Source organism: Pseudomonas sp. NFIX28 (assembly GCF_900107395.1).
In the GTDB taxonomy this organism is placed as follows: Bacteria; Pseudomonadota; Gammaproteobacteria; order Pseudomonadales; family Pseudomonadaceae; genus Aquipseudomonas.
The window spans coordinates 221599-275166 of sequence record NZ_FNPW01000001.1; the positions used below are offsets into that span (position 1 = coordinate 221599).

At 60.5% G+C, this 53568-nt stretch carries 59 protein-coding genes (2 of these 59 cut by a window edge); 27 read left to right on the forward strand and 32 right to left on the reverse strand.

Features of this window, described 5'->3' with window-relative positions; all coding sequences use genetic code 11:
• Positions 1–538, reverse strand: the 5' end (the start) of a protein-coding gene (locus tag BLV20_RS01065) for an efflux transporter outer membrane subunit (protein ID WP_092295728.1). It extends 923 nt beyond the left edge of the window; the window shows 538 of its 1461 coding nt (coding positions 1–538); its start codon is at positions 536–538; its stop codon lies beyond the left edge, outside the window.
• Between the two features lie 220 nt (positions 539–758).
• On the opposite strand from BLV20_RS01065, the gene BLV20_RS01070 reads away from it, so the two are divergent.
• From BLV20_RS01070 to BLV20_RS01080, 3 genes are all read left to right on the forward strand, one after another.
• Positions 759–1877, forward strand: coding sequence for an efflux RND transporter periplasmic adaptor subunit (locus BLV20_RS01070; RefSeq protein ID WP_092295731.1), 1119 nt, complete (start codon positions 759–761; stop codon positions 1875–1877).
• Positions 1874–4963 (forward strand): efflux RND transporter permease subunit, encoded by a 3090-nt coding sequence (locus tag BLV20_RS01075; protein WP_092295735.1) that lies wholly within the window; start codon positions 1874–1876, stop codon positions 4961–4963. The genes BLV20_RS01070 and BLV20_RS01075 overlap by 4 nt, the downstream gene beginning before the upstream one ends.
• 209 nt (positions 4964–5172) lie before the next feature.
• Positions 5173–5385: a hypothetical protein gene (locus tag BLV20_RS01080; RefSeq protein ID WP_092295738.1), complete on the forward strand. Its 213-nt coding sequence runs from the start codon at positions 5173–5175 to the stop codon at positions 5383–5385.
• A 225-nt stretch (positions 5386–5610) separates the two neighbouring features.
• Here the strand turns inward: BLV20_RS01080 and BLV20_RS31645 are convergent, their stop codons facing one another.
• The 4 genes from BLV20_RS31645 to BLV20_RS30785 form a co-directional block, all read right to left on the reverse strand.
• Positions 5611–6450: a fimbrial protein gene (locus tag BLV20_RS31645; RefSeq protein ID WP_092295741.1), complete on the reverse strand. Its 840-nt coding sequence runs from the start codon at positions 6448–6450 to the stop codon at positions 5611–5613.
• 389 nt (positions 6451–6839) lie between these two features.
• Positions 6840–7793 carry a fimbrial protein gene (locus BLV20_RS30775; RefSeq protein ID WP_139192655.1) on the reverse strand — a complete coding sequence of 318 codons (954 nt, stop codon included), beginning with the start codon at positions 7791–7793 and terminating at the stop codon, positions 6840–6842.
• A gap of 392 nt (positions 7794–8185) precedes the next feature.
• Positions 8186–9145 (reverse strand): fimbrial protein, encoded by a 960-nt coding sequence (locus BLV20_RS30780; protein WP_139192656.1) that lies wholly within the window; start codon positions 9143–9145, stop codon positions 8186–8188.
• A gap of 394 nt (positions 9146–9539) precedes the next feature.
• Complete coding sequence (locus tag BLV20_RS30785; RefSeq protein WP_139192657.1) at positions 9540–10499, reverse strand: fimbrial protein; 960 nt, start codon at positions 10497–10499, stop codon at positions 9540–9542.
• A gap of 373 nt (positions 10500–10872) precedes the next feature.
• Here BLV20_RS30785 and BLV20_RS31305 point away from each other — a divergent pair, with 373 nt between their 5' ends.
• On the forward strand, positions 10873–11022 hold the full coding sequence (locus BLV20_RS31305) for a hypothetical protein (protein WP_175540116.1): 150 nt from the start codon (positions 10873–10875) through the stop codon (positions 11020–11022).
• Between the two features lie 163 nt (positions 11023–11185).
• On the forward strand, positions 11186–11575 hold the full coding sequence (locus BLV20_RS01110; protein ID WP_371914283.1) for a DUF1993 family protein: 390 nt from the start codon (positions 11186–11188) through the stop codon (positions 11573–11575).
• Positions 11576–11644: 69 nt separating this feature from the next.
• Here BLV20_RS01110 and BLV20_RS01115 read toward each other — a convergent pair whose 3' ends face one another.
• Positions 11645–12037, reverse strand: coding sequence for a hypothetical protein (locus BLV20_RS01115; protein WP_175540117.1), 393 nt, complete (start codon positions 12035–12037; stop codon positions 11645–11647).
• A gap of 209 nt (positions 12038–12246) precedes the next feature.
• Here BLV20_RS01115 and BLV20_RS01120 point away from each other — a divergent pair, with 209 nt between their 5' ends.
• Together BLV20_RS01120 and BLV20_RS01125 are read left to right on the forward strand one after the other, a co-directional pair.
• A complete protein-coding gene (locus BLV20_RS01120; RefSeq protein ID WP_256577632.1) occupies positions 12247–12444 on the forward strand; it encodes a hypothetical protein in 198 nt (65 codons plus the stop codon).
• A gap of 51 nt (positions 12445–12495) precedes the next feature.
• Complete coding sequence (locus BLV20_RS01125; protein ID WP_092295759.1) at positions 12496–12882, forward strand: YfeK family protein; 387 nt, start codon at positions 12496–12498, stop codon at positions 12880–12882.
• Between the two features lie 162 nt (positions 12883–13044).
• Here the strand turns inward: BLV20_RS01125 and BLV20_RS01130 are convergent, their stop codons facing one another.
• The 3 genes from BLV20_RS01130 to BLV20_RS01135 form a co-directional block, all read right to left on the reverse strand.
• Positions 13045–13374 (reverse strand): hypothetical protein, encoded by a 330-nt coding sequence (locus BLV20_RS01130; RefSeq protein WP_092295762.1) that lies wholly within the window; start codon positions 13372–13374, stop codon positions 13045–13047.
• Between the two features lie 211 nt (positions 13375–13585).
• Positions 13586–13756 (reverse strand): hypothetical protein, encoded by a 171-nt coding sequence (locus BLV20_RS31310; protein ID WP_175540118.1) that lies wholly within the window; start codon positions 13754–13756, stop codon positions 13586–13588.
• A 227-nt stretch (positions 13757–13983) separates the two neighbouring features.
• A complete protein-coding gene (locus BLV20_RS01135) occupies positions 13984–14439 on the reverse strand; it encodes a hypothetical protein (protein ID WP_092295765.1) in 456 nt (151 codons plus the stop codon).
• A gap of 115 nt (positions 14440–14554) precedes the next feature.
• Here BLV20_RS01135 and BLV20_RS01140 point away from each other — a divergent pair, with 115 nt between their 5' ends.
• Complete coding sequence (locus tag BLV20_RS01140; RefSeq protein WP_092296969.1) at positions 14555–15106, forward strand: anti-virulence regulator CigR family protein; 552 nt, start codon at positions 14555–14557, stop codon at positions 15104–15106.
• Between the two features lie 598 nt (positions 15107–15704).
• Here the strand turns inward: BLV20_RS01140 and osmE are convergent.
• On the reverse strand, positions 15705–16061 hold the full coding sequence (osmE, locus tag BLV20_RS01145) for an osmotically-inducible lipoprotein OsmE (RefSeq protein WP_092295768.1): 357 nt from the start codon (positions 16059–16061) through the stop codon (positions 15705–15707).
• A gap of 402 nt (positions 16062–16463) precedes the next feature.
• Here osmE and BLV20_RS01150 point away from each other — a divergent pair, with 402 nt between their 5' ends.
• From BLV20_RS01150 to BLV20_RS01160, 3 genes are all read left to right on the forward strand, one after another.
• The gene (locus BLV20_RS01150; protein WP_092295771.1) at positions 16464–16667 is read left to right on the forward strand and encodes a DUF6021 family protein; all 204 of its coding nucleotides are present in this window, start codon (positions 16464–16466) and stop codon (positions 16665–16667) included.
• A 112-nt stretch (positions 16668–16779) separates the two neighbouring features.
• Positions 16780–16977, forward strand: coding sequence for a DUF2188 domain-containing protein (locus tag BLV20_RS01155; RefSeq protein ID WP_092295774.1), 198 nt, complete (start codon positions 16780–16782; stop codon positions 16975–16977).
• Positions 16978–18032: 1055 nt separating this feature from the next.
• Complete coding sequence (locus BLV20_RS01160) at positions 18033–18353, forward strand: YbjQ family protein (protein ID WP_092295777.1); 321 nt, start codon at positions 18033–18035, stop codon at positions 18351–18353.
• Between the two features lie 245 nt (positions 18354–18598).
• On the opposite strand, the gene BLV20_RS01165 is transcribed toward BLV20_RS01160, so the two are convergent.
• The 6 genes from BLV20_RS01165 to BLV20_RS01190 all read right to left on the reverse strand — a co-directional run bounded on the left by BLV20_RS01165 (position 18599) and on the right by BLV20_RS01190 (position 23868).
• Positions 18599–18808, reverse strand: a complete 210-nt coding sequence (locus tag BLV20_RS01165) for a hypothetical protein (protein WP_023965801.1) — start codon at positions 18806–18808, stop codon at positions 18599–18601.
• 145 nt (positions 18809–18953) lie between these two features.
• Positions 18954–19994 carry a DNA topoisomerase IB gene (locus tag BLV20_RS01170; protein ID WP_092295780.1) on the reverse strand — a complete coding sequence of 347 codons (1041 nt, stop codon included), beginning with the start codon at positions 19992–19994 and terminating at the stop codon, positions 18954–18956.
• Between the two features lie 83 nt (positions 19995–20077).
• Positions 20078–21166, reverse strand: a complete 1089-nt coding sequence (gene modC / locus BLV20_RS01175) for a molybdenum ABC transporter ATP-binding protein (protein WP_092295783.1) — start codon at positions 21164–21166, stop codon at positions 20078–20080.
• A 3-nt stretch (positions 21167–21169) separates the two neighbouring features.
• Positions 21170–21850 (reverse strand): molybdate ABC transporter permease subunit, encoded by a 681-nt coding sequence (gene modB, locus BLV20_RS01180; protein ID WP_092295786.1) that lies wholly within the window; start codon positions 21848–21850, stop codon positions 21170–21172.
• Positions 21851–22618, reverse strand: a complete 768-nt coding sequence (gene modA / locus BLV20_RS01185; RefSeq protein WP_092295789.1) for a molybdate ABC transporter substrate-binding protein — start codon at positions 22616–22618, stop codon at positions 21851–21853.
• Positions 22619–22803: 185 nt separating this feature from the next.
• Positions 22804–23868: an NAD(P)H-dependent flavin oxidoreductase gene (locus tag BLV20_RS01190; protein ID WP_092295792.1), complete on the reverse strand. Its 1065-nt coding sequence runs from the start codon at positions 23866–23868 to the stop codon at positions 22804–22806.
• Between the two features lie 273 nt (positions 23869–24141).
• Here BLV20_RS01190 and BLV20_RS01195 point away from each other — a divergent pair, with 273 nt between their 5' ends.
• Positions 24142–25125 carry an acrylyl-CoA reductase (NADPH) gene (locus BLV20_RS01195; protein ID WP_092295795.1) on the forward strand — a complete coding sequence of 328 codons (984 nt, stop codon included), beginning with the start codon at positions 24142–24144 and terminating at the stop codon, positions 25123–25125.
• Positions 25126–25172: 47 nt separating this feature from the next.
• The gene (locus BLV20_RS01200) at positions 25173–25661 is read left to right on the forward strand and encodes a GyrI-like domain-containing protein (protein WP_092295798.1); all 489 of its coding nucleotides are present in this window, start codon (positions 25173–25175) and stop codon (positions 25659–25661) included.
• Here the strand turns inward: BLV20_RS01200 and ada are convergent.
• From ada to BLV20_RS01225, 5 genes are all read right to left on the reverse strand, one after another.
• Positions 25625–26698, reverse strand: a complete 1074-nt coding sequence (ada, locus tag BLV20_RS01205; RefSeq protein WP_092295801.1) for a bifunctional DNA-binding transcriptional regulator/O6-methylguanine-DNA methyltransferase Ada — start codon at positions 26696–26698, stop codon at positions 25625–25627. The two genes, BLV20_RS01200 and ada, sit on opposite strands and share 37 nt — an antisense overlap.
• Positions 26699–26785: 87 nt before the next feature.
• Positions 26786–27469, reverse strand: a complete 684-nt coding sequence (alkB, locus tag BLV20_RS01210) for a DNA oxidative demethylase AlkB (protein ID WP_092295804.1) — start codon at positions 27467–27469, stop codon at positions 26786–26788.
• Positions 27459–28175, reverse strand: coding sequence for a 2OG-Fe(II) oxygenase (locus tag BLV20_RS01215; RefSeq protein WP_092295807.1), 717 nt, complete (start codon positions 28173–28175; stop codon positions 27459–27461). Before BLV20_RS01215 ends, alkB begins: the two co-directional genes overlap by 11 nt.
• A gap of 111 nt (positions 28176–28286) precedes the next feature.
• On the reverse strand, positions 28287–28457 hold the full coding sequence (locus tag BLV20_RS31315; RefSeq protein ID WP_007921734.1) for a hypothetical protein: 171 nt from the start codon (positions 28455–28457) through the stop codon (positions 28287–28289).
• 34 nt (positions 28458–28491) lie between these two features.
• On the reverse strand, positions 28492–28794 hold the full coding sequence (locus BLV20_RS01225) for a DUF1883 domain-containing protein (protein ID WP_092295810.1): 303 nt from the start codon (positions 28792–28794) through the stop codon (positions 28492–28494).
• Positions 28795–28970: 176 nt separating this feature from the next.
• On the opposite strand from BLV20_RS01225, the gene BLV20_RS01230 reads away from it, so the two are divergent.
• The 4 genes from BLV20_RS01230 to BLV20_RS01245 all read left to right on the forward strand — a co-directional run bounded on the left by BLV20_RS01230 (position 28971) and on the right by BLV20_RS01245 (position 31374).
• Positions 28971–29321, forward strand: coding sequence for a hypothetical protein (locus tag BLV20_RS01230; RefSeq protein ID WP_092295813.1), 351 nt, complete (start codon positions 28971–28973; stop codon positions 29319–29321).
• A gap of 182 nt (positions 29322–29503) precedes the next feature.
• Positions 29504–30154, forward strand: coding sequence for a c-type cytochrome (locus BLV20_RS01235; protein WP_092295816.1), 651 nt, complete (start codon positions 29504–29506; stop codon positions 30152–30154).
• Positions 30151–31074 carry a c-type cytochrome gene (locus BLV20_RS01240; protein WP_092295819.1) on the forward strand — a complete coding sequence of 308 codons (924 nt, stop codon included), beginning with the start codon at positions 30151–30153 and terminating at the stop codon, positions 31072–31074. Before BLV20_RS01235 ends, BLV20_RS01240 begins: the two co-directional genes overlap by 4 nt.
• A 69-nt stretch (positions 31075–31143) precedes the next feature.
• Positions 31144–31374 (forward strand): hypothetical protein, encoded by a 231-nt coding sequence (locus BLV20_RS01245; RefSeq protein ID WP_092295822.1) that lies wholly within the window; start codon positions 31144–31146, stop codon positions 31372–31374.
• 15 nt (positions 31375–31389) lie between these two features.
• Here the strand turns inward: BLV20_RS01245 and BLV20_RS01250 are convergent, their stop codons facing one another.
• Positions 31390–31671, reverse strand: coding sequence for a hypothetical protein (locus tag BLV20_RS01250; protein ID WP_092295825.1), 282 nt, complete (start codon positions 31669–31671; stop codon positions 31390–31392).
• A gap of 153 nt (positions 31672–31824) precedes the next feature.
• Positions 31825–32013: a hypothetical protein gene (locus BLV20_RS01255; protein ID WP_092295828.1), complete on the reverse strand. Its 189-nt coding sequence runs from the start codon at positions 32011–32013 to the stop codon at positions 31825–31827.
• A gap of 308 nt (positions 32014–32321) precedes the next feature.
• Between BLV20_RS01255 and galU the strand changes: the two genes are divergently transcribed.
• On the forward strand, positions 32322–33161 hold the full coding sequence (galU, locus tag BLV20_RS01260) for a UTP--glucose-1-phosphate uridylyltransferase GalU (protein WP_007921743.1): 840 nt from the start codon (positions 32322–32324) through the stop codon (positions 33159–33161).
• 131 nt (positions 33162–33292) lie between these two features.
• Positions 33293–34651: a glutathione-disulfide reductase gene (gene gorA / locus BLV20_RS01265; RefSeq protein WP_092295831.1), complete on the forward strand. Its 1359-nt coding sequence runs from the start codon at positions 33293–33295 to the stop codon at positions 34649–34651.
• Here gorA and BLV20_RS01270 read toward each other — a convergent pair.
• Positions 34648–35682 (reverse strand): DNA-binding protein, encoded by a 1035-nt coding sequence (locus tag BLV20_RS01270; protein WP_092295834.1) that lies wholly within the window; start codon positions 35680–35682, stop codon positions 34648–34650. The genes gorA and BLV20_RS01270 overlap by 4 nt on opposite strands.
• Positions 35683–35860: 178 nt before the next feature.
• Between BLV20_RS01270 and BLV20_RS01275 the strand changes: the two genes are divergently transcribed.
• The 3 genes from BLV20_RS01275 (at position 35861) to ahpF (ending at position 39203) form a co-directional block, all read left to right on the forward strand.
• Positions 35861–36832: a site-specific integrase gene (locus tag BLV20_RS01275; RefSeq protein WP_092295837.1), complete on the forward strand. Its 972-nt coding sequence runs from the start codon at positions 35861–35863 to the stop codon at positions 36830–36832.
• A gap of 118 nt (positions 36833–36950) precedes the next feature.
• Positions 36951–37514 carry an alkyl hydroperoxide reductase subunit C gene (gene ahpC / locus BLV20_RS01280; RefSeq protein ID WP_007921754.1) on the forward strand — a complete coding sequence of 188 codons (564 nt, stop codon included), beginning with the start codon at positions 36951–36953 and terminating at the stop codon, positions 37512–37514.
• A gap of 123 nt (positions 37515–37637) precedes the next feature.
• On the forward strand, positions 37638–39203 hold the full coding sequence (gene ahpF / locus BLV20_RS01285; protein WP_092295840.1) for an alkyl hydroperoxide reductase subunit F: 1566 nt from the start codon (positions 37638–37640) through the stop codon (positions 39201–39203).
• Positions 39204–39383: 180 nt separating this feature from the next.
• Here ahpF and gloA read toward each other — a convergent pair whose 3' ends face one another.
• Complete coding sequence (gloA, locus tag BLV20_RS01290; protein ID WP_092295843.1) at positions 39384–39905, reverse strand: lactoylglutathione lyase; 522 nt, start codon at positions 39903–39905, stop codon at positions 39384–39386.
• A 194-nt stretch (positions 39906–40099) separates the two neighbouring features.
• Between gloA and BLV20_RS01295 the strand changes: the two genes are divergently transcribed.
• Positions 40100–40630, forward strand: coding sequence for a DUF4946 domain-containing protein (locus tag BLV20_RS01295; protein ID WP_092295846.1), 531 nt, complete (start codon positions 40100–40102; stop codon positions 40628–40630).
• 223 nt (positions 40631–40853) lie between these two features.
• Here the strand turns inward: BLV20_RS01295 and BLV20_RS01300 are convergent, their stop codons facing one another.
• From BLV20_RS01300 to BLV20_RS01310, 3 genes are all read right to left on the reverse strand, one after another.
• Positions 40854–41219: a histone-like nucleoid-structuring protein, MvaT/MvaU family gene (locus BLV20_RS01300; protein ID WP_009049335.1), complete on the reverse strand. Its 366-nt coding sequence runs from the start codon at positions 41217–41219 to the stop codon at positions 40854–40856.
• Between the two features lie 241 nt (positions 41220–41460).
• The gene (locus BLV20_RS01305) at positions 41461–43005 is read right to left on the reverse strand and encodes an EAL domain-containing protein (protein ID WP_092295849.1); all 1545 of its coding nucleotides are present in this window, start codon (positions 43003–43005) and stop codon (positions 41461–41463) included.
• A gap of 121 nt (positions 43006–43126) precedes the next feature.
• Positions 43127–44002, reverse strand: a complete 876-nt coding sequence (locus BLV20_RS01310) for a LysR family transcriptional regulator (protein WP_092295852.1) — start codon at positions 44000–44002, stop codon at positions 43127–43129.
• A 78-nt stretch (positions 44003–44080) separates the two neighbouring features.
• Here BLV20_RS01310 and BLV20_RS01315 point away from each other — a divergent pair, with 78 nt between their 5' ends.
• From BLV20_RS01315 to hpaR, 3 genes are all read left to right on the forward strand, one after another.
• Positions 44081–45025, forward strand: coding sequence for a DMT family transporter (locus BLV20_RS01315; RefSeq protein ID WP_092295855.1), 945 nt, complete (start codon positions 44081–44083; stop codon positions 45023–45025).
• A 254-nt stretch (positions 45026–45279) separates the two neighbouring features.
• Positions 45280–46356, forward strand: coding sequence for a 4-hydroxyphenylpyruvate dioxygenase (hppD, locus tag BLV20_RS01320; protein ID WP_092295858.1), 1077 nt, complete (start codon positions 45280–45282; stop codon positions 46354–46356).
• 144 nt (positions 46357–46500) lie between these two features.
• Complete coding sequence (gene hpaR, locus BLV20_RS01325) at positions 46501–46923, forward strand: homoprotocatechuate degradation operon regulator HpaR (RefSeq protein WP_092295862.1); 423 nt, start codon at positions 46501–46503, stop codon at positions 46921–46923.
• Between the two features lie 103 nt (positions 46924–47026).
• Here the strand turns inward: hpaR and rarD are convergent, their stop codons facing one another.
• The 4 genes from rarD to BLV20_RS01345 all read right to left on the reverse strand — a co-directional run bounded on the left by rarD (position 47027) and on the right by BLV20_RS01345 (position 53007).
• Positions 47027–47908, reverse strand: a complete 882-nt coding sequence (rarD, locus tag BLV20_RS01330; RefSeq protein ID WP_092295865.1) for an EamA family transporter RarD — start codon at positions 47906–47908, stop codon at positions 47027–47029.
• 184 nt (positions 47909–48092) lie between these two features.
• Positions 48093–49100: an aldo/keto reductase gene (locus BLV20_RS01335; protein WP_092295868.1), complete on the reverse strand. Its 1008-nt coding sequence runs from the start codon at positions 49098–49100 to the stop codon at positions 48093–48095.
• 487 nt (positions 49101–49587) lie between these two features.
• Complete coding sequence (locus tag BLV20_RS01340; protein WP_092295871.1) at positions 49588–51489, reverse strand: acyl-CoA synthetase; 1902 nt, start codon at positions 51487–51489, stop codon at positions 49588–49590.
• A gap of 207 nt (positions 51490–51696) precedes the next feature.
• Positions 51697–53007: an MFS transporter gene (locus tag BLV20_RS01345; RefSeq protein ID WP_092295874.1), complete on the reverse strand. Its 1311-nt coding sequence runs from the start codon at positions 53005–53007 to the stop codon at positions 51697–51699.
• Positions 53008–53247: 240 nt separating this feature from the next.
• On the opposite strand from BLV20_RS01345, the gene BLV20_RS01350 reads away from it, so the two are divergent.
• Positions 53248–53568: the beginning of a sugar diacid recognition domain-containing protein gene (locus BLV20_RS01350; RefSeq protein WP_092295878.1), read on the forward strand. 801 nt of this gene lie beyond the right edge of the window; the window shows 321 of its 1122 coding nt (coding positions 1–321); the start codon lies at positions 53248–53250; the stop codon falls past the right edge of the window.

A 53568-nucleotide genomic window follows, 5' to 3' on the forward strand; every position in this document is an offset into this window, starting at 1 on the left:
CGATAGCCAGTCGTGTGGCAGCGGCGCCCGCCTCGGAAGCCTGGTACTCGGCGAGTGCGGCTTGGCGTTCGCGTCGCAGGCCGCCAAAGACATCAAGCTCCCAGCCGGCACCGAAGTTCACCTCGTAGGAGCTTGCGTACCGATCATGGCCAGGCGTTGAGCTCAACACCTGGCCGAGTGGGGTCTCGATTGATTGGTAGGCACGCGCGGCCTGGCCACTGATATTTCCCGAGGGCAGCAAGGCGGCATTTGCGGTACCTAATCCTGCCCGTGCCTGTGTGACTCGCGCCGACGCCTGCGCCAGGTCCAGGTTCTGTTCAAGAGCCTTGGAGACGAAATCGGTTAGCACGGGATCGGCAAAACCTTCCCACCAGGTCACAAGACTGGCCGGCGCCGCTACAGGCCTCTGCTCGACAGCAGGCTGACCCAGGTAGCGATCCGAAAGAGGCGCATGCGGCCGCTGATAGTCCGGACCGACCGCGCAGCCTGCCATCAAGCTGGCGCTCACCAAGAGAGCAATGGGGCGAAGGGGAGGCATTGATGTTCCTTCAAATTGGAAGATTTGTGACCATATTACGTTATGGTCACAGTCTGTCAATCAATGCCATTGGGCCTGATTTCAAAGAATTTCCAGTAAATGCTGGATCCAATTGCAGTGGTGAAGGGAGTCTTTATTGATCATTGCTTGTGACCATTGACACAAATGGTCACTGTGCTGAAAATGTGGCGCATGTCCTATTGTTCAAGTAAGGGAACTTATGCGCCGGCCTCTACCTGTCGCTATTGCCGCTTGTGTGTTGCCTCTCGTCCTGACGGCGTGTGGCGACTCATCCGTCGTTGACGATCCACGCACGCATGCGCCTCTGGTGAGGTCATCTGCGGTTCAGGGGGCGTCCGAGGTTTCACGTTCTTTCACTGGCGTAGTGGCTGCCCGGGTCCAGGGTGACTTGGGCTTTCGGGTCTCGGGCAAGGTGCTAGAGCGTTTGGTTGACACAGGCCAGGCCGTCAAGCGGGGTCAGCCGCTCATGCGCCTCGACCCCATCGACCTGGGTTTGCAGGCGCGAGCACAGCAGGAGTCGGTCATGGCCGCTCGGGCCCGAGCCAAGCAGACAGCCGATGACGAGGCTCGATATCGCGATCTGGTCGCCGCAGGGGCTATTTCCGCATCGGCGTATGACCAGGTCAAAGCCGCGGCCGATACCGCAAAAGCTCAGCTCAGCGCTGCACAAGCGCAGGCTGACGTGGCTCGCAATGCTTCTGGTTATGCGGTGTTGTTTGCTGATTCCGACGGCGTTGTGGTGGAAACGCTCGCCGAGCCCGGGCAAGTCGTCAGCCCGGGGCAGCCCGTGGTTCGGCTGGCACGGGCCGGGCAGCGCGAAGCCATCGTGCACTTGCCCGAGACGCTGCGCCCGGCGGCAGGGTCCACTGCGCAGGCGACGCTTTATGGCAATACCGCTGGGGCTGTTACAGCGAAGCTGAGGCTGCTTTCCGACTCCGCCGACCGGATGACGCGCACCTTCGAAGCGCGGTATGTGCTTGAGGGCGCGCTGGCCAACGCGCCGTTAGGTTCGACGGTCACGCTGCGGATCGCCGAGGGCAGCGCACATGGACAGGTGTTGCAAGTGCCGATCGCTGCCGTTTATGACCCGGGCCAAGGCACTGGCGTGTGGGTCATTGCTGGCAAACCGGCGAAGGTGACCTGGCGACCTGTCCGGGTTTTGGGCCTGAGCGACGAGGCAGCGCGAGTTGCAGGCGATCTCGAGGTCGGCGAGCAGGTTGTAGCCTTGGGCGCGCATCTACTGCGCGAAGGCGAGGAGGTGAGACTGGCTCAGCAGGGCGCGGTCAGTGACGTCGCAGTTGCCGGGAGCCATCCATGAGCCAGGGGCGCTTCAATCTTTCGGCGATCGCCGTTCGCGAGCGCTCGATCACGGTGTTCCTGATCTTCCTGATCGGTGTTGCAGGGATCCTGTCGTTTTTCCAGCTGGGGCGTGCGGAAGACCCTCCGTTTACGGTCAAGCAACTGACAGTCATTACCGCGTGGCCGGGCGCTACGGCGCAGGAGATGCAGGACCAGGTAGCAGAGCCACTTGAAAAACGCCTGCAAGAACTGAAATGGTACGACCGCACGGAAACCTACACCCGTCCTGGTCTCGCCTTCACCATGGTGACACTGCTCGATCGCACACCGCCTTCCCAAGTGCAGGAGGAGTTCTATCAGGCGCGTAAGAAGCTCGACGACGAGTCCCGCAAACTCCCGGCGGGTGTGATTGGCCCGATGGTCAACGACGAGTTTTCAGATGTGACATTCGCGCTTTTCGCCTTGAAAGCCAAAGGCGAGCCGCAGCGGCTGCTGGTGCGTGACGCGGAGTCTTTACGCCAGCGCCTGTTGCATGTGCCGGGCGTGAAGAAGGTCAACATCATTGGGGAACAGGCCGAACGCATCTTTGTTTCCTTCTCCCATGATCGGTTGGCCACGCTGGGCGTATCTCCCCAGGATATTTTTGCCGCGCTGAACGATCAGAACGTGCTTACGCCTGCCGGCTCGATTGAAACCAATGGGCCGCAGGTCTTCCTCCGTCTCGACGGCGCCTTCGATAAGGTGCAGAAGATTCGTGACACACCTCTTGCAGTTCAAAGTCGAACACTGAAGCTCTCGGACGTGGCGACGGTCGAGCGTGGTTATGAAGATCCGGCGACCTTCCTGGTGCGCAATAACGGTGAGGAGGCCTTGTTGCTCGGGGTGGTGATGCGTGAGGGCTGGAACGGTCTCGACCTGGGCAAGGCATTGGACGCGGAGACGACCAGGATCAATCAAGGTATGCCGCTGGGCATGACGCTCACCAAGGTTACCGATCAGTCGGTGAATATCAGTTCGGCCGTCGACGAGTTCATGGTCAAGTTCTTCGTCGCCCTGCTGGTGGTGATGCTGGTGTGCTTTCTCAGCATGGGCTGGCATGTAGGTATTGTGGTGGCGGCGGCTGTGCCGCTGACGCTGGCCGTGGTGTTTGTGGTGATGGCGGCCACGGGCAAGAACTTTGACCGTATTACCCTCGGGTCGCTGATTCTGGCGCTCGGCCTGCTGGTGGACGACGCCATCATCGCCATCGAGATGATGGTGGTGAAAATGGAGGAGGGCTACGACCGTATCAAAGCCTGCGCGTATGCCTGGAGTCATACGGCCGCGCCGATGCTTTCCGGCACGCTTGTGACCGCTATCGGCTTTCTGCCCAACGGCTTCGCACAATCGACAGCCGGCGAGTACACCAGCAACATGTTCTGGATCGTGGGCGTTGCCCTGATTGCCTCATGGGTGGTTGCGGTGGCCTTTACCCCCTATCTGGGCGTGAAGATGTTGCCGAAGATCAAGAAGATCGAAGGTGGTCACGCGGCCATTTACAACACTCCCAACTACAACCGCTTCCGCCAGGTTTTGACGCGCGTCATCGCCCACAAATGGCTGGTGGCCGGTACTGTGATCGCTGCGTTTGTCCTGGCGATTCTCGGCATGAGCCTGGTCAAGAAGCAGTTTTTCCCCACCTCGGACCGTCCTGAAGTGCTGGTCGAAGTGCAAATGCCCTATGGAACCTCCATCGAGCAGACCAGCAGCACCACCGCCAAGATCGAGGCCTGGCTGCAAAAGCAGGATGAAGCAAAAATCGTCACGGCCTATATCGGACAGGGAGCGCCGCGCTTCTACCTGGCGATGGCACCGGAACTCCCTGACCCATCCTTCGCGAAGGTTGTGGTGTTGACCGAGAGTGAGGAGGCACGCGAGGCCCTCAAGTTCCGTATTCGTGAAGCAGTTGCTCAAGGGCTTGCCCCGCAAGCGCGTGTCAGGGTTACGCAGTTGGTGTTTGGCCCGTATTCACCTTTTCCTGTTGCCTATCGGGTGATGGGGCCTGACCCATCAAAATTGCGCGAGATCGCCGGCCAGGTACAGGAAGTGATGCAGGCGAGCCCGATGATGAGAACCGTCAACACTGACTGGGGCCCGTTAACGCCGACGCTGCATTTCACCCTCGATCAGGACCGCCTGCAGGCGGTGGGGCTGACGTCCAGTGCTGTCGCGCAGCAGCTGCAGTTCCTGCTCACGGGGGTGCCGATCACGGCAGTTCGTGAAGACATTCGCTCGGTGCAGGTGCTCGGGCGTGCTGCGGGTGATATCCGGCTCGACCCTGCGAAAATACAAGGCCTTACGCTCGTTGGCACCGCGGGCCAGCGGGTGCCGCTGTCCCAGGTAGGGGAAGTGGACGTGCGCATGGAAGATCCGATCCTTCGGCGTCGTGACCGCACGCCGACCATTACCGTACGCGGCGACATTGCCGAAGGCTTGCAGCCACCGGACGTCTCTAACGTGATCATGAAGGAGCTGCAGCCGGTCATCGACACGTTGCCCGATGGGTATCGTATCGAGCAGTCGGGGGCTATTGAGGAGTCGGGCAAGGCCGGCCAGGCGATATTGCCGCTGCTCCCGATCATGATTGCCATCACGCTGCTGATCATCATCCTGCAGGTACGTTCGGTCTCGGCGATGATCATGGTGTTTCTCACCTCGCCACTAGGGTTAATAGGGGTGGTGCCGACGCTGCTTATCTTCCAGCAGCCGTTTGGTATCAATGCCTTGGTCGGTCTAATCGCCCTGTCGGGCATTCTGATGCGTAATACGCTGATTCTGATCGGGCAAATCCGCCACAACGCTCAAGAAGGATTGGACCCGTTCCAGGCAGTGATCGAAGCGACAGTACAACGTGCTCGCCCGGTACTGTTGACCGCATTGGCGGCCATCCTGGCGTTCGTTCCCCTGACACACTCCGTCTTCTGGGGAACCCTGGCTTACACGCTGATCGGAGGTACGTTCGTCGGAACCATCGTGACGCTGGTGTTCCTGCCGGCGATGTACTCCATCTGGTTCAAGATCGGTCATGTCAGCCAGAGGCAAGCTGAAACAGCCGAACTGATGTAAGCAATCAAGGGTTACTTGCAGCCATTGCGTTTCAGCGAGATCTGCTCGTTCACTTGGGAATCTACCTTTGGTGCTGGAGCTGTGTGCGCAATGGTTGCATCGGAGGGCGTGACAGCGGTGTTGCGTCAGGGCGATGCCATTCGTCGTGCTCAACGAACCCCCTGAAGCGTGGTGGTCTCTACCGAACACCTCCCTCAGGAGAACTGATCATGTACGACGATGCGAAGGTACGTGCGTTTTCAGACTGGCATGAGCTGTTGGTGCGTTCAGAAGAACGAATGGACGCGCAGGAGCAATACAACGAATTGATTCGGCTTGCCGTGTACTTTCGAAAAGAAGGAATTATTGATCTGCAAGAGCGCCAGGCGTTGATAGCGGTGGCCACGGTGGCTTATGCGCGTGCGGTAGCAACCGAACCTTAGCGTGCTGCTTTGTGGCGGACCTTCGGCATTTGCGCGGCGATGAAGAGTTCTGCCCTGGTGGCGCGCTAAGACCATGGACAAATACGTCAACCAGCCTTTACCAGGAAGGCGCAGTCACGCTGCGCGGCCAAGACATTGAGGCGTTTGGAGCCGGGCGTGCAGGCCTCGGTTAACGTTGCGAACGAACTATCGGAGGGCTGTAGTACCCAAACGTTTCTGGGGTCGTTACAGGTAACTCATGATGAACGTTACTGAAGTATTGGCGGTGCCGGCTTCCAGTTGGCCGCCGGCCAGGCGGTAGTAAGCAGCGGACAGCGGTATGTTGAAGTCTGTATCGGTGGTGTTGAACCCGTTGAAGGTGTAGATGGTGTCCAGTGCGATAGATTGCCCCGCCTCATTCATGAGTTTCAGGCCGATGCCTTTGGCCGTCGAGCTGGAGTCCAGCGCCACGATCCCTTTCTGCTGGTCTATGACCTGGGTGTTGGCTTTGATTGAGTAGTTGACCTTCTTGATGCCGCTTTGGCATTCCTTGAGAGCAATGTTGAACTTTATGGTTCGAGGCGTATCTCCGACCCTGTCGAACTCAAACAGCTCGTAGTCGTCGCCCATCTGAACCGCAACTGCAGGCGTCTGGCAAGAAGCGGCGTTTAAAGTGATGGGTTTGGCAAGAGATACTTTTACGAGCTCAAGGCCGCCCCATTTAACACTGCCTAGTAGTCCGGCGGGTACTAGCTGTTGAGTTTGTATCTCTGAAGATTTATAGATGCGAATTCGGTATTTGATGGGTAAGGTGAAGCGCTCGTGCTGTGGGACGCTACTTGGGCGTTTTTCAGTAAATTCTGCACCATTAGATTGGTGACGAAAGAGATTGAATGACAGCCCGGTTTTTCCCAGGACGAAGCTATAATCCGTTGGTCCCCAGCTAACTAGATTGCTGTTGATGTAGAATCCTTTCATTTCAGATGATGTACAGGTAAGTATGGCCTCAGGTACATTGACCGTCTCGTCGTAGATGGTCGTGCCGATAGGTGCGTTGGCTGCAATTGATAGAGCCTCTTCGGACATGCTCACTCCAAAGCTTGCTGTTTGATTCGGTCGGTTGACAGTGCAGGCAGCAGTCGCGAGTGCGCTTTGTAGGCAACAAATAATGAATAATAGGGAGGGGTGAGTTTTAGTGATTTTTTCTGTGCAAAACTTGAACATGATGAACTTTACGCGGCTAATTGGCGAAAAAGTATTTTACGATTACATGGGGTTAGAGGGCATAAGGCAATCCTGAAAATGCTTGACGTGATCTCGGTTTTTGTCATGCAGGGACGTCGCCTAAGCCATGAGTCATTGCTCAGATATTTAGGTTTAATTTCAGCTTTGGGCGACTTTTATTGAAGGACACCTTGGCGAAAGCTGATTCCAGCCGCCGGGTTGCTACCTGGATAGAGGGAGTGGCTCTGGCTTCACATATAGCTCATCACAAACAACACTTCGGCATTGGCCGTTCCTGCCTTCATGCCTGTGTCATGCGCGCCGTACTTTCCGGTGGGAACCGTGCGGATAAAGCGTGCAGCCAGCGGGATACTGAAATTTCCACCCGTGGTGGAGTAGTCGTTGAATATATGAACCTGGTTTAACGCTAGCGGTTGTTGTTGGTCGTCAAGTATTTGCAGGGCAATACCTCTTGCTTCGGATGAGTTTTTATTAAGCTCGACAGTGCCCGTGGCTGCATTCGATACAGGGCTGGTTGGGCTGGGTATCAGTTGATAGGTTACTTTCTTGATTCCAGCTGGGCAGTTGTTGAGTTTGATGTCGAAGCGGGTAGCAGGTGAATAGGAGCCGTTTTCCTCGAAGATGCCCAAGTCATGTTCACCCATGTGGACCTTGATGTCTGGCGTTTCGCAGGACCAGGTGACGACCTTTGGAGCACTGGTTACATATATGCTTAGAGGGCTTATTCTACCTGCAGTAAAAAATGCATATCTGCCTGTCGGGACTTCTGCGTTGCTGCTGATATTCCCTGTTTTTATCAGATGGAATGTTATCTCGCCGTCATAACTATAGTAGCCGCCTCGCCCTATGGCGCCATACCCAGGTAGAGGTTTGTTGTTATAGATTATTTGCCAGGAAAGGCCGGTATTTCTTATGGGGAATGTAGTTGCGCCAGGTTTGGTTTCACCAACATGATTTTCTATGCCATATTTATGATTGGCGACGCAGTTGTAATAAAAGTAAACAAGTGGGACAGTTGTTTCGAGTAAAACTGTGCCGTTCGCAACGTCTCGAGGAAAAGATATGATATCTTGCAAGGCTATGTTTAGACGCGGCATTGAGCCGTAGCTACTGCAGTCGTTGGCTGCCGCGTTAAGAACAGTCCCAAGTAAAATAATAAGCAGTGCGGCCCGTTGTGTTTTCATTGTTAAGGCTGCCTTTCAAGGCGGAGTTATTTATGAGTGGCATGAGTTTTTGAATGATACTTGCTGCGAGCCTGGCTGCTCGGCTAGTAGTGGCATCTGCCTCAATGCGTTGAGTTTATTATATGTGTAGGGCTCGACTGCCATTAAGTTGGAGGTTGAAATTATGTAAACGGAGTATTTTACGATTGCGCGGCGGTGAGAAAACATAAGGTAATCCTGAAAGTGCTTGATGTGATCTCGATTTTTGTCATGCAGGGACGTCGCCTGAGCCATGAGTCATTGCTGAGGCGTTCAGGTTCAATCTCAGCTTTAGGCGACTTTTATTGACGGAAACCTTGGCGAAAGCTGATTCAAGCCGCCGTATTGCTGCCTGGGTAGAGGGGGGGCTGGCTTCACATATAGCTCATCACAAACAACACTTCGGCATTGGCCGTTCCTGCCTTCATGCCTGTGTCATGCGCGCCGTACTTTCCAGTGGGAACCGTGCGGATAAAGCGTGCAGCCAATGGGATACTGAAATTTCCACCTGTGGCGGAGTACTCGTTGAATGTGTAGGCCTGGTTTAGCGCTAGCGGTTGTTGTTGGTCGTCAAGTATTTGCAGGGCAATACCTCTTGCCTCGGATGAGTTCTTATTAAGCTCGACAGTGCCTGTGGCTGCATTCGATACAGGGCTGGTTGGGCTGGGTACCAATTGATAGGCCACTTTCTTAACGCCAACTGGGCAGTTGTTGAGTTTGATGTCGAAGCGGGTAGCAGGTGAATAGGCACCGTTTTCCGCGAAGATGCCCAAATCATGTTCGCCCATATGGACTTTGATATCTGGTGTTTCGCAGGACCAGGTGATGACCTTTGGAGCAGTGGTTACATATATGAACAGAGGGTGAGTTCTTTCTACCACAAAGGACCCAAATAGGCCGGTCGGGACTTCTGCGTTAGCGCTGATATTTCCTGTTTTTATCAGGCGAAATGTTGGGGCCTCATTGAAAATGTAGGTGTTGCGCCCTTTTGTACCACCATACCCCGGCAGGGGGTTGTTCCTATCGATTATCTGCCAGGAAAGGCCGGTGTTTTTTATGGGAAATGTAGTTGCGCCGGATGTGGTCCCGCCAACTTCGTTTTGTATGCCATATTTATGATTGTCGAAGCATGATATTGAGAAGGCTCCAGTGAGTGTGCCTACCTTCTCGAGCAGAACTGTGCCGTTCGCAACGTCTCGAGGGAAGTTAATAGAGTCTTGCAAGTCTATATTTAGGCGGGTTGCTGTGTTGTAGTAAGGGCAAATATTGGACGCCGCCGCGTTAAGGGCTGACCCAAGTAAAATAATAAGCAGTGCGGTCTGTGGTGCTTTCATTGTGAAGGCTGCCTTTCAAGGCGGAGTTATTTATGAGTGGCATGAGTTTTTGAATGATACTTGCTACGAACCTGGCTAGCTCGGCTAGTAGTGGTATCTGCCTCAATGCGTTGAGTTTATTATATGTGTAGGGCTCGACTGCCATTAAGTTGGAGGTTGAAATTATGTAAACGGAGTATTTTACGATTGCGCGGGGGTGAGAAAACATAAGGTAATCCTGAAAGTGCTTGATGTGATCTCGATTTTTGTCATGCAGGGACGTCGCCTGAGCCATGAGTCATTGCTGAGGCGTTCAGGTTCAATCTCAGCTTTAGGCGACTTTTATTGACGGAAACCTTGGCGAAAGCTGATTCAAGCCGCCGTATTGCTGCCTGGGTAGAGGGGGGGTCTGGCTTCACATATAGCTCATTACAAACAACACTTCGGCATTGGCCGTTCCTGCCTTCATGCCTGTGTCATGCGCGCCATACTTTCCGGTGGGAACCGTGCGGATAAAGCGTGCAGCCAATGGGATACTGAAATTTCCACCGGTGGCGGAGTACTCGTTGAATGTGTAGGCCTGGTTTAGCGCTAGCGGTTGTTGTTGGTCATCAAGTATTTGCAGGGCAATACCTCTTGCCTCGGATGAGTTCTTATTAAGCTCGACAGTGCCCGTGGCTGCATTCGATACAGGGCTGGTTGGGCTGGGTACCAATTGATAGGCTACTTTCTTAACGCCAACTGGGCAGTTGTTGAGCTTGATGTCGAAGCGGGTAGCAGGTGAATAGGCGCCGTTTTCCTCGAAGATGCCCAAGTCATGTTCGCCCATATGGACTTTGATATCTGGTGTTTCGCAGGACCAGGTGACCACCTTTGGAGCGGTGGTTACATATATGGACAGAGGTTGAACTCCATCTACCACAAAGCCCCCAAACACGCCGGTCGGGATTTCTGCGTTAGCGCTGATATTGCCTGTTTTTATCAGGCGAAATGTTGGGGGTTCATTGAAAATGTAGGTGTTGCGCCCTTTTGTACCACCATGTCCCGGCAGGGGGGTGTTATTACTGATTATTTGCCAGGAAAGGCCGGTGTTTTTTATGGGGAATGTAGTTGCACCGGATGTGGTCCCGCCAACTTGGTTTTGTATGCCATATTTATGATTGCCGTTGCATGTTATTGAGAGGGTTCTACTGAGTGTGCCTACCTTCTCGAGCAGAACTGTGCCGTTCGCAACGTCTCGAGGGAAGTTAATAGAGTCTTGCAAGACTAAATTTAGTCTGCCTGCTTCGTTAAAGTAAGGGCAAGTATCGGACGCCGCCGCGTTAAGGGTTGTCCCAAGTAAAATAATAAGCAGTGCGGTCTGTGGTGCTTTCATTGCGAAGACTGCCTTCCAAAGCGGAGTTTTTATGAAAGGGGGTACTTTTAATACTTGCTATGCTGTTCGGCAAGTATGCGGCATATGCCTGAGTATGCTGAGCTTGTTGTATCGTTTGCCATTAAATTTGAAGCTGATATTAATGTCGTCAGTCAGTGGTGGGTTGGTTATATAGATTAAGCGTGCAGGCGGGCACCGGAAATCAGACGATCCCTATTCTGACCGATGCACTTCAATGAGAACTAATGCTGATTGGCCATTAGCACAACCGCCCTAATCGTCTGCTGCTGGCACCGGGCTTATAGTGCGAATGACCATCCTTCATCGGGATGGTTCTCACAAGAAAGTGCCGATTCGAAAAAGGAGATTCACCATGTCATTCAAGAAAATCATCTACGCCTCCGCCGTGGTCCTGGCTCTCACCACCTCCAATGCCCATGCCTTCGCCAGAGACTGCAACGATTCGCTGTGGAAGTTCAGCGGTATCGAAGCCCTGACCTGCATCTTCTCGGGCCAATGGTAATCCGCTGTTTCCCGGGTTGAAGCTGTTCAAACGACAAGGCTGACCGCGAACCACTCCCCCCATTCCGGTCAGCCTTGTCGCTTTTGCATTTTTCAGGCGCGCCGCCGAGGGCGGCTGAAAGAAGACGCTTTGCCGGGAGGCAAAACTCGGTGTTCTGCTAGGCTTGCGGCTGCTTTTATGGGCCGGAAACAGCCGAAGCGCAATCGACTGGATCCGTGATGAGCAGGCGGTCCGGCGCCTTGCCCGGCAACCGCTGCCATCGCTGCAGACGCCTGCGAGCCTGGATGAAGCCAAGTCGCTGATCGAGCGTACATTGCAGAGCTTGTCTTCAGCGGACCGCGCGCAGGTGGATGAAGGCGCGGAACGCCAGCTATCCATCGAGCTGGCGAATGGCCTGGCCTTCGATATGACCGGTAATGAATACGCGGTGAACTGGGTTATCCCACAGTTCTATTTTCACCTCGTCACGGCCTACGACATCCTGCGTCATAACGGCGTGCCGCTCGGTAAAGCCGACTATGTGCAGCACATGTTCGGCTACTTGCGGCAATAGATGCCCAGTTGCTTGCTTGTTTCGCGGTCGTTACCCGGCGGGCGGTAAAACACCAGGCCGGGCCCTGCATCAGTGCCCGGTTTTATGGTGCCTGTCAGGCTGGTTTCTTCTGTTGAAGCGTGTCGCGATGTCTTGATAGGTCTCGTTATCGGTCGCGGCAAGCAGGGTCTGGCCATCCTTCAAGGTGGCCAGAAAGGTCACCTCGGTGTTGTGGCCTGCCAGAAGATAGCCCGCGACGGCCCCCACGGGGCCAAGAAACATGGCACCGACCATGCCAAGGCCTATGGCGCTCTTTATGTTCTTGTTCGAGTCGGTGTTTTCGACGGTTAGATCCTTGAACTCGGAGACGAGAAAGCTTTTCCCCATCAGGGGTTTATGAGGTGTTTTAAGTGTGATGGTGCCGCGCAGATACTCCGCGTCACCTTGGGGGAAGTCACCGGCCAGCACTATGATCTTTGCCATCTGCAAGGGCCCTGCGGCGATCATTTTTAGGGGGCCATTGCGCGCCCTAAGCAATAAGTGCGTCAACGACCCCACGACGACTGGCGACACCATTGGTCTATGGCAAAAGCGTGGCATGGCCAGGTGGGTTTGGATGCGCGCAGAACAGCGATACACTCGCTGCCAAGCCACTAGCTGGCTGCAAGGACATGACCCAAGGAAGAGCTCCAGTGATAACTGTTCAAAGCGCAGCACCGAAAATTTCTTATGCGGAACTGGCCAAGCTGGTTGAGCAGAAGAGGGCGGTAGAGCAGGTCAATCTGCTTGAAGCCAAATTGAACCCAGCCTTCGTGGCCGAGCTCGAGGCCGCCCGACAAAGCGCTGAGGCGCAGCAGGCTGCCCAGCCGGTTTTCCCTATCGAAGCTTGACCGCCGCGGCGTTTGTGGCGGCATTGCTCTGTTTCAAGACAAGGACGAATCATGCGAATTTTTAGAAATGAATGGGCTCGATGGCTGATGGCCGTCGGTATCGGTTTCGTGGCGGTGGCGGGGAGCGCACAGGCGCAAACCGCGCCTCAGGCTGCCCAGGAAATACAAGGGTTATTGGACTTTGTCGAACGCAGCGAATGCCGGTTTGTGCGTAATGGCACCGAATATCCGGCTCCCCAGGCCCGGGAGCACCTGGAGAAAAAGCTGAATTACCTTGAAGGCAAGAACCTGGTGAGCAGCGCAGAGGACTTTATCGACCTGGCCGCCACGAAAAGCAGCATGAGCGGCAAGGCTTACGAGGTGCGCTGCCCGGCAGGATCGCAACCGGCAAGCGCCTGGTTGAAGACGGAGCTACAGCGGCAACGCCAGTTTCATTGAGCCATTTTCAGTAGAAACCAGCCCAGCTTGCCTGCTGGGCTTTTTTGTTTCCAAGCCATGGCAATACTGGGTCCAGAGGCTCATCGGCTGTGGTTCGATAAGCGACCGGCTGACCCAGGGGGCAGCCGGTCGCGGCAGGGGTTGAAGTTCGATGCGAATCAATCAGGAGACCTCGGGGATCTCATCGATAAATGCGATTCGCTCACCATTCTGGAAGATTTCAATGGCGCTATAGAGCTCGGAGTTTGGCGGCATCACCCGGCGGAACCGGACTTGCGTGCAGGTGACTTTCTGGATCCAGTTCCCTGGCTTTTGGAACAAGTGCAGATCGAGCAAGAGTATTGCCGGGTTGATACCTTGCGGGACGCGTAACGTCAGAAAGGCCTCGATGCCAGGGTTGCCAACTTCAACGTCGCCAACTACATGAAGTTCGTCCGGTTTGGGGGGCATGGTGTCCAGCCAGGCATGCCAGTTTGTGCAGTTCGTGATCATTTTTCCGTTCCTTGAGAAATGAAACTCGAAGCTTGAGGTACTGCGGTTTCGCATGGCGCTTCGTGTGCCACGGAATCGAATGCCTGGCCTCGATCCTTCATGTCCTGCACGGACCCGCACGGCCAGCAATCTCATGTTTAGGTGTAGATGAGGAACGGTGGATGGCGCTCAGGCCTGGACGAATGGCACTGCAGACCGCTTTGCCGCGCGATCAGCGCGAATACTGTTTCGTCTTGTTTGCCGCATCCTCGATGGACACTCCGCGTTTACGCCGTTGCAGCCAACTGCAGAACGCGTGCACCGGGTGAATGACCATCGCCAATGCGCACAACAGCAGAACAATGAACAAGGACATCAGACCGAGACCTTCATGGGAAAACATCGTGGGTTACTCCTGTAGTTCACTTTGTCGGTCCCTGAAGGGTAGGCATTCCAATGCGTCGCTTGGTGAAAGTTACTTAAAGATAGTTTCATCTGCGCCGCGATCATGCCGGCAAGCATTGGCGCTAAAACTAAAAAGCCCGGCGCTGGGCCGGGCTCTTTTAAAACGGTTAGTGCTGCCAGCGAATGATTGTGCAATCGGTTCAGCGGGCAAGCACCAGGCTGGGACTATCGATCGTTCTTGCTGCTAGAGACGCCAGCTTTGCCCAGGCCTCCCGAGTTGTGGTCCCCAGGGGTAGTGCCCGAGATTGCACTGGCTTTTGACAACCCGCGGGTGTCTTTGGACTGGGCGACACCGGAGGTGGTCGAACCATGGCCCTTGCTGTCGTTACGAGTGCTGCCGTAGTGGTTGCCACTTTCTCCGAGATTGCGAACCGACTTGCCCGCGTTGTCGCTTTTCAAGCCGCCGTTATGGCCCTTGCTGCTACCCCCTCCAGAATGGCCACCCGCCTGGCCGCCGTGGCCGCCACTATTGCCACCGCCATGACCACCACCACCGCCATTACCGCCACCGTGGCCACCACCGTCTTTCGCATAAGCGGAAGTCAGGGGGAGTAAGGGAGCTGCTGCCAGCATCAGTACGCATGTCACGGCAGTCACGAGATTTTTTTTCTTTAAAAGCATGATTGCTTCCATAGATAAGGAGAGGATTGCGTGAACTAAGACGCCATCGGCTGTCTATAGTTCGGGTGTCATGACGAATGGCATTACGGCTGGATCCATGCAGAGGACTGCACAGATGACGACTCGTTCGGTTGTAGCTGTTTTAACAAGCGTCGCGTTTTTGTTCGGCTCGACTGCCTTGTATGCGGACCCGGGGAATGGCAAGGGAAATCCCCAGACCACTCAAGGTAATCAGGGCGGGCAAGGCAATCAGGGCAACAAAGGAAATCAGGGTAATCAGGGTAATAAAGGGAATCAGGCCAACAAAGGAAACCAGGGTGGGCAGGGCAACCAGGGCGGCCAGGGCAATAAAGGCAATCAATCCCAGAACTACACCCAGGGCGGACGGTATAACGGCCCGCAAGTCGATGTTGGCGGTATTCGAGTCATCATTGGTGACAGTCGCGACTACTGGTCACCTGGCCCGGCGCTGCCACCCGGCATTCAGAAGAACCTGGCCCGAGGCAAACCCCTGCCGCCAGGGATTGCGAAAAAACTCGATGGCCGGATGCTCGGCAGGCTGCCGCACTATGACGGTTATGAGTGGCAACAGGCCGGTACCGACCTGATCCTGGTCGCCATCGCGACGGGGATTATTTACGAAGTCCTGCACAACGCCCTGGACTGATTCAGCCCGGACCGAGTCGCAAGCAAAGCCCGGCGCAAGACCGGGCTTTGCCTGATCCACCTTTGCCTTGTGTACATCGCATGTCGAGCTGACGGTATCCGCCATCAAAGGCGCACGGCGCCTGCTTCGCCGAACCCAGCGCATGTTTGTTTTCAAACCACTCCAGCTTTTCCGAAGAAGGCTTTTTTACTGGCGTCAACAAGGTGACGATTCTGCCATTGCCTGAAAAAACATGTGGTTATTTAAGGGCTTAGGAAATAATTAGGGTAAAAATAACCTCAAAATATGTTGTTACAAGTTCCCATGGACGTTAAGATAGCCCCGCGTTCACCTACCACGGTTTATGCATTTTTAGCCCCAAGTGTCCATCAGCTACTTGGGCTTTTTTTTGCCTGGAATTTGTCCTGGGCCACCTTTTTCGTCGCCTGACGTCACTTTTTTCCTTTCGCTTGGGCCGCTCTGCAAGGCAAAAAAAAGCCCGCGGGGAGCGGGCCAACAGTTGAATGAGCAGGGTGGAATTTACCCTTCCTGCACTCGCCTTGCAGTGAAAGAAGTTTCATCTGGCCGGGCCCGCCGTAAGCGCTTTCATCTGGCTAACTCAATAGCCGCCCATCCCGTCCGTGTCGCTGCCTGGAGCCCTGGCTTTTTGCTGGGCGTGGCTCCATTCGGCGCATGTGAGGAAACTGCTGTGATCGACTTTGCCATTGCTATCGAAGCTGACATTGAACGGCTTTTTATAGCCGCCCTGGACCAGCACATAGTCGAAGCAGGTGCCGGGTACCACGGTGCGCGGGCTGACCGATAAAGGTTCGCCGCCGATCTGCCGGACTTGCTCCTGGGTCATGCCGGTCTCGACCTTCGCCACCAGCGGCTGATCGCGATAGACGAGGGTGTCGCTTGTGCAGCCGGCGACGGCAGACAGCAGGGTGATCATGACGATAAAGGTTTTGTTCATGACAGGGCTCCCGAAGGTACGTGTCGTTAAGAGACGCCTGGGTCCATCAATTGAAGTAAAGCCGAGTAACGAGCGTCGCGAACGGGATTCGCAAAGGGGGAGACGAGGGGAGAGGCCGATAGACAAAAAGCCCGCACGGGCGGGCTTTTTGCAGAGGGGGAGCTGATCCTTCAGCTGCGGCCAGTGTGCGCTTGCGCCGTAGCCCGAGCAATGACATGGCGACGAAACGCAGGCCTGGCGGCGGGTTGATAACAGGGCTCTCGACTCGGGGGGCGCCGGCCTGCAAAAACACCATAAGCACGGCGATAAGCGCGGGTGGGGATACCATTCGTCAGCTGTTTTGCACCCCGCGTGCGGATTGTTCTTTTATGGAGAGGTGCCTATCGATGTCAGGAGGTTTCCATGAATACGAACAGGCCCACAGGCCCGCGTTCATCCGAGCATGCCTCCGGCAAGGACGAACTGGGCTTCGACCCTGACTCCCCGGATCTGGCCGATCCGCAAGTGGACCCTATCGGCCCGGCGAAAGCGCCCAGGGACCCTAAGCCGCCCAAAGAACCCAAATCCAGGGCCTATGATCCCCTGGCCGATCTGAAACCCAAGTAGACCCTGCGTTGCAATGCCGGGCCGTGGCGATGGATGGAAGCCCCGCCCGCATTGGCCGGGTGTAAGGTGGTTGCGACAATCTCGGACGATTTCTACGGAAAGGGAGGTGATTATGAGCGTGCCAATGCTGAACAAAATGCACATGAACGGCTATGACGTGGTCAGCGTCAACAATGGCCCCTGGCGGGTCTGCACCAAGGGCGACCGCCTCGGCTCCTTTGGCACCCGGGAAGAGGCCCTGGCCTATGCCGCCGCCTTGCCAGCCTACAAGGTGAAAACCAAGGCCAAGCGAGCGGCCAATACCCGCTAACCCCATCGATGATCTTGCCCGACAGCTGGCTCTGCCCCTGTCGGGTTTTCTTTTGCCCGCAGGCCGACGATTCAACCTGGGTGTAACGCCCGATGGCGCAGCCGTTGCCGGATTACCCGTTTTACCTGACCCACCGCATGTCCCGGGTTTGCGGCTGCTTCGCAACCGATCGCAGGCTGCGCCAGCGGCTACAGGGATTGGGTATCGGCCTTTCTTTATTGGAATGCCAAAACTGCAACTTGAAGCAGCGGTTGCTTTGCCGCGCTTAGCGCAACAGATGCCGGCTGCAATCGTTGTCGATGTAGCCGCTGGCGCAGCCTGCGCTCGGCGGCGCAGCCGTCGTAAAACCGGATTGCACGTTCCGCCTGACCCACCGCGTGGCCTGGGTTTGCGGTTGCTTCGCAGCCGATCGCAGGCTGCGCCAGCGGCTACAGGGATTGGGTCGACCTTTCTTTATTGGAAAACACCAACGCCGCAACTCGAAGCTGCGACTGCTTTGCCGCGCTTAGCGCAACAGATGCCGGCTGCAATCGTTGTCGATGTAGCCGCTGGCGCAGCCTGCGATCGGCGGCGCAGCCGTCGTAAAACCTGATTGCACGTTCTGCCTGACCCACCGCATGTCCCGGGTTTGCGGTTGCTTCGCAACCGATCGCAGGCTGCGCCAGCGGCTACAGGGATTGGGTATCGGCCTTTCTTTATTGGAAATGCCAAAACCGCAACTTGAAGCAGCGGTTGCTTTGCCGCGCTCAGCGCAACAGATGCCGGCTGCAATCGTTGTCGATGTAGCCGCTGGCGCAGCCTGCGCTCGGCGGCGCAGCCGTCGTAAAACCTGATTGCACGTTCCGCCTGACCCACCGCATGGCCTGGTTTGCGGTTGCTTCGCAACCGATCGCAGGCTGCGCCAGCGGCTACAGGGGTGACATTCATGTGATGCCCGGTTGAAAAGGGGCCTTGTCTCGCACGGCATGCTTCGCCAAGGGTCTGTTACCATCGCGTTTTTTTGCGACCCGCCCGGTATCGGGGCGAGGATGTCGCGCCGGTCGAAGGAGAATGCCGTGATTGTCACTACCACCCACGCGATTGCAGGACGAGAGATCGCCGAATACCTGGATATCGTAAGCGCCGAGTCCGTGCAGGGGATCAACGTTGTACGCGACGTCTTCGCCGGGATGCGCGACTTTTTCGGCGGCCGTTCCCAAACCCTGGAGCGGGCGCTGAAAGAAGCCCGGGTGCAGGCGACCGATGAGATCAAGGAGCGTGCCCGCGACCTGCGCGCGGATGCGGTGCTCGGCCTGGACTACGAGATCAGCATGCCGAGCGGCCGTGGCGGCATGGTGGTGGTGTTTGTCACCGGCACCGCCGTCAGGCTCAAGTAACCGACGCCCATCCCGCGTCATCCGGCCCCGCCTGTGTGCGGGGCTTTTTTATGCCCAATAGGGTCCGCCAAGACGGCTCCCGCCCCTTGGCAGTCGCCCATAAAAAAGACCCACCGGGGGAAGCGGTGGGCCAGTCGGGAGTCTTCAATAAGCCTGAGCCACTCTAGCGAAGGCGCCGAAGGTTCACAGTGAAGGAAATTTCATCATTGTCGGCGAGTGGCTGCGCCACCCGGTGGCCCGTGGCTTCAGGCTCGGCGGCTGGCGGCATTGAGCCGACGGCATTCGCGCACGGCGTCCTCTTCCAGGTCATAGCCATCGCCGATGAAACCGTCGGTGCGGGTGTCGGCGATGCGGTACCAATGGGCGGCGATCGGCGCGCCATGGGCGGCTTCCCCGGCGCGGCGCCCCTGAATGATGATCTTGTTGCAGCGCTTTACGACAAAAATGTCTTCCATGGCGCTTCCCTGGTTGATAACTGCTCAGAGCAACTATAGAAGCAACTCCGAAACTCGTGCAAAAGCCTGGCGTTCCTCACCCAGCCTCCAGCCCGCGGCCGTCCATGGCAGCCGGTGGCTGGGTGCCATGGCGGTCGCGAAAAACTCAGGCCTGCTGCGTCAGCCGTTCGAGGAATATCGTCAGGGCCACTTCCTCGGTCTTCAGCCTTTTGTGTTTGCGCGGCCTGGGCAGCGCGGCCAGCTGGCCCAGCACGAAACCTTCGAGCAGGGCCGGATGGATGTAGCACTTGCGGTACACCGCGGGGGTATTGCCCAGTTGCCGGGCGACGTCCTTGACCGTCTCGACTATGTGTCTTTTCGCCTCGGCCTCGGGTTCCCAGTGCAGTTCGCGCAGCACCGCCAGGGCCAGGGTGCTGCCGGCCCAGGTGCGGTAGTCCTTGGCGGTGAAGTCGGCGCCGGTCAATTGCTGCAGGTAGGCGTTGACGTCGGAAGAGTTGACGCTGTGGCGCTCGCCGTTTTCGTCGAGGTACTGGAACAGGTTCTGCCCGGGCAACTCCAGGCAGCGCTTGAGAATCCGCGCCAGGCGCGGGTCCTTGATGCTGACCTGATGCTCGATGCCGCTCTTGCCGCGGAACTGGAAGAGGATCGAGCTGCCTTTGATTTCCACGTGCCGGTTGCGCAGGGTGGTCAGGCCGTAGGAGCGGTTGTCGCGGGCGTACTGGCTGTTGCCGACCCGAATCAGCGTGGCGTCGAGCAGGCTGATAACCGTGGCCATGACCTTGTCGCGGCTGAAGCCGGGCGCCGCCAGCAAGGTTTCCAGTTGCCGGCGCAGGCGCGGCAGGGCGCAACCGAACTCCAGCAGGCGCGAATACTTGTCGGCGTCGCGCACTTCCCGCCAGCGCGGGTGGTAGCGGTACTGCTTGCGCCCACGGGCGTCGCGGCCGGTGGCTTGCAGGTGGCCGCGCGGGTCGGCGCAGATCCACACCTGGGTATAGGCCGGAGGCACGGCCAGGGCGTTGATGCGCCGGATCTCGTCGGGCGCCCGGATACGCTGGCCTTGCGGGTCGAAATAGACGAACTTGCCGCGCACCTTCTTTCGACTGATCCCCGGCTGGCTGTCGTCGACGTAATGCAGGTCGGGCGGCAGGTCCGGGGGCAGGTCTTGGCGCAATGGGGCGTCGGGCATGGCGGAGTCCTTGGCAATCGATCAAGCCTGTCTGGGGATTGACCGCGGCGCGGCGCAAGGGTGCCAACGCATTTGCCGGGGACTTACGCGAGCACGGCCACCGCCTTGATCTGGGCCCAGAGTTGCTGGCCCGGGTGCAGTTGCAGCTGGTCGCGGGAGTAGCGGGTGATACGCGCCAGCAGCGGGCTGCCGGCCACGTCCAGGCGCACCAGGACATGCGCGGTGTTGTCGGCGGGGATTTCGCCGCTGACCGTCACCGGCAGGCGGTTGAGGATGCTGCTGTGCTCGCCCGCTTGCAGGCTGAGGCTGACGTCCCGCGCCTGGACCTTGAAGCGCAGGTGCGTGCCGATGGCCATCGGCGCATGGGCGACCCGCACCTGCAGCCGGCTGCCGGGCAATTGCAGGGCGAGCAGTTGATATTCGGCGTCGTAATGGCTGACCTGGCCTTCGACCACCACCCCGGCGTCGTCGCCCAGGGCCAGGGGCAGGTCGAGACGGGCGAGGGTTTCGCCGATCGGCCCGCTGGCCAGGGCGCGGCCGTTTTCCAGCAGGACGATATGGTCGGCCAGGCGCGCCACTTCATCCTGCGAGTGGCTGACGTACAGCACCGGGATTTCCAGTTCGTCATGCAGGCGTTCGAGATACGGCAGGATTTCGCCTTTGCGCTTGCTGTCGAGCGCGGCCAGCGGTTCGTCCATCAACAGCAGCCGCGGGCTGGTGAGCAGCGCGCGGGCAATGCCGACCCGCTGGCGCTCGCCGCCGGACAGGTTGTGCGGGTGGCGCTGCAGCAGGTGGCCGATGCCCAGCAGTTCGGTGGCCTGGGCCATGTCGACCCGGCGTTGCCCGCGCGGGATGCGCTTGAGGCCGAACGCCAGGTTGGCCTGCACCGACAGGTGGGCGAACAGGCTGGCTTCCTGGAACACGTAGCCCAGGGAACGCTTGTGCGGCGCCATGAACAGCTGGCGCTGGCTGTCCTGCCAGACTTCGTCGTTGATCCGCACCAGGCCTTGCTCGGCCTGCTCCAGGCCGGCGATACAACGCAGGCACGTGGTCTTGCCGGAACCGGAATGGCCGTACAGCGCGGTGACGCCACGGCCCGGCAATTCCAGGTCGAGGTCGAGGCTGAAATCTCTATAGGTGCGCTTGAGGCGCACATGGATCGATGCACTCACGGCTCAACTCCAGCCAGCACGGGTTTTGCGGCTGGAATACAGCGCCAGCAATACCAGGAACGAAAACACCAGCATGGCGCCGGCCAGCCAATGGGCCTGGGCGTATTCCAGGGCCTCGACGTGGTCGTAGATCTGCACCGAGACCACGCGGGTTTTCTCGGGAATATTGCCGCCGATCATCAGCACCACGCCGAACTCGCCGACGGTGTGGGCGAAACCGAGAATGGCCGCGGTGACGAACCCCGGCCTGGCCAGCGGCAGGATCACGCTGAAGAAGGTGTCCCAGGGACTGGCGCGCAAAGTCGCCGCCACTTCCAGCGGGCGCGTGCCGATCGCGGTAAAGGCGTTCTGCAGCGGCTGCACGACAAAGGGCATGGAATAGATCACCGAGCCAATCACCAGGCCGCTGAAACTGAAGGTCAGGGTGCCCAGGCCGAGGGCCTGGGTGAGCTGGCCGATAGCGCCGTTGGGGCCTAAGGCGAGCAGCAGGTAAAAGCCGATCACCGTCGGCGGCAGGACCAGGGGCAGGGCGACGATGGCGCCGATTGGCCCGCGCAGCCATGAGCGCGTGCGCGACAGCCACAAGGCAATCGGCGTCCCGATGACCAGCAGGATCAGGGTGGTCAGCGACGCCAGTTGCAGGGTCAGCCAGATGGCGGAAAGGTCGGCACTCGATAGCGGCATTTAGCGTTGGTAACCGTAGGACTGGATGACGGCAGCGGCCTTGGGCCCCTTGAGGTAGTCAACCAGCGCCTTGGCGGCCGGGTTGTCCTTGCCTTTATCGAGGATCACCGCGTCTTGTTTGATCGGGTCGTGCATCTCGGCCGGGACTATCCAGGCCGAGCCGCTGCTGACTTTGCCGTCTTTGTAGATCTGCGACAAGGCGACAAAGCCCAGCTCGGCATTGCCGGTGGAAACGAACTGATAGGCCTGGGTGATGTTCTGGCCTTCGACGATCTTGCCCTTGACCTGGTCGGTCAGGCCCAGCCTGGCCAGGACCTGGGTGGCGGCCAGGCCGTAGGGCGCGGCCTTCGGGTTGGCAATCGACAGGTGCTGGTACTGGTTGGCCTTGAGCACCTGGCCCTGGCTGTCGACGTAGGCCTGCCGGGCCGACCACAGCGCCAGGGTGCCGATGGCGTAGGTGAAGCGCGAGCCCTTGACGGTGGCGCCTTCGCTTTCAAGTTTCTGTGTGGTGCTGTCGTCGGCGGCGAGGAACACTTCGAACGGCGCGCCGTTCTTGATCTGGGTATAGAACTGCCCGGTAGCGCCATAGGCGGCCACCAGTTTGTGCCCGGTGTCTTTCTCGAAATCAGCGGCAATGGCCTGGATCGGCGCGGTGAAGTTGGCGGCGACCGCCACCTGGACTTCAGCGGCCTGGGCCGAGCCGAACGCGCAGGCGGCGAGCACGGCAGCAAGGCAGGTCGGGGCAAAACCTGAAAGGCGAAGGTTCATGGACAGCTCCATTGGCGAAGAGGCATTAGGCAGAAGGGAAATAGACTGCACCGGGGCGGGTGAAGCGCTGTATACGGAAATATATAGCGAATCGCCAGCGAACGGAACTGTAAAGGCCATGCGGTGTTGAGGGGCAAATGAAGGCTTGGGCCAAACGCCGCGACCGCAGTCGCGGCGTGTCGGGTTCAGCGGCCGGTGAGTTTGGCCAGGGCCTGGGCGGCCAGGGTGCGGGTCAGTTCCGCGGTGGGCAATTCGATTCCAAGGCGCAATGCCTGGCCGGACCAGAGGTTGGCGAAGTCGGCGTCATCCTTGGCGCGCAGCGGCATCAACGCACCGCCGGCGAGGGGGAAGGCTGGCGCCAGGGGACTGATCGGGCCGATTTCGCGCATCACCCGGTTGAGAATGCCCCGTGCCGGGCGCCCGGTGAACAGGTTGGTCAGGGCGGTTTCGCTCTCCTTGGCGGTGCGCAACGCCTTGTGGTGGGCGGCGCTGACCTTGGCTTCCGGAGTGAACAGGTAGGCGGTGCCCAGTTGCACCGCCGAGGCGCCGAGGGCGAAGGCCGCGACTATGCCCCGGGCATCGCCGATCCCGCCGGCGGCAATCACCGGCACCTGCACCGCATCGACGATCTGCGGCACCAGGGCCATGGTGCCGACCTGGCTGTTGAGGTCTTCGCTGAGGAAGATCGCCCGGTGGCCACCGGCCTCGTAGCCCATGGCGATGATGGCGTCGCAGCCGTGCTGTTGCAGCCAGATCGCCTCGTCGACGGTGCTCGCCGAAGACAGGATCTTCGCCCCGGTGGCCTTGACCCGGGCCAGCAGCGCCGGCTCCGGCAGGCCGAAGTGAAAGCTGACGATTTCCGGACGCAGTTCTTCCACCAGTTCGCAACTGACGGTGTCGAAGGGCGCGCGGCTGCTGACCGGGGTTGGCGCATCGAAATCGGCGCCGAGCTCGCGGTAGTAGGGCTCCAGGGCGTTTTTCCAGCGGGCTTCCCGTTCCGGGTCGGGTGTCGGGTTCCGGTGGCAGAAGAAATTCAGGTTCAGCGGCGCGCGGGTTGCCTGGCGGATGCTCTGGACATCCTGGCGAATCTGCTCGGCACTCAGCATGGCGCAGGGCAGGGAACCCAGGCCACCCGCCTGGGCGGCGGCGATCACCATGGCGGTAGTGGTCGCGCCGGCCATCGGCGCCTGGATGATCGGCAGTTCGATGCCCAGCAGGTCGAGAATACGGGTGTCAGGCCATTGGCTCATGTTGAATGATTCTCCGACATCAAAAAAAGAAGGACGGTAGCCCGGGGTTTGTATCAGGAGATAGCTGACCAAGGCCAGTCGACTTTGGCCGTTGGCTGGGTTGCCGGTGATAACGCTATCGCGGGCAAGCCTCGCTCCTACAGTGCGGACAGGGGGAGCGTTCTACGACGAAAAGAGCGTGGATTTTTTGCGCTCGGGCTGGGAAGGTGGGGCGGCTTTGTCATCTGAAAACTCAAGTTCGCGGCCCGGTCCAGGGCCTGGTGGGAGGCAGTCATGTTCAAGGGAATTCTGATCGAGAAGGACGCCGCCGGTTATCGCGCGACGCTGCGCGAGATGGGCGAAGAGCAATTGCCCGAGGGCAACGTCACGGTGCGGGTGGCCTACAGCACCCTGAACTTCAAGGATGGCCTGGCCATCACCGGCAGCAGCCCGGTGGTGCGCAGGTTTCCCATGGTGCCGGGCATCGATCTGGCGGGCACGGTCGAGGCCAGCAGCCACCCGGACTATCAGCCCGGCGACCCGGTGCTGCTCAACGGCTGGGGCGTGGGCGAAGGGCATTGGGGCGGGCTGGCGCAAAAGGCCCGGCTCGACGGCGACTGGTTGATTCCCTTGCCCCAGGCGTTCAGCGCCGCCGAGGCCATGGCCATCGGCACCGCCGGGTACACGGCGATGCTTGCCATCCTGGCGCTGGAGCGCCACGGCCTGGCCCCGGCCCAGGGCGACGTGCTGGTCACCGGGGCCAATGGCGGGGTCGGCAGCTTTGCCATCGCCTTGCTGGCCCGGCTCGGTTACCGGGTGGTGGCGTCCACCGGGCGCATGGCGGAGCAGGATTACCTCCAGCGCCTGGGCGCCAGCGAGATCATCGACCGCGCCAGCCTGTCCGCGCCGGGCAAGCCGTTGGCCAAGGAGCGGTGGGCGGCGGTGATCGACTCGGTGGGCAGCCATACCCTGGCCAACGCCTGTGCCGGCACCCAGGCCAACGGCATCGTGGCCGCCTGCGGGCTGGCCCAGGGCATGGACTTCCCGGCGTCGGTGGCGCCCTTCATCCTGCGTGGCGTGACCCTGGCCGGGATCAATAGCGTGACCCAGCCCAAGGCCCGGCGAATCGAGGCCTGGCAGCGCCTGGCGCGGGATCTGGGCCCGGCCCTGCTGCCGCTGATCAGCCATGAGATCGGCCTCAGCGAAGCCATCGATGCCGCGCCGCGCCTGCTGGCCGGCGAATTGCGCGGGCGCGTGGTGGTGAATGTGAATCGCTGATACCGTGCGCGCCCGTCATCAGATAAATGCCACCAAGGAGTATCAGCATGGATGTCAAATTGCGTGAGGTTCGGCCTTTCAGCGTTTCGGGCTTGCAGGTGCGCACCTGCAATGCCGACGAGCAACGGCCGGACAGCGCGCGGATCGGGCCGATGTGGGAGCGGTTTTTTGTCGAAGGCCTGTTCGACAGCATCGGCCACCGGCAATCGGACTCGTTCATCTACGGCGTCTACTCCAACTACGAGTCCGACGCCTCGGGGCATTTCGATGTAACCGCTGGCGTGGCGGTGGGCGAAGGCGATGCCGACTATCCGTTGGTGCATGTGCAGGGCGGTGAGTACCTGGCGTTCTCCGCCAAGGGGCCGATGCCCGAGGCGGTGATCCAGACCTGGGGCCTGGTCTGGGCCTACTTCGAGGACAACCCGCAGGTTCGTCGGTGTTTCGCCACCGACTTCGAGGTGTACACCGGGCCGGAATCGGTGTCGGTGTACATCGGCATTCAGGCCTCGGACGGGGTCTCGCGTTCGAGCAACTGACGCTTGCGTTCCACGCCCCAGCGGTAGCCGGACAGGTTGCCGTCGCTGCGCACCACCCGGTGGCAAGGGATCGCCACCGCCAGGCTGTTGGCCCCGCAGGCCTGGGCCACGGCGCGAAAGGATTTGGGGGCGCCGATACGCTGGGCGATCTCGGCGTAGCTGGCGGTGCTGCCCAGCGGGATTTCCTTGAGGGCCAGCCAGACCCGCTCCTGGAACGCCGTGCCTTGCAGGTCCAGCGGCAGGTCCAGGCCAATCGCCGGCGCCTCGATAAACCCCACCACCTTGGCCACCAATTGCTCGAAGTCCTGGTCGGCGCCGATCAGGTTGGCCCGGGGGAATTTGTCTTGCAGGTCCTGCACCAGCGCATTGGGGTCATCGCCCAGCAGGATCGCGCAGACCCCGCGATGGCTCTGGGCGACCAGGATCGCGCCCAGGGTGCACTGGCCGACGGCGAAGCGGATATCGGTGTTCAGGCCACCGGCGCGGTAATCGCTGGGTTTCATGCCGAGCAACTGGTCGGCGGTTTCGTAGAAGCGGCTATTGGAATTGAAGCCTGCGTCATACAGCGCATCGGTTACCGAGTGGCCGTGTTCCAGCTGGCGCCGTACCCGCCGCGAGCGGTGGGCGCTGGCGTAGCCTTTGGGGGTCAAGCCGGTGGCGGCCTTGAATACCCGGTGAAAGTGGAAGCTGCTCATGCCGGCTTGTTCGGCCAGCTGTTTCAGGCTCGGCAGCGTTTCGGCCGACTCGATCTGCCGGCACGCGGCTGCCACCAGGCGGGCGTGATGGGCGGCGACCTGGGTCTGATCGCTGGCGCTGCGTTTACTCGGCCGGTAACCGGCGGCTTCGGCTTGCTCCGCAGTGTCGAAGAACTCGACGTTTTCCGGCCGCGGCAGGCGCGACAGGCTGCTGGGGCGGCAGTAGACGCCGGTGGTTTTCACTGCGTAGACGAACCGGCCGTCGGCGCTCGCATCACGGGCCAGGACGGCGAGCCAGCGTGGATCGCTGGCGGTGGTGGGCTTGGGCTGGACGGTGGTCATGGGCTCTACTCGGTGACGGATGTCGCTCAGCTTAACCAAGGGCAGGGGGCCTGGCACTCCGAGTCTTGCGCTGGAATTCCGCTGGCTTCAACCGGCGCGGCGAAAGGTGAAGTTGATGCGTCGTGGCCCCAGCAACGGGTGCGTGCCTTCCTTGAGCGGCAGTACGCCGTGATAACGCAGGCGGTCGACGCCGCCCCAGACCATCACGTCGCCATGCAGCAGCGGCACGCGCAACGGGCGGTCGCTGCGCCGATCGCCGCCCAGCTGGAACACCGCCGGCAAACCCAGCGAGACGGAAACGATCGGCGCGCTGTAGTCGCGTTCGTTCTTGTCCTGGTGCAGGGACATTCGGGCGCCGGGCACATAGTGATTGACCAGGCAGGCGTCCGGGTCGAAGCCGGCAAAACCGGCCTGGTTCGCGGCGGCCCGGGCCAGTTCGCGAAACACCTCGGGCATCGCCGGCCAGGGCTGGCCGCTCTGCGGGTCGATGGCGGTGTAGCGGTAGCCGCTGCGGTCGGTGGTCCAGCCCAACTGCCCGCAACTGCTCAGGCCGACCGACATGGTGAAACCGCCCGGCGTGACCATCTGCCGGAACGGCGCGGCGCGCAGCACGCCACGCAAGGCCGGCAGCAGGCGCTCGACCCAGGGCAAGGCAAAACCGCGCAGCACGAAGGACTGCGGGCCGATCTGTTCGGTACGGGGCGCCTGTTGCAATTCGGCTTCGCCGAACAGCTCGGCGCTAAAGCGACCGGGCATCAGGTTACTGGGCATCGTGGAAAATCACTCCTAACGTATGGCGGCGACCGCTGTGCACGCGGCTGACGCCATGGCGCAACATCACCCGGTAATGACCGCGCACGCCGGGTACCGGACGATGATGCACGGCGAAAACCAGCGCATCACCTTGCTTCAGACCGATGACCTGCGGCCGCGACTGCATGCGCGGCCGCTGCTCGGTGATGACGAATTCGCCGCCGGTGAAATCGATCCCCGGACGCGACAGCAGGATCGCCACCTGCAGCGGAAATACGTGGTCGCCATACAAGTCTTGGTGCAGGCAGTTGTAATCCTGCGGGCCGTATTGCAGCAACAAGGGCGTGGGCCGCTGCTGGCCGGCGGCGTGACAGCGCTGGAGGAAGTCCTCATGCCGCGGCGGATATTGCACGGGAATATTCATCAGCTGGTTCCAGCGATTGGCCAGGGGCACCAGGCGCGGATAGAACCGGTCGCGCAGTTCGGCGACCAGCGACGGCAAGGGGTAGGCGAAATACTGATACTCGCCGCGACCGAAACCGTGCCTGGCCATGACCACCCGTGAACGAAACAACTCGCCGCGGGGGTACAGGCTGCTGAGTTGCCGGCATTCGTCGGCGCTGAGCAGGCGGTCGATCACTGCGCTGCCATCCTGCTCGAGCTGCTGCTCGATCAAGGGCCAGTTCACGCCGGCCAGGCGATGTTCGAGGGAGAGGGCGGACATGCTGGCGATTCCCGAAGCAGAAGCTGATGCCTGCCAGTCTAGGAAGCGCGCGGGCCGCTCACACTCCGATGCTTGCGCTCGAACTCGTCAGCGGGGCCACAAGCCGAAGCCTTACAGCGCCTTGCTCACGCTGACGTCGCTGATGACGTCGTCGGTCTGGCCGTGCAGGGCTTCCAGCGCGGCCTTGGCTTCTTCCTGAGTGCCGCTTTCCAGCTGGGCGAACTCGAAACGGCGCTCGCCGTTGAGTTTGTATTTGATGACGTACTTGGTCGTTTGGGCCACGGTGATACCTGTCTGTCGCGGGCGGATGCGGGGTTCAGCGCAGTTTCGAGCTGGAACGGCGGATGATCTTGATCGAGTGGGTCAGGTTCGGCTTGCGAGTGACGCTGATGGGCCGACGGTTGACAGTATCGATGGTGATATTCCAGAAACCGGTGCTCGGCGCGGTGATCTTGGCCGGGAACTTGTCGAACGCGCCGCCATGATAGGTGTGACGCCCGCCGTTCTTGAAGCTTCGGAAGTTGGCGTCGCTCATCAGGCGGATGTTGCAGACCTGGGAGCATTCGATGACGACGATATCGTCTTCGTTGAGGTGCTCGCGCTGGTGGATAAATTTCATGGGCGCCTCCAGAAGGGCTTTTGCTACAAAATCAAAACGATGGCGCAGTTTATCAGGCCGCGGCAGGCGGCTTTGACAATTTAAAACAGTTATTTGCCGATTATTTGAGATAAATCTGACCGATCCGGAGAAAAATTCCATTTCTGCGGTCGGACGGTCTTTATCGGAGGAAATGTATGAAGTGGGGTGTGTTGATGCTGGCCTTGGCGATCAGTGGGTGTGCGACGGTCTCGGACATTAACCAGACCCTGCCGACCATGAATGTGATTTCAGGGAAAAAGCCGCAGGAATATGCCAAGTGCGTCAGCGACAAGCTCGCGGACAGCCGGGGCCAGTTACAAGTCGAGCCGCACAAGGACGGCATGCGCATTATCGTTCCGCAGAAAGTCTCGTCGGGACCGACCGCGGTGTTCGATATCGAGGAGCGTTCGGGCGGCAGCAGCATCAAGCTGCATGAAAGCATGTCCAACGTGCCCATGCGGCCGGGCGACATCCGCAAGGCGGCGGAGGACTGCATTTCCGGCTGATGGCCGAAGGTTTTCCAGGAGCCCGCCCCGGCCCGTATTTTCGCGGCAGGGGCGGGCTTTTTTGTGCCCGGTGACAAAGCAGGCTCGGCCGTTTCGCGTTGTAGCCCAAAGTCTATTGGCCTACTCTTTGTAGGCTTATATAAAATAGGCCTAAGAATATAACTAGAAAAATGGAGTTCGCCATGATTCCCATGGACCGAATACTGCTGGGCAGCCTGATGCTGTTTTCTGTCGCCAGTGCCCAAGCCGTGGATGGGCAGAAAGTGTTTACCCAGGGCGGCGCGCAACCCGGCGCCACCGCCTGCCTGGCCTGCCACGGCGGCGATGGCCTGGGCCTGGCGGCTGCCGGGTTTCCGCGCCTGGCGGGGTTGTCGGCGGGTTACTTGCGCAAACAGTTGGAAGATTTCCGCAGCGGCGCGCGCAGCAACCCGGTGATGCAACCTCTGGCCAAGGCCTTGAGCGATGACGAGATAAACGCGGTCAGCCAGACGCTGGCGGCCATGCCGGCACCAACGCCGATTGCGCTCAATCGCAGCGCCAAGGCCGAGGGCGTGGGGGCGCGGCTCGCCTTGCGCGGAGCCTGGGAGCGCCAGGTTCCGGAATGCGTGACCTGCCACGGGCCGGGTGGCGTCGGCGTGGGGGACGCCTTTCCGCCGTTGGCCGGGCAACCCGCGGCGTACCTCGCCGGGCAATTGAATGCCTGGCGCGACGGCTCGCGCCGCAACGACCCGAACGATCTGATGGGGCATATCGCCAAGGCCCTGAGCCCAGAGGAAATCACCGCAGTGGCCGATTACTTCGCCAAGGCCGATCACCAGGAGCCCAAGCCATGAGCCGCGATCTTCTAGTGGGCCTTTCCCTCGCTTTGTTGGCGGCCCAGGCCCATGGCGCCGTAGCCGTCATGGAAGACCAGACGCAGTTGCAAGAGCCGCCGGTGAGCGCTGCCCATCCGCAGTATTTCCAGCCCCCGGCGGAAAGCGAACTGCCCGACAATGCCTACGGCAAGATGGTCCGCGATGGTTATGCGCTGTTTGTCGACACCAAGCGCCTGGCGCCGCAGTTCGTCGGCAACGGGCTCAATTGCAGCAACTGCCACCTCGACCAGGGGCGGCTGGCCAACTCCGCGCCGCTGTGGGGCGCCTATCCGATGTACCCGGCCTATCGCAAGAAAAACGACAAGGTCAATACCTACGCCGAACGCTTGCAGGGCTGCTTCCAGTTCAGCATGAACGGCACGCCGCCGGCCGCCGACAGCTACGAGATCACCGCCTTGTCGGTGTATTCCTACTGGCTGGCGAGCAAGGCGCCGATCGCTGTCGAATTGCCTGGGCGTGGCTACCCCGAAGTGCCGCAGCCAAAGCAGGGCTACGACCTGGCTCGTGGCGAACAGGTATACCGGGCGCAATGCGCGGTCTGCCATGGCGATGGCGGCCAGGGCCAGAAGGTCGGCGCGGACTATGTCATGCCGCCGCTCTGGGGCAAGGACTCGTATAACTGGGGCGCCGGCATGCACCGGATCAACACCGCGGCATCCTTTATCAAATACAACATGCCCCTGGGCAAGGCCGGCAGCTTGAGCGACCAGCAGGCCTGGGATGTGGCGGCGTTCGTCAATCGGCACGAGCGGCCGCAAGACCCGCGCCTGGTGGAGGGTTCCATCGAGAAGACCCGGCTCAAGTTCCACGCCAACGACGGGGTCAATCTCTATGGCCAGACGGTAGATGGCGTGCTGATTGGCCAAGGCATCCGATAAACTGTCGGCCATTGTCAAAGATGCCGTCGAAATCCAGGTTTCGGCGGCATCGTTTTTTTGGGAGAAAGCATGAAGCGCGAACAAGTCCGGGAGAGGCATGCAGAGGGTCATATCTCTGCGACCCATGTGATTCAGAATCCGGCGAATTCCGGGGAATGGATCGTATTCTTCAAGAAAAGCGCGGGGCGCAGTTATTTTCTTGTGGATGACAACGATGAAGTCGAGTCATTCGGCCGGCTGGACGACCTGATCGAGACCATTCGCAACCTGGGCATCAAGTTTGCCGAGATTCATATGTAGCCAGGCGCTCGCCTGTTACTTGCAGACCACCACCACGCTGCGGCTTTTATAGTTGCCGACGTCTGCGCCCAGGGTCTTGTCGCGTTCCTCGAGCGACGGCGTGCCGTCGGTGCCGATGATCCGATAGCCGGTGCCGGCACAGGAGGCGTCGGCTTTTTCATAGCAACTGGCCCAGGAGCTGGCTTCGCCGGAACAGTCGATGCTCAGGCCTTGCTCGCCGTTCTCCAGGTAGGTGTCGGAAACGGTGGCGCAGCCAGTCAGGGCCAGTGCCGCGGTCAGTGCCAGAAGTTTGTGCATGGTGTGGTCGTCGTCGAGAAGTTGAGCCCCGGGGGAGGGCTGGACACCCTTGGCGGGCGTCTGGGGCGAAATGCTATAGCGAACCGCCACTGCGGTATAGATCGGCATGAAAAAGCCCTGCACGGGGCAGGGCTTTTCGGTGCAGGGCCTGTATCAGGACTTGGGGCTGCGACGCGCCGAAGCGTGGCCTGCAGAATCTTCGAACACCGATGCCACCTCGACCGCCATCGCCTCGCTGGCGAAGGGGCCGGCGACGTTTTCGCCCTGGGCACTGACCAGCCACCACTGGCCATCTTTCAATTGTTGGATCTGGTAACCGTTTACGCTTTTTGTAGCCGACATCTATCTGCCTCGTTGGCGGGGTTCAAGGGCGCCATGATAGCGATAAATCAGCGCTTATAAAGAGTGCCGGCAAGGGCTCGAGCACAGAAACATCAAGGCTTTGCGGCCGTGCGGCGGTTTACGGCGCAGGGTATCTGTACGATGCTGCACAGCTAACTGCGCAGCGGCCGCGGATTGGGTCTGCGGAACTATCGGCAGCAATATTCCTCTTAGATGGCAGCGGTTAGCCACCGCGGCCCATTGTAAGGTGCACGCGGCCTGATTAGACTGCGCCGAAATTCGTACGTACAGCCCTTTTAAGGACTCATATGATCAAGAAATGCTTGTTCCCAGCAGCCGGTTACGGTACTCGCTTCCTGCCAGCGACTAAAGCCATGCCCAAAGAAATGCTGCCGGTGGTGAACAAGCCACTGATCCAGTATGGCGTTGAAGAAGCACTGGACGCCGGCCTGAACGAAATCTCCATCGTCACCGGTCGCGGTAAGCGCGCGCTGGAAGACCATTTCGACATCAGCTATGAGCTGGAAAACCAGATCAAGGGCACCGACAAGGAAAAATACCTGGTCGGCATCCGTCGTCTGCTGGACGAGTGCTCGTTCTCCTACACCCGCCAGACCGAAATGAAAGGCCTGGGCCACGCGATCCTGACTGGCCGCCCGCTGATCGGTGACGAGCCGTTCGCCGTGGTCCTCGCGGACGACCTGTGCGTCAACCTCGAAGGTGACGGCGTGCTGAAGCAGATGGTCAAGCTGTACAAGCAGTACCGCTGCACCATCGTCGCGATCATGGAAGTCGACCCGCAAGAAACCAGCAAGTACGGCGTGATTGCCGGCGACCTGATCGGCGACGACCTGTACCGCGTACGTAACATGGTCGAGAAACCGAAGCCGGAAGATGCACCGTCGAACCTGGCGATCATCGGTCGCTACATCATGACTCCGGACATCTTCAAGCTGATCGAAGAAACCGAGCCGGGCAAGGGTGGCGAGATCCAGATCACCGATGCCCTGATGAAGCAGGCGCAGGACGGTTGCGTGATTGCCTACAAGTTCAAGGGCAAGCGTTTCGACTGCGGTGGCGCCGAAGGCTACATCGACGCGACCAACTTCTGCTTCGAGAACTTCTACAAGACTGGCAAGGCTTACTGATAGCCCGCTTCGCTCTTGTACTGGAAAGCCACCTACGGGTGGCTTTTTCGTTTTATACCCCTGTGTAAATCCTCTAGCGCTGACCGGATACGCATCTGCGGTTATGCTGTCAGCCTGCCTGGGAGAGTGAAATGGCCTACGATTTTGATCTTTATGTAATTGGCGCCGGTTCCGGCGGTGTGCGTTCGGCGCGGTTCGCCGCGGGTTTTGGCGCAAAAGTCGCGGTTGCCGAAAGCCGCTATCTGGGAGGCACCTGCGTCAACGTCGGTTGTGTGCCGAAAAAACTGCTGGTGTACGGCGCTCACTTCGCCGAAGACTTCGAGCAGTCCGCGGGTTTCGGCTGGACCCTGGGCGAGGCCGATTTCGATTGGGCCACGCTGATCGCCAACAAGGACCGCGAGATCAATCGCCTGAACGGCATTTATCGCAACCTGCTGGTCAACAGCGGCGTGACCCTGCACGAAGGTCACGCCAAGGTGATCGACCCGCATCAGGTGGAGGTCAATGGCCAGCGCTACAGCGCCAAGCATATTCTGATCGCCACCGGCGGCTGGCCGCAGATCCCGGATATTCCGGGGCGCGAACACGCCATCAGTTCCAACGAGGCGTTTTTCCTCAAGGAGCTGCCAAAGCGCGTCCTGGTGGTGGGTGGCGGTTATATCGCGGTGGAATTCGCCGGGATCTTCCACGGCCTGGGCGCGCAGACCCAGTTGTTGTATCGCGGCGATTTGTTCCTGCGTGGCTTCGATGGCGCGGTGCGCAAGCACCTGCAGGAAGAGCTGACCAAGCGAGGGCTCGACCTGCAGTTCAACAGCGATATCGAGCGTATCGACAAGCAGGCCGACGGCAGCCTGAAAGTTACCCTCAAGGACGGTCGCGAACTGGCCGCCGATTGCGTGTTCTACGCCACTGGCCGGCGGCCGATGCTCGACAACCTGGGGCTGGAAAATACCGGGGTGAAGTTTGACTCGCGCGGTTTCATCGAGGTCGATGAGCAGTACCAGAGCGCCGAGCCGTCGATCCTGGCGATTGGCGATGTGATTGGGCGCGTGCAGTTGACGCCGGTGGCCCTGGCTGAAGGCATGGCTGTGGCGCGCCGCTTGTTCAAGCCGGAGCAATATCGTCCGGTGGACTACAACATGATTCCTACCGCCGTGTTCAGCCTGCCGAACATCGGCACCGTCGGCCTGACTGAAGAGCAGGCGCGGGAAGCGGGCTATCAGGTGCAGATCTTCGAAAGCCGTTTCCGGCCGATGAAGCTGACCCTGACCGAATGCCAGGAGCGCACGCTGATGAAACTGGTGGTGGATGCCGAGACCGACAAGGTGCTGGGCTGCCATATGGTCGGCCCGGACGCCGGCGAAATCGTCCAGGGCCTGGCGATTGCCTTGAAGGCCGGCGCCACCAAGCGTGACTTCGACGAGACCATCGGGGTGCACCCGACAGCCGCCGAAGAGTTTGTCACCATGCGTACGCCGGTCGCCGGTTAAGCGTTCTCTGGCGGCTTTGGCCGCTGTTCTTCTGTCTCTGGCTCCGCCTCGGCCTTCGCGGCGGCAGCCAGTTGCAGGGCCTTCAGGCTGGCCTCGGCCTTGGCGGCGCGCAGTTCCATTTGCCGATTTTCCTGTAGCTGCTGCTCCAGGTTCTGCTTGAACTCATGATTGTCCAGCAGGGCAACGCGCAAGCGTTCCTGGAGGAGGGTGTGTTCGCTGTTCAGGCGGGCGGATTGCTCCAGCAACTGGCCAAGCTTGCCGTCCATTTTCTGCACCTGCTCCTGCGCCTGGCGCAATTCCTTCTGGGTGGCGCGCTGCTCGCTGGTCAGGCGCTCGTTGTCGCGATGCAACTGAGTGATCTCATCCTGGCGCACCAGCGCGCTTTGCTGGGCCTGGCGCAGTTCCTGCTGCACCTGTTGCAGCTGGCCTTCATGGCGGCGCTGGTCCTGTTCGCGCTGCTCCTTGACCGCGTTGCGGTAATGCTCGAGGGCGTCACGGGCATGCAGGTGTTTTTCTTCCAGGGAGCGAATCTGCTCGTCCTTGTCTTTCAGGCGCAGCTCGAAGTCGGCCAGGGCCTGGTTCAGCCCGGCATTGCGGGTCTGTTCGCTTTGCAGCATGGAGCGGGTTTCCTGCAGCAGCGCGCTCTCGCTGGCCAGGGCTGAAGCCTGGGTTTGCAGTTGCCGATGCAGTTGGGTTTCCACTTGCTCGGCGGTGGCTTGCTGCTCCGCCAGTTCCTGGTTCTTTTCCTTGAGTTGCGCCTGGGCCTTCTCGATAGGCTCCTGGGCATGTTCGCGCAGGCGCTGGGCCATGCGCCGGACCAGTTCCGTCAGCTCTTCTTCCAGGGCTTCCTGAGGGGCGGCGCGGCGGGCTTCGCTTTCGTCCAGCTCCTTGAGGTAGCGGTGAATGGTGGTTTTCGAGCCGGTATTGCCCATTTCGATGCGCACCGCATCGATGCTGGGGTGTTCGCCGCGGGCGAGGATTGCCGAACGGGCGATTTGCACCACCGCCTTGTTAACGCCGCCACGAGCCATGTTTTCTCCTAAGGATTACGTACTTTTTTACGTGGTATGTATAAGGTGTAATTGTACACCAGAAGAATATGAAGAAATTGGAAATTATTGATGCGGGATATATTAATATTACCCCGCGTGATAGGCGGTTTCTCCCGCTCCACGCCGTTATTTCCGTACAGCCACGAGTCGATAACCCATGAGTGAACTGGACCGCTATCTGCAGGCCGCGACGCGTGACAACACTCGGCGCAGCTACCGGGCGGCCATCGAGCATTTTGAGGTGACGTGGGGCGGGTTTCTGCCGGCCACCAGCGACAGCGTGGCGCGTTATCTGGTGGCGTATGCGGGGGAGCTGTCGATCAATACCCTGAAGTTGCGGCTTTCGGCCCTGGCGCAGTGGCACAACAGCCAAGGTTTCGCCGATCCGACCAAGGCCCCGGTGGTGCGTCAGGTATTCAAGGGTATTCGCGCGCTGCACCCAGCGCAGGAGAAACAGGCCGAGCCTTTGCAGTTGCAGCATCTGGAGCAAGTGGTCGCCTGGCTGGAACAGGAAGCCACTCAGGCGCAGCGCGACGGCAATCAGCCGGCGCTGCTGCGGGCGCGGCGTGACTGTGCGCTGATCCTCCTGGGGTTTTGGCGCGGCTTTCGCAGTGACGAATTGTGCCGGCTCCAGATCGAGCATATTCAGGCGGTGGCGGGTTCCGGCATCAGCCTGTACCTGCCTCGCAGCAAGGGCGATCGCGACAACCTCGGCAAGACCTGGCACACCCCGGCGCTACGGCGGCTATGCCCGGTCCAGGCCTATGTCGAGTGGGTCAATGCCGCTGCCCTGGTGCGCGGGCCGGTATTTCGCGGCATCGATCGCTGGGGGCACCTGAGCGAGGAGGGCCTGCATGCCAATAGCGTGATTCCGTTATTGCGCCAGGCGCTGGAGCGCGCTGGGGTCGCCGCCGAGCAGTACACCAGCCACTCCCTGCGCCGTGGCTTTGCCACCTGGGCCCATCGCAGCGGCTGGGACCTCAAGTCGCTGATGAGCTACGTCGGCTGGAAGGACATCAAGTCGGCCATGCGTTATGTCGAGGCCAGTCCGTTCCTCGGCATGGCCTTGATCCAGGAAAAGCCGGTCGAGGCGTCAATAAACAATTCTTCTATTAATACCGCTCGCTAATAGCCAAAGCTAATCAGCAGCATCAGCTTTGCCAATGAGCCTCGGCTGGGCTCATTGGTTAGGATTCTCCCCATCAAGTTTTCAACCCAAGTTTTTAACCACTGATGGAGAATCACCGATGCCTATCATCAACAGCCAAGTCAAACCGTTCAAAGCAACCGCCTTCAAGAATGGCGAGTTCATCGAAGTGTCGGACGCCACGCTGAAAGGCAAATGGTCCGTCGTGTTCTTCTACCCGGCCGACTTCACCTTCGTTTGCCCAACCGAGCTGGAAGACCTGGCGGACAACTACGCCGAATTCCAGAAACTGGGCGTGGAAATCTACAGCGTTTCGACCGACACCCACTTTGCCCACGCTGCCTGGCACAACACCTCGCCAGCCATCGGCAAGATCCGCTACACCATGATCGGCGACCCGACCCTGGCCATCTCCCGCAACTTCGACGTGCTGATCGAAGAAGCCGGTCTGGCTGACCGTGGCACCTTCGTGATCAACCCTGAAGGCCAGATCAAGATCGTTGAAATCAACGACGGCGGCGTCGGCCGTGACGCTTCCGAGCTGCTGCGCAAGATCAAGGCCGCTCAGTACGTCGCTGCCCACCCGGGCGAAGTCTGCCCAGCCAAGTGGAAAGAAGGCGAGGCTACCCTGGCTCCTTCCCTGGACCTGGTCGGCAAGATCTAAGCCTGTGACTCGCTACAGCAGGGCGGACCGCCGCACCTAAGTCAGCTGCACCGCCCTCAAGAACGCCCGGGCGAGATTCGCTCGGGCGTTTTTTTTCGATCTGAATAAAAGGAAATCGCCCGTATGTTGGACGCCAATCTTAAAGCCCAGTTGAAGTCATACCTGGAACGGGTCACCCAGCCGATCGAGATCGTTGCCTCTCTCGACGACGGTGCGAAATCCCAGGAAATGCTCGAATTGCTGAAAGACGTTGCCAATCTTTCCAGCCAGATTACCTTGCTCGACAACGGTAGCGACTTACGCAAGCCATCGTTCTCGATCAACCGCCCGGGGAGCGATATCAGCCTGCGTTTCGCCGGCATCCCCATGGGCCACGAATTCACTTCCCTGGTGCTGGCCTTGCTGCAAGTCGGCGGCCATCCCTCCAAAGCCAGTGTCGAAGTGATCGAACAGATCCGCGCCCTCAAGGGTGAGTTCAACTTCGAGACTTACTTCTCGCTGTCCTGCCAGAACTGCCCGGACGTGGTCCAGGCGCTGAACCTGATGGCGGTGCTGAACCCGAACATCCGCCACGTCGCCATCGACGGCGCGCTGTTCCAGGACGAGGTCAACGACCGCAAGATCATGGCCGTCCCCAGCGTCTACCTCAATGGCGTGAACTTCGGTCAGGGCCGCATGGGCCTGGAGGAAATCCTCGGCAAGCTGGACACCGGGGCCATCGAGAAGCAAGCGGAAAAAATCAGTGCCAAGGACGCCTTCGACGTCCTGGTGGTCGGCGGTGGCCCGGCCGGTGCCTCGGCGGCGATCTATGCGGCCCGCAAAGGCATCCGTACCGGTGTCGCGGCCGAGCGTTTCGGTGGCCAGGTGCTGGACACCATGGCGATCGAGAACTTTATCTCGGTCCAGGAAACCGAAGGGCCGAAACTGGCCAGCGCCCTGGAAGAACACGTTCGCCAGTACGACGTCGACATCATGAACCTGCAGCGTGCCAGCGCGCTGGTGCCGGCCAAGGAAGTCGGCGGCCTGCACGAAGTGCGTTTCGAAAGCGGCGCGGTGCTCAAGGCCAAGTCGCTGATCCTGGCCACCGGTGCCCGCTGGCGCGAGATGGGGGTGCCCGGCGAGCAGGAATACAAGGCCAAGGGCGTGTGCTTCTGCCCGCACTGCGACGGCCCGCTGTTCAAGGGCAAGCGCGTGGCGGTGATCGGCGGCGGTAACTCCGGCGTCGAAGCGGCCATCGATCTGGCGGGTATCGTCAGCCACGTGACCCTGCTCGAGTTCGACAGCAAGCTGCGCGCCGACGCCGTGCTGCAACGCAAGCTGTACAGCCTGCCGAACGTCAATGTCATCACCAGCGCGCTGACCAGCGAAGTGAAGGGCGACGGCCAGAAGGTCACCGGCCTGGCGTACAAGGACCGCGATTCGGGCGAGTTCCACACCGTCGACCTGGAAGGTATCTTCGTGCAGATCGGCCTGCTGCCCAACACCGACTGGCTCAAGGGCACCGTCGAGTTGTCGCCCCGTGGCGAGATCATTGTCGACGCGCGCGGCGAGACCTCGCTGCCGGGTGTGTTTGCCGCCGGTGACGTGACCACCGTGCCGTACAAGCAGATCGTCATCGCGGTAGGCGAGGGCGCCAAGGCCTCGCTGAGTGCCTTCGACCACCTGATCCGCACTTCCGCGCCGGCCTGAGTCGACAGCGGAAAAAACAAAACCCCATGAGCCTTGGCTCATGGGGTTTTTTGTTTCTCCCTCGCTTGCGTAGGAGCGAAGCTTGCTCGCGATCAACGGTGACGCGGTAGCTCAGTCAAACCACGTTATGTCCATCGCAAGCAATCGAGCATCGACCGGCCGCCCTGCATAAGAATCGGGTTACAGCGGAGCCGGCTGGATGATTTCAACCCAGTAGCCATCCGGGTCCTTGATAAACGCCAGGCTCTTCATGCGGCCGTCGTTCAGGCGCTTCTGGAAATCGCAGCCCAGGGCTTCGAAGCGCTCGCAGGCGGCGACGATATCCGGCACCGAAATGCAGATATGGCCAAAGCCGCGCGGGTCGGTGTTGCCGTTGTGGTAGGCAAAGTCCGCGTCGTTCTCGGTGCCGTGGTTGTGGGTCAGCTCGAGGATGCCGGGGATCGACTTCATCCACTCGGTACGCGCCGCGGCATCGGCCGGGATCTGTGCCTTGTCCACCAGGGCGAGGAAATACAGGCTGAATTCGGCTTCGGGGAAGTCGCGTTTTTCCACCAGCGAGAAACCCAGGACGCGGGTGTAGAAGTCCAGGGATTGGGTGATGTCCTTGACCCGCAGCATCGTGTGGTTGAACACGAAGTTGGCGGTGGCGGTGTCAGGCTGGGCGGTTACGCCGGGGAAAGTATTGAGTTCGTGCAGGCTCATGGGCCCTCCGGAAAAGAAGTGGGCAAGAATACTCATGCTAATGAGCCCCTGGCTTGCAGGGCGTCGGGCGTCCTTGCGGTCGGGCAATGATACGCAAGAGGGGCTGGGCGCACCAAACACAAAGCTACGAATCTGTTGCTCGATACTCGTGCCAGCCTCAGACTTCAGGGCCCGTCCCTTATGTGTTCATGACCATGCGCTCACCGTTCAAGACCCTGTTCATCCTGGCTCCCTGGCTGCTGGTTCCGGCCCTGGTCGAAGCGGCGGATCCGCAGATCACCTGGCCCAGCGGCTGGCAGATCGAAGCATTGCCACAGGCGTCAGAGCAGGAACCGGCCAAGGTATTCAGGCAGCGCGGGGTAAAGAACGATGCCGCAGGCACGCCGCTGATGGTCATGGAGTTGACCATGACTCAAGTGGAAAGCGGGCATCAGGTCAATCTGCAGGCGGTCTTGCTGGAGATGCGCAAGTCGGTGCAGAAGGACTTCGGGCGCGGCGGTTATCAAAGTGTGTGCACGCGTATTCATGACACGACACTGAGTCATCTGGCGGCGTTGGAAACCACTTGCACCATTACTGAAAATGGCCGTCATGTGTTGTCGCAAACACTGGTGACGGCGGTCGATGGCGATAAGGCCTATGTATTGTCTTATGCCGGGCAGGCCGCGGTTTATGCGCAAAGTCAGGAGGAAATCCGCGCGCTGCGAAGTAGTCTGAAACTTTAGCGGTAGCGCTTGTGCTGCGTCGACCGGGCGCCGCGTGCGCATATGAACTAACTACAAAGTTGTAGGAATCTAGCGGGAGGAGGGCGCAGGTGCAGTTTTGCTAGGGGGGCTTATTGCTGCACGGGCCATGTGCGCGCTGCAACTTATTCGATTTCGAAACAAACAGCTTTCGTTTAAAAATAAAGACCCTGCATTGGCAGGGTCTTTTATATACGTCGGTTGCTTAACTGCGCAGCCAGGAATCTACAGTGGCGGCGCCGTACTGTTCTTTCCAGGCTTTAAGGCCGCGATGATTGCCGCCCTTGGTTTCGATCAGCTCGCCGGTATGCGGGTTCTGATAAACCTTGACCACGCGTGCACGACGGGTTTTTGGTGCGCCCGACAGCGGCAAGGCGGACTTGCCCGGATGCGGATCGAGAATGGCGATAATGTCGCGCAGGCTTTTGCCGTAGGTCTTCATCAGGCCCTGGAGCTTTTCTTCGAACTCGATTTCCTTCTTGAGTCCGGCGTCGTTCTTCAGGGATTCCAGCTGGGCGAGCTGCTCTTGAAGGGCCTTTTCTGCTGCACGAAATTCAGCGAGTCTGGACAATATCTTTACTCCAATAGTGTATTTGGCTGATACCAACCGCAAACAAAGCTATAAGCCAAGAGCCTTAGAACGACTCGATTATAATGGCCCACCTGTGAATCTTGTACAGGCTTGAAAAATTGTAGTAGTTAATCTGGCGCAAGTAAATCACGTCGTTGTAGATGCTCGCGATTTGTCATCTTCTGATTCAAATTGGTGTGCGAAACTAATCCCGAGTTCAATAATTCTTCATTGAAAATGGCTATTTAGTGGCGCGGGCCAATGCCTGTAGGAATTCTTCCCCGGGCATTGGCCTGCCAAACAAGTAACCCTGCAGGAAGTCGACGCCATGCACGGCGAGATAATCCTGTTGTTCCGCTGTTTCCACGCCTTCGGCGACTATCCCCAGTTCGAGTTTTCCCGAGAGTTCGATGATGCTGTCGAGTATGTGGCGGGACAGCGCATCGACACCGATCATGGCCACGAAGCTCTGGTCGATCTTCAGGTAATCGACATTGAACTTGCGTAAGTAAGCCAGGCTGGAATGGCCGGTGCCGAAGTCGTCGATGGCGATCATCACCCCCAACTTGTGCAATTCCTCGAACAAACTGTGGGTGATCGCGGTCGGTTCCACCAGTTCGCGTTCGGTCAACTCCAGCACCAATATCACCTTGCCCGGCGGGAACATGCCGAGAAACTCCCGGCAATCCTCCAGCAGCTCCAGGTCCTGGCAATGGCTGGCGGTGATGTTGACGCCGATATGAAAGTTGTCGATGAAGGTATGCGCATGGGGCGCCAGCAGCAGGGCGGTCTGCCGCATCAGCGAGCGGGTCATGGGTACGATCAGGCCGGAGTGCTCGGCGAAGGGAATGAACAGGTCCGGGCGCACCAGGCCTTCCTGGGGGTGTTTCCAGCGCATCAGCACTTCGATGCCGGCCCATTGCTTGGTGTCGCCGCGCACCACCGGCTGGAAGTACGGAATGAACTCCGCCGCTTCCAGGGCGCGTTGCAGTTCATGGCTGGGGGACGAAGAGCGCTTTTGCAGCCAATGGCCAAGCCCGGCCGCCAAGACCCCGAAGAAGATCAGCAGGCTAAACAGGGCAGGGTACTCGGACTTCATGTAACGCCAGATATTGCCCTCGGCGAACCCCGCGCTGACGCTATAGGGATAGCGCGAGGATGCCAGCTGATAAGGCGCTACCGGTGCCGGCGGCACAATGGATTCGTGGACCTGGCCATCGTCGGACAGCCAATAGGGGCCCACTTGCAACTGCAGGTCGGCATAGCGGCTGATAATCAGCAAGGCATTGCTCAAGTGATAGCCATCGATGGTGGCCAGGACCGCGCGTTCGCCTTCTTCCAGGCGATAGACCAGCAGCGCTCGATCGGGCGTGACCGGGTTGCCGGCCATCAACCACAGCTTGCCGTCGACATAGTCCGCCGGGTCCAGGAGGAACGAGGACTGGCCGAGCAGCGAGCTGCAATAGTTGTCGTTGCGCCACACCAGATTGGTCGAGCGCACGAACGGGCGGCTTGTCACCTGCTCGCGCAAGGCCAGTTTGCGCACTTCGTCACAGGGCTGGCCCACGAGCGTCAGCAGCGCCCGGGCAGTGCTGTCGCTGTTATCGAGCATCAGGTCGAATTGGCGGATCGCTTCCTCGGCGGTCTCGCGGCTGCTTTGGAACAGCGCGCGTTCGGCTTGCAGATAAAGGATCGCCATGCCCAGCACCACCGGCAGCAAACCGATCAGCAAAGTCCACAAGTGGCGGGTGGAGCGTTTCAACGGACCTTTGGCGGTCAATGGCATTGATGAAATACCTGTGGCGAAGTAGGGGCCAGAGAACGCTCAAAAGCCGGTAGGGCGGTACGGCGGCAGGTCGGGCAGGATCCGGTTCCTGGGCATGATAGACGGTGCCTGTGGGTTGCGCTCAGTCATCGCGATACAAGTTGCGCGCCTGTTCGATAAAGGCCAGGGTCGCTGGCGACGCCTGCCGCCGGTCCAGCACGGCCAGGCCTACCTGGCGGCGAGCGGGAGGTGACAATGGCTTGACCCGGTAGCGCGGGTCGCCGGATCCGGGCAGCGACAATTGAGCGACCAGGGTCAGGGCATCGCCACGGGCCACGGTCTCCAGGGTGCTGAGCAATTGCGAGCTGCGATAGCGAATGTTGGGGCTGAGCCTGGCTGCGAGGAACAGCCGGGAGACCAGCTCGGCGGAGCCGGCCTCGGTGAGGATGAACGGGTCGTCGCACAGCTCGGCGAGGCTCACGGAGTCCTTGCTGGCCAGCCCATGCTGGCTGGGTATCAGCGCGACCATCTGGTCTTCCACCAGGGCGAAACAGTTGAAGCGTTCCTGGGGCAGCACCACGAACCCGACATCGATACGCCGTTCCTCCAGCCATTGCAGTACCTGGCGGTCGGGCCCTTCGTCGATGTGTACCTCGATACCGGGATGCGCCTGGCGGTAGCGCTGGAGTATCGCCGGCAACAATTTCATCGACGCGGTCGGGCCGAACGAGCCGATGCGTAAGGTGCCGCGCTTCATCCCGCGGGCATCGGCGGCTTCCTGTTCCATGGTGGCGGCCAGGCCGAGGATGGCGCGGGCTCGCAGCAGCAGTTGCTGGCCGATATCGGTGAGTTCCACCAATGACTGATGCCGGCGGATCAATTCGACCCCCAGTTCCTGCTCCAGCGACTTGAGCGCGTGCGATACCGCGGACTGGCTGATGCCCAGCCGGCCGGCGGCGCTGGTGAAACCGCGCAGCTCGGCCACCAGGGAAAAAATCTGCAATTGGCTGAGGGTCATGAGTAAAAGCTCATTTTACGATGATCTGGCATTAGCTGAAGAATACCCGAACCTTCCTCAACCGCGCTTCGGGAGCTTATGAATACTGTCGATCAAACCTGTGCCGCGCCTTCCGATAGGCCGGTGTATTACAAGCTGGCGGCGGTCACCATGATCTGGGGCGGTACCTTTGTCGCCGGGCGCTTGTTGGCAGGCACCCTCGAGCCGTTATTGGCCGCCAGCCTGCGGTTTCTCCTGGCCAGCCTGGCCTTGCTGCTATTCATGGCGCTCGCCCGCATTGCCCCGGTGCGCCCCAGCCTCAAGCAGTTCGGCCAGCTGGCGGTGCTGGGGTTTTTCGGGATCTTTTTCTACAACCTGTGTTTCTTCCAGGGCCTGGAGTCGATCAACGCATCGCGCGCCTCGTTGATCGTCGCCCTCAATCCGGCGGTGATCGCCCTGGCGTCCTGGGCGTTGTTCAAGGAGCGCTTGAACGGCGCCAAGCTGTTCGGCATTGCCTTGTGCCTGGGTGGCGCGGGGGTGGTGATCCTCAGCCGCGACTCAGAGGCCCTGGCGGGTGGGCCGGGCAGCCGCGGCGATCTGCTGATTTTCGGCTGCGTGCTGGGCTGGGGCGTCTATTCGTTGTTTTCGCGCAACCTGAACCAGGCCCTGGGCTCGTTGCAGACCGTGACCTATTCGATCCTGCTGGGCACTTTGATGCTTTGGAGCACCGCGGCCCTGCGTGGCGAGGTGCGCCTCGAGGCGCTGTCGGCGCTGAGCCTGGAGCAGGGCCTGAGCCTGCTGTACCTCGGGGTGCTGGGTTCGGCCCTGGCCTATATCTGGTATTACGACGGCCTGGGCAAGATCGGCGCAACGCGCTCGGGGGTGTTTATCGCGCTCAACCCGCTGACCGCGGTGATCCTTGGCGCGCTGCTGCTGGACGAGCGCCTGAGCCTGGCCATGTGCCTGGGCGGTGTATTGATCCTGTGGGGCATTTACCAGTGCAACAAACCCCTTGCGAGCCTGGAAAAAAAGCGGATTTTATAGAGAGTGCGGACAAACAGTTTTACGCTGTGTAGAATCTGGTTACGCATACAATAATAAAGTCTTCTGGCAGCAGAAGCCTCGCCCCCCAGCCGGTAAGACAAGGGTCGAAATGAAGATTCTCGGGTTTCAACTGATTTACGGTGATTTCCTCGCTCGCAGCGTGCGAGGCATTTCCTGCGCGCCACCTGCCTTCCTCAGCATTGCCAGCTACTGACGATCCGTTAATTCCAAAAGCAATGATGAGGCGCCAAACCATGGCAGATATCTTCGAAAACCCGATGGGCTTGATGGGCTTTGAATTCATCGAATTCGCATCGCCTACCCCCAATACCCTCGAGCCGATCTTCGAGATCATGGGTTTCAGCAAAGTCGCGACCCACCGTTCCAAAGACGTGCACCTGTATCGCCAGGGCGCGATCAACCTGATCCTCAATAACGAGCCGCACAGCGTTGCCTCGTACTTTGCCGCCGAGCACGGCCCGTCGGTGTGCGGCATGGCATTTCGCGTCAAGGATTCGCAAAAGGCCTACAAGCGCGCCCTGGAACTTGGCGCCCAGCCGATCCACATCGAAACCGGCCCGATGGAGCTGAACCTGCCGGCGATCAAGGGCATTGGCGGCGCGCCGCTGTACCTGATCGACCGCTTCGGCGAAGGCAGCTCGATCTATGACATCGACTTCGTATTCCTGGAAGGCGTCGACCGCCATCCAAAAGGCGCCGGCCTGAAGATCATCGACCACCTGACCCACAACGTGTATCGCGGCCGCATGGCCTACTGGGCCAGCTTCTACGAGAAACTGTTCAACTTCCGCGAGATCCGTTACTTCGACATCAAGGGCGAATACACCGGCCTGACCTCCAAGGCCATGACCGCACCCGATGGCATGATCCGCATCCCGCTGAACGAAGAGTCGTCCAAGGGCGCGGGGCAGATCGAAGAGTTCCTGATGCAGTTCAACGGCGAGGGCATCCAGCACGTGGCCTTCCTCACCGACGACCTGATCAAGACCTGGGATCAGTTGAAGAAGATCGGCATGCGCTTCATGACCGCGCCGCCGGATACCTACTACGAAATGCTCGAAGGCCGCCTACCGAACCACGGCGAGCCGGTGAACGAGCTGCAGTCGCGGGGCATCCTGCTGGACGGTTCCTCGGAAGAGGGCGACAAGCGCCTGCTGCTGCAGATCTTCTCGGAAACCCTTATGGGGCCGGTGTTCTTCGAATTCATCCAGCGTAAAGGCGACGATGGTTTCGGCGAAGGCAACTTCAAGGCACTGTTCGAATCGATCGAACGCGATCAAGTCCGTCGTGGCGTGCTGTCCACCGACTAAACCGCAGCCAGCCTGACGATAAAGCCCGGTCGGGAGATCCTCGGCCGGGCTTTGTTTTGCCTGTCGGTTGGCGATTGTGAATGTGTTAATGTTTTGCCTTTGTGGCGCTCGGCGTCACCATCCAGCCCTGTGAACGACTTGCCCATGACCAACCCAAGACCTTCTTTGACATTGACCCTGCTTCAGGCCCGCGAAGCGGCCATGGCGTTTTTTCGCCCGTCCCTCAACCAGCACGACCTGACCGAGCAGCAGTGGCGGGTGATCCGCATCCTGCGCCAGAACGGCGAGCTGGAAAGCCACCAGCTGGCAAAAATGGCCTGCATCCTGCCGCCCAGCATGACCGGCGTGCTCAGCCGCCTGGAGCGCGACGAATACGTCAGCCGGCGCAAGTCCCCCGAGGACCAGCGCCGCCTGTTCATCACCCTCACGGCCAAGGGCGAGGCCTGTTTCGAATCCATGAGCGGCGACATGGAAATCAACTACCAGCGCATCCAGCAGCAGTTTGGCGAAGAGAAGATGCAAGCCTTGCTGGCCCTGCTCAACGAGCTCAAGCAAATCAAGCCCTGACCCATCTTCCGTAGGAGCGAGGCTTGCCCGCGATGCCGACAACGCAGTGCAACAGGCGTCGCATTCATCGCGAGCAAGCTTCGCTCCTACCACCAGTTCTGGTTCAGCTTCTGCGCTGACGCATCAAGTGCTTGAAACCCTCGAACACCAGCACCAGCACCGCCAGCCAGATCGGCAGGTAGGTCAGCCATTCCCCGGCCTTGATGTGTTCTCCCAGCAGCAGCGCCACGGCCAGCAGCAAAACCGGTTCGACGTAGCTCAACAAGCCGAACAGGCTGAACGGCAGCAAGCGGCTGGCGATGATGTAGGCCACCAGCGCCGAGGCGCTGATCAACCCCAGCAGCGGAATCAGCAGGTACAGCCAGGGGTGTTGATCGACCACGGCAAAACCCTGCTCGCCGCTCTGCACGAACCACAGCGCGATCGGCAGCAACAGGGCCATGTCCAGCCATAGGCCGCCCAGGTTGTCGGCGGCCAGGCGCTTGCGCAGCACAAAATAGACTGGGTAACCGATAGCCACCAACAGCGTCGCCCAGGAAAAACTGCCCACCTGGTACAGCTCGTTGAGCACCCCCAGGGTCGCCAGGCCGGCGGCGATCTTCTGCAGCCGCGACAGCTGTTCGCCGTAGACGATGCGCCCGGTCAGGACCATGGTCAGCGGCAGCAGGAAATAGCCCAGCGACACATCCAGGCTGTAGCCATTCAACGGTGCCCACATGAACAGCCACAGCTGCACCCCGAGCAGCGCCGCGGACAGCGGCAACCCCAGCAGCAGGAGCGGTTGGCCCAGCAGCCTCTTGAGAATGGCGCCGACGTGCCGCCATTCGCCGCTCACCAGCATGAACACGGTCATGCACGGGGCGGTGAGCAGCATGCGCCAGCCGAAAATCTCCACCCCGGTCAGGGGCGCCATCAAGGAGGTGTAGAAGTACATGACGGCAAACAGCACCGACGCCAAGACCGATAGAGCAATACCTTTAGACAAGCTGTCCTCGTGTGACCTGAGCCAGGCAAATGGGATGGTGGGAAAACTGCGGGGAATATAGAGGGTTTGGCGCCAGACGTTTACTCGGATTTAGCAGCGCTTACGGGAAAAAGTCCCGTTTACCGCCATTCGACGGCGGCGCAGCGGCTGGCGGCCCTGGCGCGGGCCGCCAATGGTGACGGCATCAGCGCGGCGTGCGGCCGGAAACGAAGTGGCTGACGTCGTTGAAGCCCGGGGTCGAGGCATGGCCCGGAGTGACCAGCGAATCGATGAAGGCTTCATCCTCGGCGCTGATCTTTACGTCCAGCGCCTTGGTGTAGGCGTCCCACTGTGCCTCGGTGCGCGGGCCGACGATTGCCGAGCTGACCGCGGCATTGTTCAGCACCCAGGCGATGGCGAATTCGACCATGCCGACCCCGCGGCCCTGAGTGTACTGCTGGATCTGCTGGGCGATGCGCAGCGACTCGACGCGCCATTCGGTTTCCAGGATGCGCTTGTCCTGGCGCCCGGCGCGGCTGTTGCTGTCGGGGGCGACATCCGGCGCATATTTGCCGCTGAGCACGCCGCGAGCCAGCGGGCTGTAAGGCACCACGCCCAGCCCGTAGGCCTGGGCCGCGGTGATCTGTTCGGTCTCGGCCTGACGGTTGACGATGTTGTACAGCGGCTGGCTGATCACCGGGCGGTCGACGCCAAGCCGGTCGGCGATGCGGATCACCTCGGCGATGCGCCAGCCGCGGTAGTTGGACAGGCCCCAATAGCGGATCTTGCCCTGGCGCAGCAGGTCGCCGATCGCCGAGACCGTCACTTCCAGCGGCGTGTTGTGGTCTTCGCGGTGCAGGTAATAGATGTCGATGTAATCGGTGCCCAAGCGCGTCAGGCTGGCATCGATGCCATTGAACAGGTGCTTGCGGCTCAGGCCGCTGCGGTTGGGCACGCCATCGACGGGGCCGAAGCCGACCTTGGTCGCCAGCACCCATTGGTCACGCTGGCTGGCGATGGCCTCGCCGACGATTTCTTCGGAGCGGCCGTTGGTGTAGACGTCCGCGGTGTCGATGAAGTTGATGCCCTGGTCCCACGCCTTGTCGATGATGCGCAGAGAGTCCTCGGTGCTGGTCTGTTCGCCGAACATCATGGTGCCGAGGGTCAGGGGAGACACGTGTAGCCCGGAATGGCCGAGGATGCGGTAGCTCATGTACGAAATCCTTGTGCGTGAGGTAAGGCCGGTGCGACAGCGGCCAGCGACTGGTATGGGACGTCCATCAAATACCAGAACGGGCGCGCGGGGCAATCCGAATCATCCCGCCAGCGACTGGCAACGTTCCTGCAAAAAGCGTTGCAGCACTTTCACCCGCTGGGAAACCTGCAAGCGGTGCGGGCACAACAGAACGCTGGCTGCTCTTGTAGGAGCGCAGCTTGCGCGCGAAGAACGATGACGCGGTGGGGCAGGTATTTCGCGGTGTGGCCTTCGCGGGCAAGCCTCGCTCCTACGGGACGGTGGGCAGCTTGCGCGCGAAGAACGATGACGCGGTGGGGCAGGTGTTTCGCGGTGTGGCCTTCGCGGGCGAGCCTCGCTCCTACGGAACGGTGGGCAGCTTGCGCGCTCGATCGCAGCCTGCGGCAGCGGCCACAGGTGAACGCCTTGCAGCGCGGCGACCCCGATTGCCGGGGCCGCCGGCAATTCAGGCCGAATGTAACTGGTAGCGCACCGCATAACCGCTCAGGCGCTGCTCCAGGGCTGTGCGCCGGGCCGCATCCAGGTCGGGCACATGGATATCCACCCGCTGCCCGTGACGCTCGTCGCTCAGGACCTCGACCCGGATACCCTCGGCAACCTGGCGGACCTCGTCCTCGAACACCCGGCGAATAGCGTCCAGGCGCAGGGCCGGCTTGAACGTCTTGCCCACCGCCGTCAGCGGGATCTGCTCCAGCAGCCAGACGTTCTTGGGTAGCGCCGCCCGTTCATGGATATGCCGCGCGGCATGCTCCAGCAACTCGTCCGGCCCGGCGCTGGCGCCGGCCTTGAGCTGGATGTACACCACCGGCAGCTCGCCGGCCTTGATGTCCGGCTTGCCCACCGCCGCGGCCATGGCCACGGCCGGGTGGCGATGCAGGGCTTCTTCGATCATCTGCGGGTCGATGTTATGGCCGCCACGGATGATCAGGTCCTTGCTGCGCCCGGTCAGCCAGATGTAGCCGTCCCGGTCGATGCGCCCCAGGTCGCCGGTATTGAACCAGCCGCCGTCGAGCCACAGGCCCTGGTTCTTGTCAGCCTGCAGATAGCCCTTGAACACCGTCGGCCCGCGCAGGCAGACGTTGCCAGGCTCATCGGTGGTGGCGTCGCGCAGGTAGTGGCCGTCGCTGTCGAGCACGGCGATCTTGACCTCGCAATACGGCAGGCGCAGGCCGATGGAGCCGGAACGGCGTTCGCCATCCTGGGGGTTGCAGCTGGTGGCGCAGGTGCCTTCGGTGAGGCCGTAGCCTTCGATGATCTTGAGCCCCGAGCGCGCCTCGAATTGACGGATCAGCTCCACCGGCATCGGCGCCGCGCCGCACACGGCAAAGCGCAGGCTGGAGACATCGATGCCGTCGTTGGGCACTTGCAGCAAGGCGGCGTAGATGGTCGGCACGCCGCTGAAACAGCTGACCCGATAGCGCTCCACCAAGTGCCAGAAATCCTTGATCAGCGTCGGGTTGCGGTAGCCCTGGGGGCCGGCCAGCAGCACCCGGGCGCCGCGGTGGAAGGCCGACAGCCCGGTGACCATCACCCCGTTGACATGGAACAGCGGCAACCCGCAGAGCAACACGTCGCGGCTGTCGTAGTCGCCATGCAGGCCAATGATCTCGGCCATCGCCACTTCATTGAGGTGGCTGTGGGGCGCCAGTTTCGGTGTGCCGGTGGTGCCACCGGTGTGAAAGTACGAGGCCACGTCGTCCGGCTGGATCACCCGGCCGCTTTCCAGGTGGTCGGCGGGGCAGGCGGCGAGCAGGGTGTCGAAGTCCAGCACGTCTTCGGGCATCGCCGGGCGCTGGCTCTTGATCGCGCTGCGCTGTGGCTCGGGCAGCAGGTTGGCCAGGTCGACGGTGACGATCGCCTCCAGCTCCGGCAGGCGTTCGCGCAGGTGGGCGACCTTTTGCCAGAGGTCGGTGCCGGGGAAGGGCGCGAGGGTCACCAGCACCGTGGTGCGCGAGGCGCGGACCAGCTCGGCAATGTGCTCCGGTTCCAGCAGCGGGTTGATGGCGTTGACGATCCCGGCGGCCTCGCCGCCCCAGATCACGTAATGGGTTTGCGGCAGGTTGGGCAGCAGGAATGACACCGCCTTGCCCGGGCGGATCCCCAGGCGGTGCAGGGCGTTGGCGGTGCGGGTGACCTGGGCGAACAACTCGGCGTAGCTGATGTTCCAGGGCTGGTCCTGGATGCTGCCCTGGGGCAGGAAGGTCAGGGCCGTATGCTCGCCAAAACGGTTGGCCGAGCGTTGCAGCAGTTCATAGGTGCTGGCGGGAAGATTGCGCTGGGCCAGGGGCTGCTGTTGTTCGAGGGCTTGGATATCGCTCAGGCGGGCGAGGGAAATGGGCGCGGTCATGATCGTGTGGGTCTTCCTTCGGTAAGGTCTGCGAGGGAGTCATCAATCGATCCAGCCAATGGAAAACTGCCGCGGCCGGACGTCTGTCCGATATACCACGGGGGCGTTCAGAAAGGCTGTGGCTTTTTGTAGCAAGGCGGTGACAAACCCGCGGCTTGTCCCGGGAAGCCGGGCCCGCCGGAAGGCAGGCCCGGTGGAAGGCGTGGCTCAGCGCTTCAGGCTGCGGGTCATGCGCAGGGCCAGCAGGCTACCCGCGACGATGACACCGGCCAGCAGGTACAGCGCGGCATCGGTGGAGCCGGTGCTGTCCTTGACCCAGCCGACGATGTAGGGGCTGAGGAAACCGGCCATCTGCCCCATCGAGTTGATCAGCGCCAGGCCACCCGCGGCGGCGCCGGCGCTGAGCAGCGCGGTGGGCACCGGCCAGAACATCGGCAGGCCGGTGAGGGCGCCCATGGTGGCAATGGTCAGGCCGAGGATGGCGATGGTCGGGTTGGCGGCGAAGTTGACCGCGATCAGCAGGCCGATGGCGCCCATCAGCATCGGCACTACCAAATGCCAGCGGCGTTCCTGGCGCAGGTCGGCCGAGCGACCGACCATCAGCATGAACAGCGCCGCCAGCAGGTAGGGAATGGCGCTGAGCCAGCCGATCACCAGGTTGTCGCTGAAACCCAGGTTCTTGATGATCGACGGCAGCCAGAAGTTGATGGCGTACACGCCGCTCTGGATGCAGAAGTAGATCAGGCCGAAGGCCCAGATGGCCGGGTTCCTGAACACCGCCGCCAGGGAATCGCCAGTGGTGCGCGGCTTGCTCGCGGCGTCCTCGGCCTGGTCGGCTTCGAGCAGCGCACGCTCCTGCGGGCTCAGCCACTTGGCATGGGCGAAGTTGTCATTGAGCAGGAAGTACGCCAGGGCGCCGAGGATCACCGTGGGGATGCCCTGCAGCAGGAACATCCACTGCCAGCCGGCCATGCCGCCCTGGCCCGCGGCGAAGTGGTTGAGGATCCAGCCGGAGAACGGGCTGCCGAGCAGGCCGGACACCGGGATCGCCGACATGAACAGGGCCATGATGCGCCCGCGGCGAAAGCTCGGGAACCACTGCGAAAGGTACAGCACCACGCCGGGGAAGAAGCCGGCCTCGGCGGCGCCGGTGAACAGGCGCAGGGTGTAGAACTGGGTCGGGGTGGTGACGAACAGCAGGCAGGTCGACAGCGTGCCCCAGGCGATCATCATCAGCGCGATCCAGCGCCGCGGGCCGAACTTGTTCAGCGCCAGGTTGCTCGGCACGCCGCACAGCACGTAGCCGATGAAGAAGATCCCGGCGCCCAGGCCGTAGACGGTTTCGCTGAACTTCAGGGCATCGAGCATCTGCAGCTTGGCAAAGCCGACGTTGACCCGGTCCAGGTAGTTGAACAGGTAGCAGATGAAGATGAAGGGGATCAGGCGCAGGGTGATGCGCTTGTAGACGGCGTTTTTATCGTCATCGGTGGCCAGGGTGGCAGCGGCGCTCTGTGACATGGCGTGTCTCTCTTTATTATGATTTTTTGCGATGCGAGGGTAACGTTGATCGCCCAGAGAGTCTCGGTCACCCCATGGGCCGCTGTCTTTGTGCCGGCGCACAGGCTTTGCCGGCTTCCCCTGTGCCGGTGAACAAGCCTTCGCCATCGCCCCCGAGCCTGTTTTTAACCATGGCCCGCGTAGCGCCGAAGGCGCCCGGCATGCAGCCACTTTTCGTAGAGAGCCTAGGAACACGCCGCTATGTTCGAACTGGATCACGACCTGGCGCAGGATATCGTCGACCGCACGATGGCCATCCTGCCCTACAACGTCAACGTCATGGACAGCCAGGGCCTGATCCTCGGCAGCGGCGAGCCCGAGCGCATCAACACCCGCCATGAAGGCGCGCAGCTGGTGCTGGCCAACGGCCGGGTGGTGGAGATCGACGCGCAGACCGCCAAGCACCTCAAGGGCGTGCAGCCGGGGATCAACCTGCCGCTGCTGCACGACCAGCGGCTGATCGGCGTGCTGGGCATCACCGGCGAGCCGGAGCTGCTGCGCACCTATGCCGAACTGGTGCGC

Excerpts from the sequence above, each read along its gene's own strand:
- BLV20_RS01070 (WP_092295731.1), top strand. The coding sequence starts at position 759 with ATGCGCCGGCCTCTACCTGTCGCTATTGCCGCTTGTGTGTTGCCTCTC.
- BLV20_RS01075 (WP_092295735.1), top strand. The coding sequence starts at position 1,874 with ATGAGCCAGGGGCGCTTCAATCTTTCGGCGATCGCCGTTCGCGAGCGC.
- BLV20_RS01080 (WP_092295738.1), top strand. The coding sequence starts at position 5,173 with ATGTACGACGATGCGAAGGTACGTGCGTTTTCAGACTGGCATGAGCTG.
- BLV20_RS31645 (WP_092295741.1), bottom strand. The coding sequence starts at position 6,450 with ATGTCCGAAGAGGCTCTATCAATTGCAGCCAACGCACCTATCGGCACG.
- BLV20_RS30775 (WP_139192655.1), bottom strand. The coding sequence starts at position 7,793 with ATGAAAACACAACGGGCCGCACTGCTTATTATTTTACTTGGGACTGTT.
- BLV20_RS30780 (WP_139192656.1), bottom strand. The coding sequence starts at position 9,145 with ATGAAAGCACCACAGACCGCACTGCTTATTATTTTACTTGGGTCAGCC.
- BLV20_RS30785 (WP_139192657.1), bottom strand. The coding sequence starts at position 10,499 with ATGAAAGCACCACAGACCGCACTGCTTATTATTTTACTTGGGACAACC.
- BLV20_RS31305 (WP_175540116.1), top strand. The coding sequence starts at position 10,873 with ATGTCATTCAAGAAAATCATCTACGCCTCCGCCGTGGTCCTGGCTCTC.
- BLV20_RS01115 (WP_175540117.1), bottom strand. The coding sequence starts at position 12,037 with ATGGCAAAGATCATAGTGCTGGCCGGTGACTTCCCCCAAGGTGACGCG.
- BLV20_RS01125 (WP_092295759.1), top strand. The coding sequence starts at position 12,496 with ATGCGAATTTTTAGAAATGAATGGGCTCGATGGCTGATGGCCGTCGGT.
- BLV20_RS01130 (WP_092295762.1), bottom strand. The coding sequence starts at position 13,374 with ATGATCACGAACTGCACAAACTGGCATGCCTGGCTGGACACCATGCCC.
- BLV20_RS31310 (WP_175540118.1), bottom strand. The coding sequence starts at position 13,756 with ATGTTTTCCCATGAAGGTCTCGGTCTGATGTCCTTGTTCATTGTTCTG.
- BLV20_RS01135 (WP_092295765.1), bottom strand. The coding sequence starts at position 14,439 with ATGCTTTTAAAGAAAAAAAATCTCGTGACTGCCGTGACATGCGTACTG.
- BLV20_RS01140 (WP_092296969.1), top strand. The coding sequence starts at position 14,555 with ATGACGACTCGTTCGGTTGTAGCTGTTTTAACAAGCGTCGCGTTTTTG.
- osmE (WP_092295768.1), bottom strand. The coding sequence starts at position 16,061 with ATGAACAAAACCTTTATCGTCATGATCACCCTGCTGTCTGCCGTCGCC.
- BLV20_RS01150 (WP_092295771.1), top strand. The coding sequence starts at position 16,464 with ATGAATACGAACAGGCCCACAGGCCCGCGTTCATCCGAGCATGCCTCC.
- BLV20_RS01155 (WP_092295774.1), top strand. The coding sequence starts at position 16,780 with ATGAGCGTGCCAATGCTGAACAAAATGCACATGAACGGCTATGACGTG.
- BLV20_RS01165 (WP_023965801.1), bottom strand. The coding sequence starts at position 18,808 with ATGGAAGACATTTTTGTCGTAAAGCGCTGCAACAAGATCATCATTCAG.
- BLV20_RS01170 (WP_092295780.1), bottom strand. The coding sequence starts at position 19,994 with ATGCCCGACGCCCCATTGCGCCAAGACCTGCCCCCGGACCTGCCGCCC.
- modB (WP_092295786.1), bottom strand. The coding sequence starts at position 21,850 with ATGCCGCTATCGAGTGCCGACCTTTCCGCCATCTGGCTGACCCTGCAA.
- modA (WP_092295789.1), bottom strand. The coding sequence starts at position 22,618 with ATGAACCTTCGCCTTTCAGGTTTTGCCCCGACCTGCCTTGCTGCCGTG.
- BLV20_RS01190 (WP_092295792.1), bottom strand. The coding sequence starts at position 23,868 with ATGAGCCAATGGCCTGACACCCGTATTCTCGACCTGCTGGGCATCGAA.
- BLV20_RS01195 (WP_092295795.1), top strand. The coding sequence starts at position 24,142 with ATGTTCAAGGGAATTCTGATCGAGAAGGACGCCGCCGGTTATCGCGCG.
- BLV20_RS01200 (WP_092295798.1), top strand. The coding sequence starts at position 25,173 with ATGGATGTCAAATTGCGTGAGGTTCGGCCTTTCAGCGTTTCGGGCTTG.
- ada (WP_092295801.1), bottom strand. The coding sequence starts at position 26,698 with ATGACCACCGTCCAGCCCAAGCCCACCACCGCCAGCGATCCACGCTGG.
- alkB (WP_092295804.1), bottom strand. The coding sequence starts at position 27,469 with ATGCCCAGTAACCTGATGCCCGGTCGCTTTAGCGCCGAGCTGTTCGGC.
- BLV20_RS01215 (WP_092295807.1), bottom strand. The coding sequence starts at position 28,175 with ATGTCCGCCCTCTCCCTCGAACATCGCCTGGCCGGCGTGAACTGGCCC.
- BLV20_RS01225 (WP_092295810.1), bottom strand. The coding sequence starts at position 28,794 with ATGAAATTTATCCACCAGCGCGAGCACCTCAACGAAGACGATATCGTC.
- BLV20_RS01230 (WP_092295813.1), top strand. The coding sequence starts at position 28,971 with ATGAAGTGGGGTGTGTTGATGCTGGCCTTGGCGATCAGTGGGTGTGCG.
- BLV20_RS01235 (WP_092295816.1), top strand. The coding sequence starts at position 29,504 with ATGATTCCCATGGACCGAATACTGCTGGGCAGCCTGATGCTGTTTTCT.
- BLV20_RS01240 (WP_092295819.1), top strand. The coding sequence starts at position 30,151 with ATGAGCCGCGATCTTCTAGTGGGCCTTTCCCTCGCTTTGTTGGCGGCC.
- BLV20_RS01245 (WP_092295822.1), top strand. The coding sequence starts at position 31,144 with ATGAAGCGCGAACAAGTCCGGGAGAGGCATGCAGAGGGTCATATCTCT.
- BLV20_RS01250 (WP_092295825.1), bottom strand. The coding sequence starts at position 31,671 with ATGCACAAACTTCTGGCACTGACCGCGGCACTGGCCCTGACTGGCTGC.
- BLV20_RS01255 (WP_092295828.1), bottom strand. The coding sequence starts at position 32,013 with ATGTCGGCTACAAAAAGCGTAAACGGTTACCAGATCCAACAATTGAAA.
- galU (WP_007921743.1), top strand. The coding sequence starts at position 32,322 with ATGATCAAGAAATGCTTGTTCCCAGCAGCCGGTTACGGTACTCGCTTC.
- gorA (WP_092295831.1), top strand. The coding sequence starts at position 33,293 with ATGGCCTACGATTTTGATCTTTATGTAATTGGCGCCGGTTCCGGCGGT.
- BLV20_RS01270 (WP_092295834.1), bottom strand. The coding sequence starts at position 35,682 with ATGGCTCGTGGCGGCGTTAACAAGGCGGTGGTGCAAATCGCCCGTTCG.
- BLV20_RS01275 (WP_092295837.1), top strand. The coding sequence starts at position 35,861 with ATGAGTGAACTGGACCGCTATCTGCAGGCCGCGACGCGTGACAACACT.
- ahpC (WP_007921754.1), top strand. The coding sequence starts at position 36,951 with ATGCCTATCATCAACAGCCAAGTCAAACCGTTCAAAGCAACCGCCTTC.
- ahpF (WP_092295840.1), top strand. The coding sequence starts at position 37,638 with ATGTTGGACGCCAATCTTAAAGCCCAGTTGAAGTCATACCTGGAACGG.
- gloA (WP_092295843.1), bottom strand. The coding sequence starts at position 39,905 with ATGAGCCTGCACGAACTCAATACTTTCCCCGGCGTAACCGCCCAGCCT.
- BLV20_RS01295 (WP_092295846.1), top strand. The coding sequence starts at position 40,100 with ATGCGCTCACCGTTCAAGACCCTGTTCATCCTGGCTCCCTGGCTGCTG.
- BLV20_RS01305 (WP_092295849.1), bottom strand. The coding sequence starts at position 43,005 with ATGCCATTGACCGCCAAAGGTCCGTTGAAACGCTCCACCCGCCACTTG.
- BLV20_RS01310 (WP_092295852.1), bottom strand. The coding sequence starts at position 44,002 with ATGACCCTCAGCCAATTGCAGATTTTTTCCCTGGTGGCCGAGCTGCGC.
- BLV20_RS01315 (WP_092295855.1), top strand. The coding sequence starts at position 44,081 with ATGAATACTGTCGATCAAACCTGTGCCGCGCCTTCCGATAGGCCGGTG.
- hppD (WP_092295858.1), top strand. The coding sequence starts at position 45,280 with ATGGCAGATATCTTCGAAAACCCGATGGGCTTGATGGGCTTTGAATTC.
- hpaR (WP_092295862.1), top strand. The coding sequence starts at position 46,501 with ATGACCAACCCAAGACCTTCTTTGACATTGACCCTGCTTCAGGCCCGC.
- BLV20_RS01335 (WP_092295868.1), bottom strand. The coding sequence starts at position 49,100 with ATGAGCTACCGCATCCTCGGCCATTCCGGGCTACACGTGTCTCCCCTG.
- BLV20_RS01340 (WP_092295871.1), bottom strand. The coding sequence starts at position 51,489 with ATGACCGCGCCCATTTCCCTCGCCCGCCTGAGCGATATCCAAGCCCTC.
- BLV20_RS01345 (WP_092295874.1), bottom strand. The coding sequence starts at position 53,007 with ATGTCACAGAGCGCCGCTGCCACCCTGGCCACCGATGACGATAAAAAC.